Genomic DNA, 57,671 nt, shown 5'->3' on the forward strand with positions numbered 1-57,671 from the left:
TAACCTTTCTCGACAATCTGCAGACCTTTATTGGTCTGAATTTCTTTTTAATCGGCTATTAATACTCTTATGTTCTTTTCCTCTAGTTGTCTTATTGTTTCTTCATCTAAATTGGAATCCGTAATGATACAATCGACTTTTGAGATAGGAACAATTTGCGAAAAAGCCTTTGTTCCAAATTTGCTGGAATCTACCATCAGAATCCTTTCGTCGGAGATGTCAATCATTTGCTTTTTAAGCAGGGCCTGTAATTCATTAAAATCACTGAGCCCTCGGTCCATGTGAACCCCTTTACAGGAAAGAAATGATTTATTGACGTGATACATTCCAAGGGATCGCTCCGCAAGTGGTCCAACAAACGAAAGTGACTGGGCTAGCAAAGTTCCTCCTGTAGAAATCACTCTAATCTGTTCTTTTTTGCTAAGTTCAATCGATACTTTAATAGAATTAGTCAGAACAGTTAACGGCATGTCAGGCAGTTCCTTTGCGACATACCACGCCGTTGTGCTGGCATCCAATATAATTTGATCACCTGGTTCAATCGTTCTAACCGCTGCTGTTGCAATCGCCTTCTTTTGTTCAGCATTGGTAATTTCTCTTTCTAGGTACGAAGTTTCTCCTTGATTATCTTTTTCAATGCTGACTGCACCACCGTGACTGCGCATTAATAAATTTTCTTTTTCAAGCTTCTCTAGATCACGGCGAATCGTTTCTTCTGTAACTGAGAAAATCTTGCTTAGCTCGGAAACCCGAACACTTAATCGTTCATTGACCAATTCAACAATCTTCTTTTGCCTTTCTGCTACAAGCATGTTGTTATACCCCTTTTCCGCCAATCGTTTTTATTTATGTTGTTTTGTGTTTGTTTTATATGTGTTGTTACATTAAATATAACATAAATTTTTGAAAAACAAATACATAAAATCATAAAGTTATTCAAATTGCTGGTTATCCCAATTTAACAAGCCAATCACATGAAGATGATTGGCTTGAACTTTACGTATTAAACTAAAATTCCTTCTCTTTGTAGCTTGATATTCTTTGCTTTCATTTTTGCGGCACCCAAGAATAATACAGGAGAAGTGGAAACCTCATCCGCCAACAGTAAGTTCATTTGGTCAATTTTTCCTAGATAACGACCACTTTCCTTTACTTTTCTTTCCTGTGTTAAGCGATCCACCTCAATAAGACCAAATACCATCGAATATCCAGATTGCCATTCGAAATTATCGAAAGTCGTCCAGTGTAGATAACCCCGAATGTTTAATCCTTCTTCTAGGCAAGCTAGCACCCCATCTAAACCTTTACGGATAAATTCGACTCGCCGTGAGTCATCATTGGTTGCAATCCCATGTTCGGTAACCATAATGGGAATCGTTCATTCTTCTGCAACCTTCCGAATCACTTTTTCTAGAGCTTCAGGACAAAATTCATATCCCATTTGGGTAAGTTCCGCATCCTCTGCAGGTTTCACTTGTCCTTCTGGCCCATACACCTCTCTTGTGTAATTTTGCAGCCCGAAAAAGTCGTCCCCCCGCAATCATCGGTATATACTACTTAAAATAACTGTGCCATTTTTCTCGGCCAATTTTACCGCCAGGGATGGACTGAATATCAGATAGGGCCATTGATAAGCCTACTTTTGTATCTGGCTGAATCCGTTTGATGGCCTCCCGTAGTATTTTGATAGAATTCTCATCATAGATCTTGTGGAATGTAAAATATTTATCAATGGTGGTTCCACACAAGATAGCCGCTGAATCTCTCCATTTTGGAACCACCCAAGCACCCCTTTCAATTCCTACTGGTGGTATAAAGCCAATATTCGTAAACTCGCTGATCATCTTTGATATCAATTGGCTGGTGATCATCTGTATTCCCCCTCAACCAATTATATTTGGGATTGATTTACATTTTTTGTAGAATCCCCTCGGAAATGTGTAGAATAACTCCTAAATTTGTAGAATAGCTTAAAACTTGGTAGAATTCCGCCAATATTTTGTAGAAATCCCCTCGTTTTATTGAGTGGAAGGAAAACCCTCACTAATGTCTGTGCTAATAAAAAAAGAAGACCCAATTTGGGCCTTTATTTGTCCCTAATTGAGTCTTCAATCCCTATTATCGTTTTAATAAAACGTCTTGTTCATAAGCTTTTACTTCTTCTAACCATGATTCTTTAACTGGAACACCCATTTGCTCACAGTAATAATCCCAAACAGCGCCGAATGGATAGGTCTTGAATTCTTCCATTAATGCTAATCTTTCCGTAAAGTTGCCTTCTTCTTGAAGCTGCTTTAATTGCTCATTTGGAACAAGCATAGCATTTAGAAGGGCTTTAATCATATTACGAGTACCAATTGTCCAAGCCGCTACACGGTTGATGCTGGCATCAAAGAAATCAAGACCGATGAGCACACGGTCTAATGCATCATTACGTACGATTTCTAAAGCGATTTCTTTTAATTCATCATCAAGGATGACGACATGGTCACTGTCCCAACGTACAGGTCTTGATACATGCAAAGCAAGTTTCTCGCTAAACAGAAGCATTGAAGAGATTTTGTTGGATACCGTTTCCGTTGGATGATAGTGGCCTGTATCTAACAAGCATAATTTATTATTTTTCATGGCATAGTTTAAATAGAATTCATGAGAACCCACTACATAGGACTCTGATCCGATACCGAATACTTTACTTTCAACAGCATCCAAGTTGTATTTTTCGTCTACATCCACTGAAAAAATCTTATCCAAGGAATCTTTTAATCTCTTTCTTGGAGTCAAGCGATCACTTGGAACATCCTTGTAGCCGTCTGGAATCCAGATATTTGTTAAGGCAGGTGTACCAAGCTCTCTTCCAAAGTACTCACCAATTTTCCGGCTGACAATGCAGTGGTTAATCCAGAACTCACGAATTTCTTCATCTGGATGTGAAAGAGTAAGACCATCTGCTGATTTTGGATGAGAGAATAGAGTTGGGTTGAAGTCCAAGCCAAGTCCGTTTTCCTTTGCCCAGTTTACCCAGTTTTCAAAATGCTTTGGCTCTAATTGGTCTCTTTCTACTACTTCGCCATTTGTTTCTGCATAAATCGCATGCAGGTTTACACGGTGTTTACCAGGAATCAAGGATAGTGCTTTTTCTAAGTCAGCTCTTAGCTGCTCAGGTGTAGTGGCTTTGCCAGGATAGTTACCGGTTACATCAATGCCGCCTGACAATTCATGCTGATTCACTTCAAATCCGCCGATATCATCGCCTTGCCAGCAATGGATAGAAATTGGAACCTTTTTTAATGTTTCAAGAACTTCATCAACGTTAATTCCCCATTTAGCATACGCTTGTTTCGCAAGTTCATAATTTTCTTTAACAGACATTTTTATTCTTCCTTCCTTGTTTAATTTTTAACGGGCTGTGCCGGTAAATACTTTTTCACTTCAAAGGATTCTTTAATAATGCCACGGGCCTGATTAATTTCTTGGATTTCACCCAGCGCCATTAATTGAGCAGCAATATTACCAATCGCTGTTGCCTCAACCGGTCCGGCATTGACTTCCTTATTGGTCACATCCGCGATGAGCTGATTCAACATTTCATTTTGGCAGCCGCCGCCAATGACGTTAATTTTTTCAAACTGCTTTTCAAAAATTTCTTCAATTTCTTTTACTGCATCCTGGTAACTTACTGCTAAGCTATCATAAACGCATTTGGCTACTTCACCCGGTGTGCTTGGAATGGGCTGACCCGTTTCAACACAATAATTCATAATTTCCTGGACCATGTTGTCCGGTTTTAAGAAGCGGTCATCATTCACATTAACAATGGATTTGAAATCCTTTGCTGCTTCCGCTAACTCTACGAATCTAGCAAATGAATATTCATCATTATAGTTTCGTTTCACTTCCTGAATCATCCACAGACCCATGATATTTTTTAAGAATCGGTATTGGTAGTCAATTCCGCCTTCATTCGTAAAGTTATAATCCAATGCTTTGGTGACACAGATTGGGAAGTAGTTTTCTGTTCCAATCAGCGACCAAGTGCCGGAACTGATGTAAATCGTCCCGTCCTGTTCTGGAACGGCAATCACTGCAGAGCCAGTGTCGTGGGTTGCAGGAAGAATAACTTCCATATCAAAACCAAGCTCTGAAACCAATTCATCTCTGAGTGTTCCAAGTACTGTTTTAGGTGCTTTGATTTCCTGGAACATGTCCTTATTAATCCCAAGAACATCCAACAATTGATGGTCCCATTTCTTTGTAAACGCATTCACGAGCTGCGTTGAAGTGGCATTGGTATATTCATTCGCCTTCTTGCCTGTTAGCAGGTAGTTTAAATAATCGGGTATCATTAAAAATGTTTTGGCTTTTTCGAGAATTTCAGGATGATTCTTTTTAATAGAATAAAGCTGGTAGATGGTGTTAAATTTTTGGAACTGGATCCCAGTTTCTAAATACAGTCTTTCCTTGGAAATAAGCTGGAAGACTTCCTCCATCATTCCATCAGTCCGGGGGTCACGATAAGAAACCGCTTCCGTAATTGGCTGATCGTTTTCATCCAACAGCACAAAATCTACGGCCCATGTATCAATACCAATGCTGTCCGGTTTAATGCCCATTTCGAAACATTTTTTTAATCCATTTTTAATTTCCTGGAACAGCTTCTCAACTTCCCAGCAATAGTGGTCACCTTTTTTGACAATCTTGTTTTCAAAACGATGAATTTCATCTAGTTTTAATGAGCCATTTTCCAGCCAGCCTAAAATAAGTCTTCCGCTGGAAGCACCGATATCTACGGCAATACTGTACTTTGTCATGATCATCACCTTTCGGTCGTAAACGCTTACTTACATTATTATCATACTAGATATTTGAGTTTTTCCTATAACTTAATTGGTCTAATTTATTGTCCTTATTTGCCAGCATGATGATTTAATCCAAGGATCTGGAAAATAAAATAGGCGCTCCAATCAGCAGAGTTTTTATAAAATACCCTATCGCTTTACAGAGCCTTAAATGAAAAAGCCTGCAGAAATAATGCCTAATCTCTGCAGGCTTTGGGAGAATTCTTTTAGTATACGTCTTTCCACTCTGCGATGTTACTAGAATCAAATTTAAATGGATCTCCTAGCATGATTTGCGTGCCATCGCCATCTGCAACGACTTCTTTTTCGCCAAGATCACCTGCAGTAAATTTATCACCAACTTTACCAGTAATTTTGCTGCCTACAAGTGCTTCTGCAGCATAACCGGAAAGATAGCCGACGTCGATTGGATTCCACAAATACATCCAGTCACAGACACCGCTTTCGATATACTCGGCCATTTCACTTGGCAAACCAAGTCCTGTTAGCTTCACTTTGCCTTTTAAACCTTTATCTGTCAGCACCTTTCCTGCCGCAGCAATTCCGACGGTTGTCGGGGCAATAATGCCTTTAAGGTCTGGATAAGATTTTAACAGTGCTTCCGTTTCAGAAACACTCTTGTCTCGCAAGTCATCTCCATAAGCTACTTTTACAAGTTCGATATCTTTATATTTTGAATCCTCTAATTCTTTTTTCATCCACTCAATCCATGTATTTTGGTTGGTTGCTTGAGAAGTGGCACTTAGGATTGCGATTTGCCCTTTGCCGCCAATCATTTCCGAAATCGCTTGGATTTGAATACGGCCAATCCTTTCAGGGTCTGCCTGATTGACGTGGACCATACGGCTTTTGGCATTAACTGCCGAGTCTAAGGAAAGAACTTTTATTCCTTGATCCATTGCCTTCTTCAAGGCAGGCTGCAAAGCGTCAGGGTCATTTCCCACAATCGCAATACTGTCCACTTTCTGTGCAATCAGCTCTTCTATCATTTGAATTTGTGCTTCTGCAGTTGGCTGGTCCGGTGCTTTTAAGATGGCTTCATCGCCCTGTTCCTCGATCGCCTTCTTAAAGCCTTCCATTTGTTTTTCCCCATATGGATTCCCTGTGTTTTTAAAAATGATCGCAAACCGCTTCTTGCCATCCTTGCTTCCTCCGCCGCTTTTTTCACCGCTGCTGCTCGGCGCTGATTGGCTGCAGGCAGCTAGCACGGAGAATACCATAAAAAACGAAACCAAAACCATTACCCATTTTTTCATATCCCTTGCTCCCCTTTTCATTTGGTTTTATACAAACAGTCAAGGACTGCTTCGTAACAATTGATTATCCAGCAGCCTGATGCGATGGACTTTTAGAAGCCTTCGTTTTGGCTTTTGCCTTTGGCTTCAGATTGGGGACCATAACCGCAATAACGAGCAGCAGCCCGATAATAATCATTAATACTTGCGCTGGCATGTTGATTAATCCAAGTCCGTACCGGAGAAAGCCAATTAAAAATACTGCAATCACAGCCCCTAACATTCTGCCTTTTCCTCCTGCGGTACTGATTCCGCCTAAAACAACCATCGCAATCACATCAAGCTCATAGCCTGTGGCCACATTTGGCCTTGTACTTCCCATCCTGGATGTCAGAAATAAAGCAGTGACGGCTGACATGAGACCCGCTAAAGTAAAGACAATGAGTTTCATTTTGTCCACCTGAACTCCAGAAAAACGGGTAGCTGTCGGATTGTTTCCAATCGCATAAATTCTTCGTCCAAAGGTGGTTTGATGCAGCAAGAGACTAAATACTACAGCCAAAATGACGAATGCTATCAGAATAAACGGGATTCCGTAAAAATACCCCCAGCCAAAGAAACCAAACCACTCAGGAAATGAACCGACGGACTGATCCTCAAGGATGATATAGGCAATCCCGCGGTAGATAATCATGGTAGACAAAGTGACAATAACCGCCGATAATTCCTTAAACTTCACAATTAACAGACCATTGATGAATCCGCACAAAGCGCCTGTCGCCAAGCAAATAACGACAGCCAGTTCCATCGGCACTCCTAATGAATACAGATACCCCATAAGGACTGAAGCTAGTGCAACGATGGATGCAACGGAAATGTCTATATCACGAAGGATCATAATCAGTACCATCGGAAATACGATAAAAGCTTTATCAAGAAAAGTCATCGTGGCATCTCTTAAACCGCCGAAGGTAAAATAATAAGGGGATAAATTGATATTTACGATGTTAACTAGGATGAAAAGTATGACGAGCATCCATTCCCATTGAAGGAAAAATGATGTCAGCGAGAATTTTTTCTTGTTTAGATCCTCCATCTTAAATTTTCCTCCTCATTAGGGCATTCAAGTCTACTCCTCTTTTAACAAGGGCATTTAAGATTACAGCAAGCAGGATAATCGAACCCTGGATGCCCATTTGCCAGAATGGTGATACATTGATAAGCGGCAGAGCATTGTTAAGAATGCCAAGAAGGACAGATCCTAATATGATTCCTGAAATCTTCCCTGAGCCCCCTGCAATGTTTACCCCTCCAAGCACACATGCAGCAATCACTGTCAATTCATAACCTGTAGCCGTATCCCCCTGTGCAGAAGCAAACTTGGAAACCCATAATACACCGGCAAGACCTGACAATCCGCCCATCAACGTGTACACAAGCCAGATGATTCGATCATGGGGAATACCGCTGATTTTGGCCGATTCAGGATTGCTGCCCACTGCATAAATCTGTCTTCCTGTCCTGGTATGATTCAAAAAATAGTAAAATATCAAATACATAACGACAGCTATCAGAATCAAATGATTAATTCCCAGAAAAGAGCCTGTTGCGATTTCTTTAAAACTTGCCGGCATCTGATGAGCGCTTACCCATTTTCCTCCACTTACCATAAAGGTTAAGCCCCTGAAAATGTACATCATTCCCAGTGTGGCAATGATGGGCAAAACGCCAGCCTTTGCAATAATGAGACCAAGAACAGCACCGCACCCTAATCCGATGAGAATTCCTAAACCAACAGCCCAAATCGGATTTAGATTCGGATAGGCTCCTACCGTCAGTGCGGATATCATCCCTGCCAATGCAAGTGTTGCTCCAATGGATAAATCAATGCCTCTTGTAATGATCACCAGCATCATTCCAATCGCCAAGATACTTAGGATGGCAGTGTTGGTAATCATATCGTTCAAGTTTTCTATTGTTAAAAAAGAACCGTTTCTGAATTGCACGATAACCGATAAAATAATGATAAATAAGAGCAAACCTGCTTCCCTGAACTTGGAAATTCTCTCACTTAGGGAAGCTTTTTCTACAGTTTTTTCAGCCATTTTTATCCCACCTTTATCAACCAGCCGCTTCATCGATAACGCTGTCATTTTTATTGGACATGGCTGCTTCTAATATTGCCTCCTGTGTTGCTGAGCTTTTTTCCAGTTCTGCTGTCTGCCTTCCTTCCCGCATTACGAGAATGCGATCACTCATTCCCAGCACTTCCGGCATTTCGGAGGAGACCATGATGATGGCATAGCCTTGACGGGCCAAACCAGAAATGATCTCGTAGATCGCTGATTTCGCCCCGACATCGACCCCTTTTGTGGGTTCATCAAGAATGATAATGTTCAAATCCGAGGTCAATAGCTTTGCAACAGCCACCTTCTGCTGATTCCCTCCCGAAAGGGAACTAACCAAGTTAAAAATACTTGGAGTTTTTACATTTACTTTTTTTGAAAGATTACTAGCCAATTCGGTTTCTTTCTTTCGGTTAACCCAGCCCTTGTTTGATAAACGGGCTAATGCAGGTAGGGTAATGTTTTTATCAATTCCCCAAGATAAAATCAACCCCTGCTGTTGGCGATCCTCCGGCAAGTATCCGATTCCCTGTTTCATAGCATCCAGCGGATCAGCAATTCTGGTTTCTTTTCCATTGATAAAAATTCTCCCTTTATCTGCGGGCGCTATCCCAAAAAGCGCTTGGCATACCTCGCTTCTCCCAGCACCTACAAGGCCGGTTAAGCCAAGGATTTCCCCTTTGCGGAGATAAAACGATATATCGGCAAAAAATCCGGTTCTTCCTAAACTTTCCACCCTCAGCACTTCTTCCCCAATCTTGGCTTCCAGTTTAGGAAACAGCTGCTTAATTTCTCTTCCAACCATGGCCACAATCAAGTTTTCATTGGATATCTCAGAAATGCCCCAAGTCCCAATGTACTTAGCATCTCGAAATACGGTCACTTTGCTGGCAAGCCGATACATATCTTCAAAACGGTGGGAAATAAAAATGATAGAAGTGCCATGATCCCTTAGTTTTTCGGTGATGCGATATAGCTCCTCACTTTCATTCCGGGTTAACGCAGCAGTCGGTTCATCCATGATGATGATTTTGGCGTTTGTCGAAAGGGCTTTGGCAATTTCCACAATTTGCTGTTCGGCCACGCTCAGTGTTCCCATAGTCGCTTTTGAATCAAATTTTGCGCCAAGTTCCTTTAAAAGCAGGTTAGCCTCTTCATGCATCTCTTTCCAACGAATCCTCTTCGTCCCTTTCTGGACTTTTTCATGCCCCATGAAGATATTTTCAGTCACACTTAAATCCGGATAACAAGTCACATGCTGATAAATCGCCGCTATTCCTCGAGCTTTTGCTTCTTTGGGATTCCGTATCTCCACTTCTTGGCCATTTAGAAAAATTGTCCCGGCATCAGGCTGGTGCACCCCAGTAATGACCTTAATGAAAGTGGATTTTCCCGCCCCATTTTCTCCCATTAAGGCATGGATTTCGCCAGGTTTTAATTGAAACTGAACGTGATCGAGCGCCGTAACACCGGGAAAGGTTTTGGTGATTCCCTTCAGTTCGAGCACATATTCTGACATTATTTCACTCCTAACCTTGTGCTTTCAAATGCATATCGTCTAGGTATGGTTATTGAATCCGCTTACATATAATTTACTCATTCCCCCCTTTACAGAAAAGGCGATAACTTTCGGTTATGGGTGTCAACCTTCGGCAATTCTCCAAAAAAAAACCTCTTAACCAGAGGTTAGGAGGTGAATTTGGCCTTATCTTTAAACTTGGACGGGACTTCTCCAAAATATGTTTTAAATAATTTACTGAAATACTTGGTATCACTATAACCGACTTGTTGAGCGATATCATAGATTTTTAAATCGGTTGAGACTAGCAGTTCCTTCGCTTTTTCCAATCGCAGCCTTGTCACGAAATCCAATACTGTCTCTCCCGTTTGGCTCTTAAAACACTCGCAAAAATAGGTAGGATTCAAATGAATAATCTTCGCAATTTTTTCAATGGTTAGACTCTCTCCAAGATGATTGGCAATCCAGTTCTTGGCTGTTTCAACAGGGTCAAAAGTTCCTTGCTGATTATCCCTTTCTAAAATTGTCCATACTTTTTGCAGCCATACTTTTATATTATTCTTTAAACCTGCAAAATTGGATGACCGTTTCGTCAACTGCAGCCCTTCTTGAATTAAAAAGACCTCGTCTTTTCCACTTGCATTTTTTAGCAAAAGATTAACAGTCTGTACTGATAGTGATTGGATATTTCGTTCCATTTCTTCCGGCGAAACTAATTTTTCCAATTCTTTTAGATACTGATTCAGAAATAAAAATGCTTCTTCCCTTTGCAAACGCTCAAGAGCATGCAATAGTTTGCTAACTAATATATCCAACTCTTTCGTGTTCGTTTCATGTCGCAAAAGGTGCTTTTCTATTAGAGCAAAGGTATAGATTTGATTTCCTCCATAAATGAGACGAAATGGAAGTAAAGAAAGAAGCTGATCCCGTATATTTGGAAGCAAAGCAAGGTCCTCAAACATTTTGCTAACCGTAATCGTACCTGATGTGCGAATCGTATATTTCAACACGGACAGCAGCTTTTCGGCTAGAAGTAACTCCTGTATATTTTCTTCTGTTTCACTGTGGAGCAACAGCCAATAGGAAGACAAATCTCCCTTCCAATACCAGTAGGATATTTTTGTCCCCTGATAAAGCCCATACAGTACCTTGGCTATTTCGTCCTCCATTCTATTAATCCAAGCAACAGGTGCAACTGGCTTTAACCCTGAATCAGTGTCTTTGGAAACAAATAATAGTATGAAATTGCCGCTTCGAAATTCTTTTGTCCACTCCATCTCGGAAAGATCGATATCTTCCCCTCTAGTCAATTCACTCAATCTTTGAATCTGTTTTACATGGTTGATTTGAAAATTAACTTCCTCTTCCATCTCCCATTTATGCTGTATTTTCTCTTTTATCTTTTCCATCTGACTGCGGAACTCTTTTCGCATCAGGGGTTTTACCATATAATCAACGGCCCCCTCGCGTATGGCACCCTGCAAATATTTAAAATCATTGAATCCGCTAATGACAATCGCTTCAAAGTCTGCCTTCATTCTCATTTCCTTTATTAATTCCAACCCGTCCATGCCTGGCATTTTAATATCGGTAATCAATAAATCAAAAGGAATATTGGCCTTTTGCAAGCACTCCTGCCCACTATTGAAACTGGCGACAATTTCAAATTCCTCACCGCACGATACTACTAACCTCTCAATCCCTCTTCTAATTCTGTTTTCATCATCTACAACAATGGTTCTAATTTTTCTCGTCTTCACCCTCACCACCCCCGCCCATTTTTATACCCAGATTTTCCAGCTTCATTAATGGAATGACAATGATGACCTCCGTACCTTGGTTCATCTGACTTTCAATCTTTAATCCGTATTGTTCACCGAACATCATGGCTAATCGTCCATGAACATTGATCAGTCCAAATCTGGCATCACGTTTCCCTAATGGGTCAGATTCCAGTTCATTCGTTAGTTGTGTTACTATTTCTTTTGGCATACCAGGACCATTATCAATAATCTTAAAAAGTACTTCTTCTCTGTTTTTTACTAAGTTCATCTGACTTGAGATAAAGATTTCAATTCTAAAATTCTGCTGATGGTCGAGGCCGTGTTTAATGGCGTTCTCCACGATTGGCTGCAGGATAAACTTTGGCGTCAGATATTTGTTTGTATCAATTTTTTCATAAATGTAAAATTCAATTCGATCCTCGAACCTTATTTTTTGAATGGTTAAATAATCCTGCATATGCTGAACCTCTTGATCAATGGTCACCACTTTTTCTTTATTGCTAATGGAATACCTAAGCATCCTCCCAAGCAACGAGACCATTTCAACGACTGTTTCCTCTTCATCCTCCTCAACCGCCATCCCAATCGTTTCTAAGGTATTGTACATAAAATGCGGATTAATTTGCGATTGGAGTGCATAAAGCTCGGCTTCCTTTTGCTGTAATTTGATTTGATAGTTTTGTTTAATCAAATCCTTAATCTCCAGAACCATAGAATTAAAGCTTTTAGCCAGCATCCCTACCTCATCACTGCTCTCGATGGGCAAGTCCACATCAAAGTCTCCTTTTTCCACTTTTTTCATTAGACTGGTTAATCGATGAATTGGCCTTGATACATTCCAGGCTAAGAAAATCGAGATAATCGTACTTAATAAGACAACGAGGACAAAGACAATAATGGTCGTATTACGAACTAAATCCGTTCGTTCTGTTAAGTTTTTCAACGGTATACTCTGTTCCAGAATCCAGTCTTCAGAACCTGTTCTGCTAATACTGATTAGCCTGTTCTCGTCTTCATTTGTTGTTTTAAAGCTGCCGTTAATTTTGGGATAGTCGGCCAGATGTTTGTTTATCCGACCAATATACTGCAAATTGGAGTGATAAATGATATATCCAGTATTAGTCATGAGGGAAATTTGCGCTTGCTGTTTGGTGTTTATTTTTTCGAAAATTGATTTAAACGAAGACATATCTACAGCAATAAACATGGTACCGAGATTCATCCGATTTTCTGTATCGGTAATCTGCCGCATTAAAAGAATGTAAGGAGGGGCATCTTTAAACCTAAGATTGGTTTGATTCGGAAGAATGATGGCTTGCTTCCCATTTAAATCCATATCTTGCCCATATGGCAAGGCAATACTCTCAAACCCCGTATAGGACACTTTGGAACTTTGAAACAACCGATTTTTAGATAAAATAAACACCCCTAATATGTCCGGATTGCCGCCATTAATAAAGGTTTTGGTTAAATAGCTATTGACGATAAACTGATCCTGCAAAAGGGAGGAATTAGTTTGAAACGTATCCTTTCTCAAAACCTCAATTACTTGGGCAGAATTATAGAGGAGATCGGGAAGCTGCCTTATATCATTCAGGTAGGCATTAATCTGTTCATGTGCCTGTTCGAGGAGTTTGGGAATATTCTCCCCTACCTGTTCTTCAATCGATTTTGTGTATTGATTATAGGCGGTAAGGCCAATTAAAGCCATTGGTATGACAGTAATGAAAATATAGGTGACAATTAATTTGGTCATTAATCGATGATTTTTGACTTGCTTCCATTTAAAAATCATACTGATCCACATTTTCCTTTGTAAAATCAATGGGTTCTCCCATGATGACCATATCGTCCTTTACACTGATTTTTCCAACTTGCGGGATATCTTGACGATCATATGGCTTTTTTCCCTCTATAAGGTTGGCCGCAATGGCTACGGTCAGAAAGCCAAGCTTTTTGGGGCTCCAAAGGGTCACAACTTGGGCAGCGTTTATTTTTAAATATTCATTCATTGGGTTAGGCGGAGATAAACCCACCACTGCGACTTTCCCTGACTTCCCCGCTTCCTTTACAGCTTGGGCTGCGGCAGGAGGGCCAACGGAAGAATTCCCAATGATCCCCTTTAAATTCGGATATTCCGCTAAAAGCTGCTTAGCCTGGATATAGGCTTTATGTGGGTCATCATCTGATGCTGTCACTTCGACAAGGTTCATTTTCGGATAATATTCTCTTCGTTGGATTTTAATCCAGTTTAACCAGACATTTAAATTTGCCGCTGATTCTGCACCGGTAATAATAGCAAAATCCCCTTCCTCATTCACATTCCAGGCTAGCGTATCCATCAAATGCCTTCCCAGTGTCTCAGGGTCAACCATGTTGATGAACAGTTCTCTAGAACTTGAGTGGGTGTCCGCATCCCATGTAATCACCTTTATATTTTGGCTTTGGGCCTTTTTCATGACTGGGACCAATTTATCGGGGTCGTTGGCAGAAACAGCAATGACATCGACTTTTTCATTGATTAATTCATTGATAATTTTGATTTGCTGGTCTGCATCCGCGACAGCAGGCCCTCGGTAAATGACATGTACCCCAAGGTCTTCCCCGGCTTCAATGGCCCCTTCTTCCACTGCATTAAAGTAAGGAATGTTGACTAACTTAGGAACCAATGCGATCGTTACCTGCCTTTTTTCGTTTGTTTCACTCTGGGTTTTCACCTCTCCACTGGAATATACAATTTCATAAGCAGGCTTTTGACTGCAACCCGCAAGGAAAAGAATCAATAAAAGGAACAGAGAGACTCTTCTTTTCATCATCCAATATCCCATCCGATTTATTAGAAGATTTAGATTATACTAATTTTACCACATTCACCCTGATTACTCGTATAAAATAGGAAAAAGGTGCCGGTTTTTAGCCGACACCTTGCAAATTTCAAAAGTTTTATAGAGTTACAGTCCGTACGCCTAATAGATCTCCCACTTTGTTGAACAAGGACGCATTATGACCAATTGACATGGCGCAATGGTGGGTTGGCGCCTCATTGAACCATTTCTCCATATAAATATCTGGATGTTCTTTAAACTTAACCGGGGTTTGCGTATTGCCAATTCGCATAATCGGCCCATCTGTGGATTCGGCCTCACTGATAATCAGCTTAAGCCTTCCATCACCTGTTTGGGTTACATTCAGCGTGGTGATTGAGCCTGTTTTTATCTTTGCTTCTACTGAAACTCCAGTACCCTGCTTTCCATGGTAAAGCCCCATACCCCTTAGTATTGGCTTACCATCGGAGATCGCAATGTGAAAAGGACCATCATGTCCCAACAAGATGGTTTCATCTACATAATCGACGACGACGATTTCTGAAAAACTGCCTCCTGTTCCAAGAATGTCACAGATTTTCATGGCAATCGCCGTTTTAAAGTCACCTTCGCCAGAGCATGGAATTCCTTTGGCGGTCAACAGGGAATGACCGACTATAAAGCCGGCTTGCAGTTTCTCATATTCGCTGTTTGGGGCACCATGATAATAATAGCTGAGCGCATCTAAATCATACTCACGTACTAACTTCTCTTGTGCTGCGGCCACTCTACAGGACCACTCCATTTGTTCAACCGTTGGCTTTTTGGCGATCGGATCGGATGGGGAGTCTCCGCTGATTTCAAAAATCTCGTTGATTTCGTCCATTTTCCGCTTTACTTCCACTTCAGTTACCTGCTTTACCAAACTGTCCAAATCACACATTTCCAATATTTCCACATGTATTCCCGTCTGCGCCTGGATCATAGTAAAATCACTGTACATATCCAGCATTCCGCTGTAGGTATTCCCCAAAAAGCCGAACCTGCTGTGTCTCAGCGTTCTTGGTACGGAGGCTGCCCGAATCCAATCCTCAATCTGCTGCCATGCACGAATTGCCTCTTTCCGCTCATTGGTTTTCTCATTGGTTAGCGAGATTTTAGGCGTATAGTCCAGTCCTAACAGCCCATTGACCACTCTAAATTTAATACCGCTCCGATTGAATGCATTGGCAATCTCAGGTGTCGGGCATGCACCGCAATGAGCGAGCCACTCCCCTGTTGTGGTGGATTCATAATTGACTCTTTCGGTGGGCTGCAGGTTTAAGACGACAGCAGGGGCCTTGCAGATTTGATGGACAGGAAGTATGGCAGAGCTAGTCGAATAGGTGCCGGAGTGGCAAAAGACAATGTCTACGTTTTTTTCATTAAACCATTCCCCGGCACGCCTGGCTTCCACTTCCGTATCTACTAATCCATAATTATAGACTTCCCCGTAACGTGACATTTTAGACTCAATGAACTTACCGTATTCTATAAGTCTTTCTTTTAAACCAGGAAATTGGTTCCAATAGGCTTGCAGACCAATCGTGTATAAACCAACTCTTGGCTTTTTTACCGGTTTTATTGGTGTCAACATTATTTTTCAACCCCTTACTTGTGTACGCTTACAACCATGATAAATAATCTTTAGATATATTGTAAGGTGTCAACTTTCGGATATAGTGGGCAAATTTCTGATTTTATAAATTCAGATAACCTTTATTGAATGTTCAATTATTTTAGACAGCTGTTTCGAGCGGATGCTGCTGCCAAAGAACATAAAGTATTTCAGTTTAAAAGTTAAAAACCTTCTACCCATAAGTAGAAGGCTCAGATTGTCATAAAAATGTATATACTTGATTATACAAAAAAGGTAATATGTAGGTAATCTTAGTTATTTGCCCTGTTGATTGGAGCGGAAGGCGCGGAGACTCCTGCGGGAGTACGGAGCAGGGGAGACCCCGCAGGCGCTTTGCGCCGAGGAGGGCTCACCGCAACGCCCGCGGAAAGCGAAGCGCCTGGAGCGCAAATCAACAGCCCCCATAAAAAGAACAAAAGAAGACTGCAGGCAAACCCGAATTCTTTCGGATTTGTCGACAGTCTGAACCTTCTACCCATAAGTAAAAGGCTAGATCAATTCACTAAATACTTGCTAAGACTTTATATTCCGGAATAGCTCTCACATCCCGAATGTTGGCTATTTCTTCCCCATCGAAGGTTTCAACGTATGCTTGGTTAACATGTTTTATCATTTTCCCTTTACGGAGCGGTGAAATGAATAAATACATCCCTTTGTTGATAATTTCTGATTCAAAACGTTTTAAGCCAATTTCCCATTGCAATCCATTATAGAAATGATCATTGATTAGTTTCCCGTCAATAAAGGCATTCCCGGTATCACCAACATAATCAATCTCTAAAAAGACATCGTTGAGACCATCAAGTAAATCATGACCAAACTCAATAACAAGGCGATGATCGCCAGCTTTTCTTGTTTTGAGCTGTACCTCTTTTTTGACCTGCTCGATTTCATACTGATCAAAAATACCAGTTTTCCCCTTTATACAGATGCCTCTTGATAGTTTTAAATCATGAGTGACCCCAGGGTAAACATCCAATGATATTCGATGATTTCTTGAGACAACCTCCAAGTTTCCATTGCTTAAGGTAAGATCGGCTTTACTAATAAACAGCCGATTTTGCCCCCATAAATCGAGTTTAATAGAATTCAATGCTTGTTCCCTAGTCAAAGTAGTTATTTTTACTTTTTTGCCAACTGGTCCTGTAAGAACAATCTCGGTATCTAATCCTGAAATAGTTTTTATAATCACTTTACCTGCTACTTGAACAATATCAGCACCAAGACATTCATAGTTTCCTAGTTGTGCTTCCTTAAAGCAGTATTCCGCCCCCATTCCCTGGTGTTCATAGAAGAAGTAATGGGCACCCCAATCTAGGTCGAGTTTCGTAAGGGGCTGACATGTAGAATAATTGAGAGTTAAACCATTTAAGTCTAGGTTAAAAGGAAGTATGGCACATTTATTTTTCTTAAGAGTCATCCCCCCATGATAAGGGAACACCAGTGTTTCATTATTTAGTTTGAGTTCAAATTCAATATCTTTCATGTCCCGCATTTCTACATGGTCTTGGTAATTGTTTAAAAATATAAAACCTGAATCATTGTGCACTCTAGTACTATAACGCAGATCTTTGGTATTTTCAGGCTGGATTTTTTCAGGATTATACGGAACAACGGTTTTTCCTGGTGCCAACTGATCTCCGAACTCGTGGAGAAACATAAATAACGATCGTAAATAGCGATAAGAATCTGCTAGTTGACCAAACTCCCGAATCGGTGCCTGAAAATCATAAGAAATTTTTGGAACCGTAAACTCGTTCATATATCCATGTTTGCCGATGCGGTTCGATCCGCCGTGATACATATAATACCCTACCAAATTACTGCCGCTCCCGATTTTCACTACCGTCATGGCTTCAACACTTTCTGGCGGTACTACAGGTCTATGATTATAAGTGATTTGGATGCCTCCACCCATCTCACAATACGCAAGCGGATAATCATTCTGTTGGTACTCGTTATTATCATTCTGATTAGTGTGTAAATCCCTAAAAAGAAATTCTTTTGTAGGAGGCTGTACATAATTTTCATCTGGATTCCATGGTGTAAAGGCATATCCCGCAAGCATTGGCAGCATATTATGTTCTATAATCGCTGCCCCGCCCCAGGCCGTCCCTGTAAAATAGGCGGGTATAAGACCTGCTCCAGTGGCCAATTTTTTTAACTCGATTAGATGTGCAGCACCATCACGCCCTGCTGTCATATAGGTACCTTGTTTATAGGCTAATTCCCAAGGCGCACCTGCATGCATATATTCATTTTCTAATTGAATACCAACAATCGGTCCCCCATCTTTGTACAATAGCCCCTGTACCTGTCTCCCGATTTCATCGTACCATCTTTTGGCATAATGCAAGTATTCAGGATCATTGGAACGAATATCAAAGGGACGGCCATATAACCAGTCAGGAATGCCGCCATTTCTCACTTCACCATGTGCAAATGGTCCAATTCTTAAAATGACTTTCATGTCATTTCTTCCACATAAGTTGACAAAATAACGTAGATTATTATTTTCAGTCCAATCAAATTGGCCTTCTTCTTCTTCGTGGTAATTCCAAATAACATAACTAGCCAAAAGATTGACCCCGCCAGCTTTTATTTTGCGGATGCTTTCCTCCCAATAGCGATAGGGATAACGGCCATAATGAAATTCACCGACAATCCCAAAATAGGGTTTTCCATTGACCATCATGTAATAATTGCTAAAGCTGATTTCTTCTCCTTGAGGATTGCTGCCGCCCATTTGAAGGTGACCTGAATAGATTTCTTTTTTGACCCCCTCAAGATTTACCTTATATAAAGACATGAATGTGTTTCTCCTTATTTGGATTCAATCTAACACTTACATCAAAAAAATTACCACGTTCCTTGAAGCTTAAATAAACCAAGCAGTTCACCAACCGTTAACGTCGAAGTCGGGGTAAATTTTTCACTCATTAAATAATTAATATATTGATGCAAAAGTGCCTCCGCTTCGGGTCGTTTTAAATATGGCAATATATTAAAACTTGTGACAAATAGCTTGCCTTCTCCTATATTGACCTCATAAGAATAGGTTAAATGTTTTCCACGGTTATGATTGTCAATAACCTCTACAATCGGTTCGACTTGCGGAACCGTATCTAGATTGAGGGCGACGGCACGGTCAACTAGATAAAACCAATTCCAGTTCGAGGTTCCATCATGCGGATAATTTTTTAAAGATGGATGATCATGAATAATCATCCCCATGGTCGTCCCAACCTGCGATGGGAACCAAACATAATTCCAGAAGATCGGCAGAAACCTTGTTTTCACTTCATCGAATTGATTTCCTTCTTTGGCGATAATCCACGCTTTGCCCCCGTCTAGAAGGAATTGCAACAATTCTGGAGACAAATGGTCTGACACGGCCAAATCAATGTCTTTTGCTCCCTTATAACTAAAGCCATCAAATCCAATTTTCCCTGCAAACTTTGCGCCAAACAGAGAAGTCCTTAACTCTTGAACGTCTGTCCAGATTCTTTTTGATTCTTTGTGCAGAACAGCTCGTTTGTAAGTCCAAAACTCCCATTCGTTCTTTAAAGTTTTTTCTTCCGACCTGAGCATGACTTTCAATGTTAGTGGCAGACTCTCATCCGCAGGGGTTGCCACTTGGATTCTTCCTAGTGATGTTATTTCGCCTGATTTGGCCTCAGGGATGATGATCGCCCCAGTTTGATAAACGGCTTGACCTGTGACTACTTCCCATTGCAGTGTACAACCTGCGAAGTCAAACTTACTATAATTAGATAAATCTATATCGACTTGAAGCCTTTCGCCTGCATACAGTGTTCGTTCAAAGCTTCTCATCAGCAGGACGGCATCATCATTGAAGGCCCGGAACTCTTCAGGTGTAATCGTTCCCTTATTATCCCAAAAAACATCTAAAACACCAGTTGTCGCGTGACCTTGACCAGGGAAGTCCCTTATATCTAATAGTTGAATCCCAGCAAGACCGGATGTTCTTCTTGCTCTTTCAATGTTTTCCTTATATGCTCTCGCTTGGAGCTTTCCGGATGCCGCAATATAATCATGCATTCGATTAAGCAGATTTTTCTTTTCTAATGTTTCCATTGTCGTTTTAAGCCAGTGCGGTTGCAAAATTCCCTTATACTTATCTTGCTCCTCGGGACGAACATACATGGTAAATTGTCCATGCTCGTGCCCAATCAGTGGTTTAGAAGCTTGCATCGTAATCATATGATAATCTTCATAAGTATTTGGAGTCCCTGCATAGTCAATTGTAATCGGTTTATGATGATTTAAGGTCGGAATGAAATAGTCACCTTCGCGGTCATTCGGCGGCAGATGGCCAAAGCCAGTGTTGTCTGTATAAAGCCGTGTAGGATCAAGAGTCCTGCATAACCGTACCAGCTCATTCAGTGCTTCATGGCCTTCTGCACTAATTAATTCATTACCTAGAGACAATAAAACAAAGGATGGATGTACCTGTAATGTATCAATGATTCTTTTAAGCTCTCTTGTTAAAAATTGATGCACTTCCGAATTTGGTTCTTTTCCCCGTTCCTTATAAAAGAAAGACCAATGAGGCAATTCAGTTTGGACGAGCATCCCTTCTTCATCAGCTGCATCCCAAAACGGTTTTGGCGGAGTCCATCCATGCAGGCGGACATGATTGAATCCATACTCCTTAACGGTTTTAAATTGGTTGCGATAATGTTCTTTATCCCAGCTTGGGTAACCAGTTTGTGGGAATATGCAACAGTCCACATATCCCCGTAAAAATGTAGGCTGATTATTGATTAAAAAGGTTTTCCCCTTGGTTTCTATTTTCCGGATACCTACAGAGAGTTCAAACTGATCCACAATGGTCTCAGATTCTATCAAATCGACAGTGACTTTATAAAGATAGGGATGATCATCGTCCCAATAGTGAACTTCATCCCAAAAAGGAAGTGAGACTGTCATTTTGCTTTTGGTTAACGCCAGTGGTTCGATGTGCTGTACTTCCAGTTTTTCCGCTCCAGTATAAATGTTAAACGCTAGAAAACTATCATGTTCTAAACGAGCTGAATTTTTTATTTCTATTTCGAATTCAACCTTTTGATTCTCCAGATCAGATTGATACTTTACAGTTTCGATACTTGTTTTATGGGTGGTCTCTAAAAAAGCGCCTCCCGTAATGCCCCCCCAGTTTGTCGCTGTATGGTAGGAATGAATATGGCTTTCATGTAGAGGATACCTCATTTCATTATTCACATAGATGACTATTTCATTGGCCTGACCGAAAGTTAAATAGTTTGTAAGATCAAAAACATGATCACTGATTAGGCTTTCGCCTTCGCCGGCAAGTTGATTGTTAATATATACTCTTGTAATCCAACGAACGCCGCGTAACACTAATTTAATGGATTGGTCCTTCATTTCTTCAGAAATGTAGATTTTCCTTGAATACCAAGCTGTTCCAACATATTCACGTTCCTTTTTCCAAGCACCGATTGGATTATGTTTGGATGGCTGTCCAAAGCCTTGTTCTTCCCAAGAACCCGGGATATTTATTTGGCTGTTTCCTTTATGATTGAATATATCTCCCGGCAATAGCTTGTCTTCCGGGTCGAGAAGAATATGCCAAGTGCCATTAAGAGATAGGCGATTACGAACACCTTTTTTATGAGTTTCGAACAAAAAACATTCCTCCGATCTAAAAATTAAATTCCTTGTGCCATATTGCTCCCTGATGATTTGGGTCCAAAGTTAATACTCTTTTTAACTCCTCTTCTGCTTCCGCCAGTCTTTTTAAACCAATAAGACCAAGTGCTCTCATATAGCGGCAATGGATTTCATTTCTTTTTTTCAAATCATCCTCAAAAACTAGGAAGTCTGGAAGAGATACAGCAAAATAATCAATTTTTGGTTTTTCAAATAAATGCCTTTCCCCATAATCAATCAATTTATTAAATTTACGTTTTGCTTGCTCAGGGTTCTTTAACTTCCACCAGGATAATCCTTGATAAAATATCATATCTGGCGGGGCATCATTGTAATACATGGCACTTGCTGGTTCATCCATTCCAAGTGTAGCTTTAGTAAAACAATCCTCTGCTTTTTGCTTATGGTTCAAACCTTCATATGCACAGCCAAGATAATAATAAATATTATTTTCTTGAGCCCCTGCCAGTTTTCCTTCTCCTAAGTTAGGTGGATACACAAGGGCTTCTTTCAATGATTGAATGGCCTCATCGAATCTTTGTACCGAAATGAACTTCCTTGCGAGTTGAATATGGGCAAGGACATATTGCCCTGTAACCTTGCCTTCCCCGCCTTCCCATGGATGGAAGTTGCGCTTATCCAACAACTCGATTGCTTTTTGACTGTGTCCTTGTAAATTTAATAGACTGATATATTCCTGATAAAGATCATCTCTTTTTTCTACAACAGATAAGTAGCGGTGCAAATGCTCAAAACGATCTTCTGGGGCAAACCCTAACTTCTTGTGCAACTGGTCCAATTCGAATAATACACGTGCATCCGATTGGTTTAAAGCAAATGCTGTTTCTAATGAAGCCAGCGCTCTTTGTGGGTCATTACAATTATTATAATAAGCGAGTGCTAAATTACGGTGAACTGTCGCAAAATTTGGATTTGCTTTCCTTGAGGCTTCCCAGTGTACCACTGCCTCCCGATACCGTTTCTTATCATAAAGCAAGTTACCTAAATAATAATGTGCTTTATCATCTATTGAGTTTGAACCTATAGCTGCTTCCAATACTTTCATTTCAAATAAAGTATTCGGAAAGCAATAATCAGAATTTGACAGATTACCGGCTTTTCGATAGTTTGCCGCCTGTTCTTCGTCATTTAGCTTGGCATATAAGTACCCCAAACAATAGTGTAGGATTGGGTACACATCACTATGTTCATTCGGAACCAATCTATGAAGGACTTGTATCGCTTCATTATATAGGCCCGCACCTTCGTAATCTTCTGTTAAATGAAGATAATTTTGGATATCGTCACGCATTAACCTGCGAAGTTCTTCCAATACTTTTTGTGCCTTCTCTGTTTGCTCTAACTCCGAATAGATTAAGTACAGTTCGTTATATGCGGCAAAATCGGCGATATCGATTTCAAGTGTTTCCAGCGCGGACTTTTTAGCATCCTCTAGCCGATTTAGCTTTCTAAGGATTGCAGTTTTTAAATGACGGCCCATTAAATTGCCGGTATTACGGCAAAGAGATTTTTCAATTAAATCAAACGCTTCTTCCAAATATCCCTGCTGTACCGCAATTTGCGCCAGCGAAAAGTAGCCAGCATCCTGCCAAGCTGAGGACCAAATAGACTTATAAAATGCCGCAAATGCTTCTTGTAATTTTCCTTGCAGTTTAAGTGATAACCCAAGCTGAAAGTACGCTTCCGAATCATACGGGTTGGGATTTCGCCCTGTCAACCTTGCTATGGCCGTTCGGAAATGTTTTTCACTCTCCGAGAATAAACCTTTTCGCAGCAGTAATGTTCCATAGGCTACATTAATTCGTATATCTTGAGGATCACGTTTCAACCCTTCTTGATAATAATCCTCAGGATTAAAGGTAGCATGACGGTATTGCTCTAAATGTAGTCCCGCAAGATATAATTCTTCTATACTTTTTATTTCTTCAGGAGAGGAAATTGGCTTGGCGGCTTCTGGGATTTCCTCAATTTTCTTTTCCTCAGGCTGATAAGAAATAAGCAGTTTTCCATTTCCATCCTTCACTGAAACCAGCAAATCATGCTCCTTCTCCCCTTCTACCAATGGTACTTCTGCATGGAAGATGTTTGTGGGTGATAAACTAGCAGTTTTTTTTAGATAAACATAGTTGTTACTTTTTAGTTCAATTATGACACTGTCAAAAATAGAAGTCGTATAAACGGACACAGAAGCATGGTTTGTAAACTGGTTGATTTCCAAATTAACAGCGGCATCAATCGATGCATTTTTTACCACACCGATTTGTTTGTACGGCATGAAATATTGCTTAAAGTTTTTTTCCTCGTAAGGGTGCAGCCATGAAAAATCTGGCTGGTTGTCAGTATATACTCCTGTCATTAATTCAATATAAGGTCCATCTTCATCGGTTAGGTTTCGATCCCAAGCCTGTCCAAAATCACCATTCCCCCATGTCCATTGTTTTTTCCCCGGGGAGACATGATGATTGGCTACATGAAGTAAACCTGCCTGTTTGGCATGATCATAACCGCCAACGAAATTATACTTCGATTTATATGCCATATAGGAGGTTGGAACTGGTATATTTTTATAACGTGAAATATCGACTCCCTCAGAATAGTCCATTTTATAATACGTGCCAGTTGCAATCGGAAATCTTGATACATCCCGCTTACCGTGATCGAAAACCGCATGGACATCGGGCGGAAAGACCGACTGGGTATGATCATTTACCGAAACGGCTGGATTGGCCCACCACAGGAAGGTTTGGGGCAGCGGTGTCCGGTTATATAATTGTGCGTGTACCTCTAAATATGCTTTTCCTGGATATAAGGTAAATCCAGTTGTTGCCTTCGTTCCATACATCCGATCTATTTCACTTATCCATACGGTTGCACTCCAGTCTCCATTTTCAGCTATTTTATATTCGACAGGTCCAAAGGTATTTGGACGATGATGCTGCGGCCAGTTAAACTCAATTCCACCTGAAATCCACGGACCCGCCAGCCCGACCAATGCCGGCTTAATAACGCGATTATAGTAAACAAAATCATAGTTATTGGTTTTATCAAGCGCTCGATAAATCCGCCCGCCAATTTCAGGCATTATTTCAATATGTAAGTATTCGTTTTCTAAGATGACTAGTTGATAGTCCTGTAGTTTTTTTTCATCCAAAATTTTATCAATGACCGGATACGGATACACTTTCCCAGAGCTCCCTTGATAGACTCTTTTTTCAAGGAACATCGGGTTCTTATCCGGGGTACCAACACCATATGTCGGAATTGCTCTCTTTTCCTCCCAAACACGCACTTTTTGGATCGTGCTTTCCAATACACTCACTCCCCCACTTTGATACTTCCACTTTACAAAGAAAGTAAGTGGCAAACAATGAACAAAGTTCTGATAATGATGGACAATATTCTGATTGCTTTTTAAAATAAAGGAATAGAAGGTTTCCCTGTATGAATAAATGAGGTGCATGAATGGAGATTTATAAAAAGAAGGATGGATTTGAATCGGAGAAACTATTCGTCTTACCTGATTATATTTTAATGGATTTGGTTAAAAATCCTTTAGTTTCTCCATTATACATAACAGACATTGGTTATTTTCCGCGTGCAAAATACCACTATCGTGAAAGACCGGAAGGAATCGACACTTATATACTCATATATTGCAGTGATGGTGAGGGTTGGGTTGACATAAACCACACCAAGCATTTCACACTAAAATCCAATACGCTGATTGTGATTCCTGAAGGAACTCCACACAGGTATGGGGCTGATGAGGAAAAACCATGGAGCATTTATTGGTTCCATCTAAAAGGCAGTCAGGTGAAAGAATTACTGGAATGCTTCGGGTTTGAATCCGGTCCAATTCAACTCCCAATAAGCGGTTTTGTAAAATTCATTGAACTATTTAATCACTGTTTCGATACACTTTCTGAAAAACCATTTTCCTTAAACCACCATATCCATGTATCACAGAGCATAAAATATTTGCTGAGTTCGATTGGTCTTTTATTTACAAAACAAAACAATAATGATAGAAACTTTGAAAATGTCATAAATTATATGAATGATCAAATGGATCGTTCTATGAATCTTCAAGAATTAGCAAAATATACCGGTTTATCGAAACCACACCTCATACATCTTTTTAAAGATGAGACCGGATATACTCCTATCGATTATTTTTTGAGAATGAAAATCAATCGTTCCTGCCAAATGTTAGACCTAACTGAGTTAACGGTTAAGCAAATTGCTCTATCAGTTGGAATAAAGGATCCCTACTACTTTTCTAGAATATTTAAAAAAGTTATCGGATATTCTCCTACTGAGTACAGAAGCATTAAGAAAGGATAAAACAAAGTCCCAAAGAGAAACTCTTTGGGACTTTGTTTTGTTTTTATTTCATTAGCTCCTGTGTTAATTGAATTAATAGTTTCGCTTGGTCTTCCTTGATGTCCTTATTCGTTTTGGCCTTCAATTGGTTAATAAAGGCATTTAACTGGCCATCTCTGGCATTCTTGTTGCCTTGTTCTTGGGATACCTTAGCTGCGTTCAGTTTAGCAACATAGGAATCTAACACTTTACTGTCGCTGCCATTTTGCGATAGGAACAATCTAGTAAGTCTTCCTAAGCTGTCAAAGTCAACCGCTACCTTGATTGTGATAGATTTGGCTGAGCTGTTTCCGGCGACATCGGTTGCTTCTGCCTTAAAGGAGTGGCTTCCTAAACCAAGTTCATAAGCTGGCAAGGATACATCCTCACATGTAGAAGAGGCGATTCCAGATAAAGCATCGGCTGCTTGACAGGTGATACTAATTTGCTGGTCCACTGTGAAGACAGCGCCGTCTTCAACGGAGAAAGTAATCTCCGGACCTGTTTGGTCAATATTGAACGAAACTGACTTTTTCGGTTCAACATTTCCGGCGTTATCGACACTCCAGTATTCCAGGACATGTTTTCCATCTTGATTAACCGTGATGGTATTTTCTTGCTGCTGGCCTGCACCATCTAACGAATAGTAGGTTGCCTTAATACCAGATTGCCAGTCTATTCCAGTCAAATTCACCGTAACCGGACTATGGAACCAGCCTTGTTGTTCCTCACCCGTTACTTCATGTTGGGTGTCCGGCTCTATACGATCCGGTAAGTCCACTACGTCAATACTCGGTACAGGCGGCTTCTCCATGTCTGTTCCTAGGAAGAAACTAGTATGCGGCGGCTGGTTATAACCGACGTTTTGCCATGCGATCGATAAACGATACTGAGGGTCATGCATTAACGTGTAAATACGATGTTCTGTCTCATCCGTTGTCATGTATACCCTTAAGGCACTGCTATCGTCTGTTCTCCAGATAACCTCTTCTCTCCAGTCACCGAACAAGTCAGCCTGAAGGACAGGATTGCCTTTTGTGCTGTTATTGGACTGGGTTCCATCAGCCGTTAAAATGTTGACTAACTTATTATTTTTATAATCCCACTTGTCGATGGTTCCAACACCTGTTTTGCTGGCATCGTCCCATTTGTGGTCAAGCAGTTCACGGGATAGGTCTCCGTCCCACCAGATGGCAAAGTTGCTGGATGGAATGTTTTCAGAGATTTTTTTGCCCTGTGCGGAATAGAGTCCGCCAACGGTACTGTTCCATTCACCATTAATGGCCCATGCTTCTGTTCCCGGATATCTTGGGTCAATGTCGGCTGCCAATCCGCGGCCTGTATCTTCGCCTGTGTATGTGCCCCAAAGGACTTCACCGGTTTCTGCATCGTGCATTTCATAACCATACAAATCACTGTGCTCATGCACGGCGTACACTTCAAGCCCTGGTCGTGTAGGGTCAAGGTCACTCACATGCTGGGCATCTCCATGTCCCAAGCCAGTTGCGTATAAGCCGGTTCCATCATCATCAATGACAGCCGCACCGTAATTGATTTCATCTTTACCGTCGTGATCGACATCAGCAATGCTTAAGTTATGGTATCCCTGTCCTGCATAATCCCCGTTACCTTCAGCGTTCGAGTCAAATACCCATTGCTTAGTCAATTTGCCGTCTTTAAATGTGTACGCGGCAAGCACAGCTCTCGTATAATATCCGCGTGCCATAATGATGCTTGGGGTTTCACCATTTAAGTACGCCACTGCTGCCAAGAAACGGTCCACACGGTTTCCGTAAGAGTCTCCCCAGGCTGCAACATCCCCGCGAGGCGGTTCATAGTCAATGGTATTGATGGCTTTACCAGTCTCTCCTTCAAATACAGTCAAGTATTCCGAGCCTTGAAGGACGTAACCAGAGCTGTTGCGGTGGTCAGCATCGGCTCTCCCAATGACATTGCCTTTACCGTCAATCGTTCCATCCGCGGTTTTAAAGACAATCTCTGCTTTTCCATCTCCATCAAAGTCGTAAACCAAGAATGGTGAATAGTGAGCGCCGGCGCGGATGTTTTTGCCTAAATCAATCCGCCACTTAAACGTTCCATCCATTTCATATGCATCCACATAAACATTGCCTGTGTAACCTGCTTGTGAGTTATCCTTGGAGTTGGTTGGATCCCATTTTAGCACCAACTCATACTTTCCATCACCGTCTAAGTCGCCTACACTGGCATCATTGGCACGGTAGGAATATGGGTCACCAAGTGGAGTTACCCCATCTGCCGGCTTTTTAAGCGGAATATCAAAATAATTTTGGTTCAACACGCTGGTTGTATCTTTCGATTTCCGTTCTTTGCCGTCAATCACTGCACGAATTTCATAAGCGGATTCAGCTTTTCCGTCTTTATCTACATAGTTGGTGCTGGAAGTGATTGGTTGAGAATTAATTTTTTCTCCGTCACGGTAAACGTTAAAGCTGATGCTGTCAGGGTCGGTTCCGAGCATTCTCCAGCTGACAAATACTCCTTCTTTCGTTTTCATTGCAACAGGAGCTCGGTCAAGCTCTTCCATTTGCCTTTTCAGCTTTGTGACCGCAGGTGTTTTTAATACTTTTGATTGTTCAGAAATACCACCTGCGTTAACGGCAGCAACCTTATAGAAGTAAGGAATCGTCGTTAAAACAGTCTCATCTTTGTACGAAGCGGTTTTCGATTTGCCAATCAATTCGAACGTGCCGTTTTCCTTTTTGGAACGATAGACATTGTAAGTAATGGCCCCGTCCACTTGGTCCCAGGTGATGGTCAGGTCATTCTTATTTACTTCGCCAACCTTAAGATTGCTTGGTGCAGCCGGTTTTGGCTGTGCCGGGTCCACCATAGACACTTTAACTGAAAGTGAAGGGTCCGTTTCCACTCCAGCGTTATCGATTGTGGTTGCAACATACTCATATTCCATTCCAACATCCGCCGTTTGATCGGTAAAAGATGTGGTGGTGGAGCTGCCAACTAGGTTGTATTCTTTTGTACCGACAACTTTGCGGTAAACATTATATTTGACCGCATCTTCGACTGCTTTCCAGGATAGAGTGACAAATGGCTTTTCAGCATCTAATGATTTTTCATCTACTTTAAGTTCTGACGGTGCTATTAAAATCGGGGTGATTTCCAATCCGTTCACGATCGCTGTGGAGCCGCCAAAACTAAAGTTCATTTGTCCATCTTTAACAGAAACCTGCGAAACTACCTTTGTCGTATAGTTTTTGCTCGGAGCATTCACATTTCCATAATCTTGGCCTTCAATGGCTAGTGTAGTTCTCGCACTGCCTAAAAAGTCGCCTACATATACTTTTACGGCATAAAGTCCATTAGGTACATCCACATTAAATTTCCATCCAACGTTGAAGTAACCCAACCAGTCACGCAGCAGGTCGCCGCCGGTTCCCCTGTCGCGGCCAATCATACCTGTCGGATCCACGATTCCATAGCCCCGCTGAGGGGTATATGTGGTGGAAAGATTCACACCTGTATAACCTTCAGCCACAGGATTACCTGCAAGCCCAAAATCAAATCTTATGGTTGCTTGTTTTGTTGTAAACTGTTTTACTTCCGATTTTTCGGATTCACCTTTTCCGTTGACTGCAGTCACATATACATCGTAAGTTTTTCCATCTTCCATGCCTGTGATATTTAATCTAGGAATGGTGGAGGATCCTACCAATTTATATTCACTGTCTGACGATAGTTTTCGGTAAACCCTGTAGATATCAGCACCGTCTACTTGTTTCCAAGTTAATAATGCACCGGCATTACTAATACTGCTTACGACCACATCAGCAGGCTTTTCAGGAAGATTAGCCGGCGGTTCAATTCCCGTCACATACTGAGATAGTGGGATATTTAGATTTTTAATCTCATCCGACACTAAACGAGCGAGCTGGATTGCACCGTATTCTTGGAAGTGGGTATTATCCTGTGACCCATTCGGGAATGCGTTATATACACCTGGGTCAGTATATAAAAATACTGAAAGGGTTCCTTCAGGGCCAATCGAGTCATAATAAGCACGGCTTCGCGCACTTAAATCGACTACATCCACATTTAGTTCAGCAGCCACTTCTTTCATTCCCTGAACATATTCCGGGAAGCTGACATTGAACTTGCCAGTCTCCACATTAAAGTCACGACGGCCAACCGGAGTGACTAAGATCGGAGTGGCACCGCGCTGACGCGCGCCGTTAATATAAGTTTTTAAATAATTCTTATAATCGGGCACGGATGCATAGCGCTCTGGTATACTAATCGTTGCATCGTTATGGCCAAACTGAATTAAGAAATAGTCACCCGGCTTGATTTCATTCAGGATGGCGTCTAAACGTCCTTCATTGATGAAGGATTTTGTGCTTCTGCCGCCAATCGATTGGTTCTTGAATGTAATATCCGAGCTGAAAAAGCGGGAAATCATTTGGCCCCATCCGGCTTGCGGCTGCCAGTATGCATCATATGTCTGGACCGTTGAATCACCTGCGATATAGACAGTTGGCAGCTCGGCAGCCAATCTCGCCGGTAGTTTCTCAATGATGATTCCGTTTACCTTTGGACTGGTACCGGTAAATTCAAAATTGAGCTGCCCATCTACTAGTGATATCTCAAATGTCCGTTCAATAAATTCACCTTTTACGATGTCAGTGTTTTGAATTTTCTGTATATTTTCAGCCTTAACGCCTATATTGGCAGTTTCATTCGCATCACCTGCAATGACAGTCACAGAATAATCACCATATGGTAAATCTACGTTAAAGGAGGTCTCAGTTGTTGAAATAAAATCTGATTTCAAGGGGTCTGCTGTGTTTCGATCTATTGAGGTTACCTTGGAGATATCAGCAAAACCGTAGCCTGTCTCTGCTGAATAAGCCGTTTCTGAAGATACTTTGGTGTAGCTGTCTTTCACCGGACTGGTAGGTGTGCCAAAGTCGAATTTTTTCATTACAGTTGATTCTTCCGCCGATACTTGATAAGGTACAGCGGGTATTGCTGTAATGATTAATAAAAGACTAAGAAAAATGGCAAAAAACCTGTTTGCTTTTCTTTCTTTCATTTGAACTGTCTTCCTCCCCTGCTAAAATAAAAAAGTTTTTTTTCAAAATCTCTTATTTTTCTCCTGAAAATCACATCCTTTCCAGCACTTGGTAACGTTTACAATGTGTATATTAGCTCTATGGACTATTTTCAGATAGAAAAAATTCAGTTATTCTTGTTTAAAAATCAGAGGTTAGCAGAAAATGGTAGTTTTTACTCACTACTAAATAAGTCTTTAGTCTTATCGTAGATAGTCATACAAGGCTAATAAAAACTAGATTGGTTCAATTCATTTGTTCCGGAATGTTGTTTAATAAAAAAAGAAAAGTAAGGAAAAATCTCACTTTTCCCCCACTTTCCTTTTTGCAACCTGAGAACACTTTTTCTAAACTAATGCTAATTGTTTTCCTGCCTGCACTTCGACAATTTTGCCATCCACACTCAGCCAAATAGAAATTGCATTTGGATTGTAAACAAATGTACTGTCTGCTGAAAATTTTAGGTTTGTGAATGCCTTCATATAGTCTACAATTTCAATGTTAGTCGCATACCAGATATCACTTCTATTGCTTATAAACTCACAAAAACTTTCTATCAAATCCCAATTTTGATCATTGTCAAACTCATAGCTATGGCCCCAGACATACATCATGTATAAGTATTGTTTTTTATGGAGCTGGACAAATTCCTCTGCCAGATTCATTAAATCCCGTTTATGATGGCAGGTTGGATTCCATTCGTGAAAATCATCCGGAATCGAAAAACTTCCTGTACTATGGACAGTTCTCGCGTATTCAATCCCCAAATAAGGCAGCATTTCTTTGATTAATCGATTATAAGAACCATTGGGATAGGATAGGCCTCTAACCGTATATCCCGCAATTTTCTCCAAACTTTTCCGGTCTTCGATAACTTCCTCAATGATTTGTTCCTTTGGCGATCTGGCAACGGTCGGATGTGTCACTGTATGGGTTGAGATTTCGTGTCCCTTATACAGCTGCGCGACCTCCTCATGGGGAATCCGGTCCCCAGTCCCAAATAGCCCGGAATTAATATGAAACGTACCCTTAATTCCATTTTCATTAAAGATTTCGACTAATTTTCTATCGGCCGCCCTGCCATCGTCGTAACTCATGGTTAACACCTTATGTTTTCCTTCAGGAAAAGTCATGATCACTTTAGGCATAACAATACCTCCCATTCTATTAAAATCAATCGCAATCAAAGCATCATTTATTTATTGATAAAGTTTTAACGTCACAGGTCCAATCAATCCGGACTTCACGGACTCGTTGGCATATTCGTTTGCCTTACTGTTCGTAACAATTAATTTTATACTCAAGTGCTCGTTCTCTATATACGGGGTGATATCAAAAAGATATGGACTCCACATCTTTACTCCTGCGGTTTTCCCGTTAACGATTAATTCCGCCAGCTCGCAAACCTCACCTAAATCCAATTCAGCTTTTTTATATTCTTTTATCGAATCAACCGTCACGTTAGACTCATAAATAGATTGCCCGGAAAAATATTTCATCTCTTCAAACTTAGTCAAAGAAACCAAGTCTTCGAGTGGTTTTTCATGACAGAAAGGATTGGTTACAGTCCAATTGTCGACATGCACATTCATCTTTGGCTTAGATTCTGTATACCCCTTTGCAAATGATGGCGTTCCATCTGGGTTTACACAAATAATGGCCGACTCCCGGCGCTGCAAGGAAAGCTTTAACCTTGTATAGGTATCATCCGCTCCCTTAATCTCCAATGCCTCTATACTAGAATTCCAAGCGTCCCATCTTTCTAGTGCGCCATGGCACTTCACAGCCAATTCACCCTCTATGGCATGGTCGTCTTCATTCACTAAAACGTAAAAATCAATGCCTTCTTTTACAATATGGGTAACCCGTAACCCAGGATTATTCGGTGTTAAATAAACATCACGGGAAAGGACACGATCAATTGCGCCGATTACGCTGTTATAGTTAAAGATTTGGATGACATTGCCCGATAACGGAAGATTGTTCCTTCCAGGATTATAAACAATCACCTTCCCGCCGTTTTCAAGAAATAAATTGAGTTTATTGACGAGGTCATTTGAAACGAGCTGTTCAAGATTCTCAATAATAAGAACCCGATAATTTTGGTTTTGTATTTTCACTTTATTTTCCTCAAAAATACAATCTTGAAGAAAAAGTTCTTCTTCCAAATAATTAAATTCAATTTGATTCGTATAAAACGGTTCGGCAATTTTCCATGGAAGACGATCCTCTTCGCATAAAATGGCGATATCCGTTACATTCGTGCATTCACTTAACAACCAGGACATGCGTCGTTCGTAATCTGCAATACTTTTATAATATTTCCACCATGCGTTATGTGGACCATTATCCGGTGCCCGTTCATTTAGCCGTTCACCTTCAATAGAATAATAGAATGCATGGGGATAAAGTTTATTTACCCCCCGAACGAACAGCCAGTCGACAAACCATTTCATATCATCTACTGAAAATTGCCATTGATGCCCGTTTGGACCGCAGCAACCAAAAACCTCGTTGGCATTACGCGGCAAACCGCGATGCCGTGCTGCATCGGATGAACATTTTCCTAAAGTACTGTCCCGTCCTGTGATTCCTTTATTATCTTCTGGACCAACCCATCTCCACACCAAATCTTGGCCTGGCAGCTGAAAGTATTTTAAAAATCCGATATCGTCACTTGTTTCCGGATGTCCTGTCAATTGGATGCCATGACTTTCGCACCATTCCGAAATCGGCAGGTAGTATGTTTCTTGAAGCCGTTTATTGACAGTCTTTTTAAAGTTTCTTCTCTTAATGTTTGTGTCAGATCCAATGTCAAACCATAGCGATAACAAATCGGTGCTTTCATTTCCGTGTTCCTGATAATAGTCCAAAAAGCCGATCGTCCATGGCTTAATTTTTTCAGTGTCGACACAACGCCCAATCACACTCGGTTCATCGGTGAACATCGCTTCGATCGTATTCCCAAAGTACTCCTTCAAGTGTTCATAATAAACATCGTGGGTTACACGGATAAACTTTTGCATGGCATCGGGATTTAATAAGTCCCCCGCCGGCGGTGCTCCAGGCTCACCATCATCTTCCCCTAAATGGATCCCGCGCACCGTTCCTTTTGAAAAAGTAGAAATAAGGGATACAACGGACCAATCACCTGGTTCGGTCGGTTCAAACGAAACTGTATTGTTTTCAACTTCCAAAGAAATAATGGATTGGGGATCAATTTCCTTTTCTCCGACAAATTTCACAGCAACCGCTAGTACAATCTCCTCGTATTCCTCTAAGCTTTCTTGAATGTGGATATATCCGCTTGCAGGGTGCAACGACATTCTTAAGCCCCGTGCGGCATACTCCGGATTATTTTCAACTACCTTGCCATGAGCCGACCCGGATGGATACATACCTTCATCATAGATGATCATCTTCATACCTAACCTTGTGGCTTCCTCCATGATAAATTGCATTAAATCCATAAACTTTGGCCCCAAATATTCTATATCCTCTGGTATGCCAATCCGCGGATGGGCAACCACACCAAGAACTCCTTTGGATTTAAAATCATTCAATTGTCTAGAAATCTCTTCTTTCGTAAGATCTCCATTTAAAAACCAAAAGGGAAAGACAGAATACTCTGCGGATGGGTTATGAAACTGTTCTCTTAATTGTTGTAATTGGCTCATTTGTTCACCTTCTTTTGTAAAGTTATGTTCTCAGGAAGTTCTACATTTTGGCAGTTTTCCGTTATGATATCTTCTTCCGACTCGATATGCAGCCTGACATTGGACATTTTCCAATCTTTTATATTCTTTATGTATCCAGCACTTTTTGCGTATATTTCAATATCATGAAAGTTTACATGATGAATCGGCTTTTCCAAAAATGCAGCAACGGCAAACGCTATCTTTGCATTCGATGCTTGCAAATTAAAAATTTCCATGTTTTTAAATTCAGGGATTCCCAATTCGGGAGGATCAACTTTTTTAGAGAGTACTTTCCAATGTTCAGGAACTTCTCCGTTATAATCTTCAGGAATTTCACAGTAGCTATATTTGGGATGCCAGTTTAATTCAAAGATTAACGGATGTGCCACTTCTGTCATTTCAATGTCATGAACTTTGATATTTTTAATTAAACCGCCACGTGTTTTGGCAGATTTTAGTCTGAATCCGTTGTTTGTTTTATTTGCTTTGATGTTATAAAACTCAATATTTCTGATGTCTCCTGAGGTTTCACTGCCAATCGTGATCCCTTCGCCATGTCCGAGCACACAATCCCTGACTATAACGTCTTGACATGGACGTTTCACGCGCAGCCCATCATAATCCCGCCCAGCCTTAATGCACAAATTATCGTCATTGCAGTCAACAAAACAATTTTCGACCAATACATGTTCCGATGAATCGATATCGATTCCATCTGTGCTTGGTCCTTTGCTTTCCGTAATAGTTAAGCCGTTCACTTGAATATGATGGGAGTAGCAAATATGAACGTTCCAGAATGGGGATCGCTTTATAGTTAATCCAGTTAGTTCCACTTCACTGGATTCATGAACAATGATCATGCGCGGACGCTTACAATCATAATCGACAGCCCAGCGTAAACCCTGTGCTTCGTAATCCTTACGCATCCCCCCCAGTTTATCCTCTCCCCAATACTTATTCCACCAATACTCCCCCTGCCCATTCAGAAGACCTTTCCCTGAAATTTTGACATTTTTTTGATGGAAGACATTAATGAGCCCGGCTGGCCAATTCATTTCTACTCCGGCAACGCGTGACCACATTTCCGGATAGGCTGTTTCATCCACAATTCCCCGAATTTCCACACCTTGATCTATTCTTAATTCCACATTGGATTTGACAAAAAGAGAGCCTGTTAAATAGACTCCTGGAGAAAAAACAACTACTCCTCCTGCTTCAGCTGCCTTATCAATTGCACTTTGTATCGCCTCGGTGGCGCGGGTTTTGCCATCGCCTATTGCTCCATAGTCGTGCACATTAAAGTAATTATTCTGCATGTACTTTCTCCCTCAAGAAGTTCTCGAAACGGTTCACAGCATCGCCAATTCCTATGACTTTGAGGCAGATGCTTGTATTCTTTCAACCTTGGTAAAAGCAAAAAATGCTGACCACATTAGAATGACTGCTGATACACTGCCAATATATAGCGGAATCAACCCAGGGATTGTCGTCATGATAAGGTAGATGGCCACACCGCCAATCACCATCAAACCAGTTGAAAGCGGATTGAATAACATAATGTACAACGATGTTCTAAATACCTGAAGTACCTTAAGGTCATAATGTACAAATGTGGGAAACACATAACACAATGTTAAGATATATCCTAAGCAAATTAGTAAAACGGGATAATGCAGTAAATTGATAAACCCGCTCGAACTTTTAAGCAAATGTACATCAACATATAAGAAGTACCCGAGAACCACAACAATTAGCCCGAGTAGATTACTTTTCATAAAGTCCTTTTTGTAAGACTCCCAGAAAGTCTTAAACACAGGAACATCAAAATTCCCCATTAACATTTTCCTTATGACGACAAACATGGCTATAGTGGCCGGAAAGAATCCAAATACCACTAACCCCGCAACCGAAAATCCAAGCCATAAGATATTTATTAGGGCTAATTTCATAATCCATTCGGAAAGTTTATATAGCGCCCCTGTAAGCCCATTCATTTGCATAGAAACTACCTCCTGTTAATTGGTAAGTAATAAAAACTATTTATTCGTTACCGTTTGATAGCATTGTAGATCTTTAAATTAGAATATGCTGCTTTCATTGGCGCCATTTGCCGGAACCCGATCTTTCCTCCTCCGTAAACTGGTCCGTACATAGAACCATCATCTTCCCATTCAAGTACCTGCAACTCATTTATGGAAAACTGAACGATTCCTTCATATTTTATTAATTTCATATGATAAGGTGAAATAGCATCCTCTACAGGTGGCAGGGGATCTGCTGCCATTGCGGCTAGGTGGAAGCCATAGCTTTTCCGCAAATTACAAGTACGAAAGGCTCGCTCATCTGCATGTTTATGCCTAAAATAGGACAGGTGCAAACAATTGATGGAACCCGAATGATATTCAGGATACTGGCCATGCCTTGCCGGCAGACTCGGATCAAACAGATCTTCCCCGTTTCTTCCAGTTGCCGCGAAAAAAATCATACAAAGACCCGGTTCCCTGATTGGACTAAACTCCCACTCAATCATAATTTTGTCTGTAAAGCTTACAGGACACCAATATACCCAATGAGAATTGTCCCCGTAGATTTCAGGGTCTAATTCGTTTTCTAAATGTAATCGATTACTTTCAAAACCAACCTTAGCCTCACCCTCCAAAATCCAATTCGAAATATCCTGGGGACTTGCCAAGGGATTCGCATAGAGACATTCGCCTTTTTCAAACCGGTTATCGTTCATAACAAAAACCTCCGCTGATTAAAAGGATGATGTACTTTTAAATTAATATAAAGTGTTAAAAGTTTTCCTACAACCATACTTTTTTGTCATTACCATATTTTTCTAGACCATCATTCATTCTAAAAAAAAGTGATGGTTAATGCATTAACCATCACTCCCTGCTTTATATTGATTGGCATCTTGATTAAGCTTTCGGTATTGGCTGGGGGGGATCCCGATTTGCTTTTTGAAAATCCGGTTGAAATAACTATGTCGGTACCCCACACTCTCGGCAATATCATTTATTTTCATATCAGAATGAATTAACAAGTCCTTCGCCTTATCCATTCTTAATTGTGTTAAGTAATCAATAAAGTTAATACCGATAATCTGTTTAAAAGCTTTACTGAGCGTGTAAGGGTTTGTTCCAACATCATCGGCACAACTTTCTAACGATATATCTTCCATGTATCTTTCCTGAATGGTGATGACTACCTTTTCGACTACACATTTTAGTTCCATATTCAATCGGCTCTCAAGCTTCTCAATGTAAGGGCCGATAACTTCTGTTGTAAACCATGTCACAATATGATCAGGATCACGGATTTTAGAAAGTTCATCAATCATGTTTTTTCCATTAAAAAGGCCAAGAGGATCGATTCCAGAATGCAATATCTCATGTTGAATACTGCTAAATAGCTGAATCACAGCCTGCTGTATAAATATCTCACTGATTCCTTTACTAATAAACTCTTGAATAAATTTATTAATTAAAGCTTCCATTTCTTCCACTTGTCCCATCCGAATCGCTTGGATGATTTCTTTCTCAATGGCAAACGGGAATTGAAAATTTGCATTTCCCGCATGCTTGTGTTTTCGCAAATCGATAATTTGATTGCTATTTTCATAAATGCGGAAACGATTTCCTGTTTTAACATCCTCAAATATATAAGGCACTTTCTTTAAACTATTGGTTTTATCACTGATTGTTATAGTTACATGCATATTAATGATCCGATTGACTGCTTCCGTGACATCTGTTGCAAATCGCTCCAACTCTTCTTCAATCGCATTTTCAGCCGGATAGATGACCAACATTCCTACCGAAAGGTCTGAGAACTTAATAATATTAAATTGTTGAAATGTTTTTTGGGCTAATTCTTCCATAATATTAGCAGTCATATACGTAACTACTCCATGATCTTTAGCGATGGAGCTTTCTTTTGAACCAGATGTACCAGTGAGTTGAAGCTCAATAGCAATAAAATTCTGATTTTTCACTTTCCACCCATAGGTTTCCATTCGTTGACGCAATTCTTCTTCATGATAATGATGTAAATCTCCTTGAACAAGTTGATAAATGAAGTTGCCCTTTAATTCTGTTAATTGTTCAGAAAGACGGTGTTGAAGTAAATTACTTTTTTGCGACAACTCTGTCCATTGCTGCTCGATAATGGAAAAAGCATCCTTACCAATTATTTTCCAATTTTCTGTATCCTCATCCACAAAGTTTCGCAGCAAATTCCGGATTGGCGCATAAATTCTCTGAGAAGTAATCCATGACAAAATAATAGCCAGAAGAAGCGCCGAACCACTGATTATCATAATTAATCTTGAAATAAATACGATTGGTTCTGTTATTGAATTCATTGGTGAGGCAGAAATATAGGTCCATTTTGATGTAATTCTTGAAAAATGACCATATGAAATCAAATAGTTTATATGATTATATTCAAATTGAAATGAACCACTTTGTTTCTCCTGTTTACTCAATTCTTTTTTTAAAACACTAATAAAGTTGGATTCCCCGGTACTGTTTGAAGAAAGAAGTAATTGATTATTTTCATTTAAAAGGAATGTTGCACCATGGTCATACGGAGTAAGTGTTTTTAATAGATTGAGAGCTTTCTCATGATCAATTGTAACGATAATAGCCCCAAATGGTTGTTTATTAACGATAGGAATATCACTGACAAAAGCCAGATTAGGCGTTTTCTGTCCTTTAGGCGGTGGCAATTCCTCCCAGTGGAGATTCGTTCCTTTTTCTGAAAGCATATTATGATAAAATTGATTCTGTTTTTCATTTAACACATTGTATTCCTTGTCAAATAGAATCGGTTGATTGAAATCCAAATATAATTCAGCTTCACCTATCAAATTATGGCTTCCTTCTAATAGCAGCAAAGTTTTGGTTATATCATATGTTTCAGAAAACTGCTTCACAAAGTCTATACTTTTTAAATTTTCTCCAAACCGAGGTTCAAATGCCCAATGGGAAGTGTATTCCTCTATGTACTTAAATTGTTCATCAATATTTTTTGCCCGCTGTATAGTCTGGCTAGCATTGGATGCCCGGAGTTCATCCTCCACTTTGCCGACAGCGAACCAATAAATTCCTAAACCAACAATAAGCCCAGGTATACTAGTAATTAGCAAGATGAGAATAAAGCTGTTTCGATGATAGCTTCCGTTCCATAAATGTTTTATTTTAGCAATCATGTTTGCATATCCCATATAAAACACTCCGTGCCTTAGTATCATTTCTATGATTAGTAATTCTATTATGTCATATCTACAAACAAATCGAAAGCGCTTTAATGAGAAATTTTTATGACTCTTCACCCAAAAACATATAAATACAAATATTTTGTCCTATAAAAACAGACAAACAAAACTTTTCTCCCGTTTTTAAAAAGCAAATAAAGACTAGTTTTTAATGGACCATATGATCCATTATAAACTAGTCTTTATTCTTCAAACAGACGAATTTATTATCCTTTTACAGATCCCAACAGCATTCCTTGAGCAAAATGTTTCTGCAGGAATGGATAAACGATTAATATTGGCAAGGTAGCAACCACTACAACAGCCAATTTCAAGGACTGTTCAGGCGGGGTTACATATGCACCTGCCTGCGCGGCAGTATCCGTCAGATTTCCTTGCGATAGAATAATAATTTGCTGAAGCAACACTTGGACTGGCCACTTCGTGCTGTCACTTATATACAATAAGGCATGGAAGAAATCGTTCCAGATTCCAACCGCATAAAATAAGGTGAACGTAGCAAGCACAGGTGTTGATAATGGTAGAAGAATCCGCCAAAAAATTCCGATTTCTGTACAACCATCCATTTTGGCAGCTTCCTCTAATTCATTCGGAATGCCCTGGAAGAAGGTTTTAACAATAATGAGGTTAAAGGGATTAATGGCTCCTGGCAAAATTAGTGACCAATATGAATCTAACAATCCCAATGATTTTACAACAATGTAAGTCGGAATCATTCCACCACTAAATAACATGGAAAAAACAACTAGATTCAAAAACAAGTTTCGTCCTAATAAATTTTTTCTCGATAACGGATAGGCCATGGTAAAGGTAAAAAACAGACAAACTATTGTTCCAACTAAGGTGACACCTATCGATACCAGTATACTCCGCGAAAATGTCGCAGTAGAGAAAATATATTTATAGGCATTGAGGGTGAATGTTTCCGGCCAGATGAAAAAGCTTCTCCTTGTTAGTTCAGCCTCCGTTGCAAATGACCCTGCAATGATATAAAGAAATGGCAGAATCATTAGAATCCCAATGATTCCCAAAATAATTACGTTAAATCCATCAAATACGCGCCCTGCACGTGTATTATGCATTTTTGGCATTGACATACGCCACACCTCCTTGATGATACACCATTAAAAGATTCCTTCTTCTCCAAATTTCTTGGCCAGTTTGTTTGATCCCAACACCAAAATGATTCCAATGACTGATTTAAATAAACCGACGGCCGTACTATAGCTGTACGCTCCTTGGGTAATTCCGACAAAATAAACATATGTGTCAAAAACGTCAGCAACACCGCGGTTTAATGAGTTACTCATCAAATAAATCTGTTGGAAACCAGTGTCAAGAAAACGACCTAACTGCAAAATCAGCATGACGATAATGGTGCTTCTAATCGCAGGCAATGTGACATGCCATAACCGCCTAAATCTTCCGGCACCGTCCACAATCGCTGCTTCATATTGCTCTTTATCAACGGCTGTGAGCGCTGCTAAAAAGATAACCGTTCCCCAGCCAGTCTCTTTCCAAATGATTTGGAGCATAATTAATGGCCGAAACCATTCAGGAGCAGAGAGAAAATCCATCTTCCTGCCATAAATTTGTTCAACGATCTCATTCACGACACCGCCGCTAGTTGTAAAAAAGACATATGTAATACTGGCAATGATAACCCAAGACATAAAGTGCGGCACATAGATAAAGGTTTGCATAACTCGCTTATAGGAATTGCTCCGCAATTCATTTAGCAATAACGATAAGATAATCGGGGCCGGAAAGAAAAACACTAAATTTAACACTGCGAAGATGGCCGTGTTTTTCAATAACCTAAAGAAATCCGGGTTTTTAAAGAAGTTGGTAAAGTTATCAAAACCGACCCATTCACTTCCAAACACTCCTTTAAATGGTGAGTAATCCTGAAACGCAATGACCACTCCCCACATTGGAAGATATTTAAAAATGATAAAATAGGCCAACCCTGGGAGCAACAAGACATACAACCATTTATCCCTTATGATCCGTTGAAGCGGAGAAATGCTGGACTTTGCTTTTTTTGACGGCTTGGTTAGGGTGCCTAATTCCGTTTCAGCAGCTTGTGCATCAGCTCTTTCCATTGTTCCACTCCTTCCATTTTGCATATTTTCATCGGTGAATTTTTTTAAAACAGGCAGCTAGCGATAACTGCCTGTTTCTTTCAAAGCTTACTTTTTGCTTTTACTTTTGCTTTCTTTGTATAACTTATTGATTTCATCAGTGTAGTCGTCCCCACCGGAAGATTTCCATAATTTTATGGCATCTTTGAAGCCTTGTTCATCAATCTGACCAACGATGTATTTAATACGGGCATCATTGATAATATTGTCCAACTGCTGTCCTTTTTGAGCATACACTTCTGAAAGCAATGATGCTGCAGGATTGGCTACAACAATCTTTTCATTGTCTTTAATGATTTCTTTTTCTTTCACTTGAAGTGGAGTATAGTCAGCATGCTTGAAGTTCTCTTCAGGTATACCTGGTATGAATTGGTTAAGGTCTTGGAATTCAGCAAATAGCGGATCTGTTGATGTAACAAGCGGTGTAAATTTGCCGTTCTCCATTTTATAATGGCGACCTTCCACACCTGCATAGGCAATGGTCTGTGCCGGTTCATTATTCAGCTTATCAAGGAATGACAAGACTTGTTTTAATTCCTTTTCAGTTTTAACACTTGATTTCGGAATTGCCAGCATACCACTATAACCGGCAGTTGGCAGGTTATGAAGTCCTTCCGGTCCTTCTACCGCTCCCATTACATCCACAACATCTTTTAATTTTGGATCGATCTTTTCCATCGCAGTTTGATTACGATGTGCTTGGTCTAAAACGTTAACAATTAGTCCAGCCTGTCCATTTTGGAATGGTACGTCCCATTTTCCGGAATCCATTACAGCAAAGTCTTGATTGATTAATTTTTCGTCATACAACTTTTTAAAGAATTTCAATGCATCCATATATTCTTTTGTCATAAAGTCCGGCTGGAGCTTGCCATCTTTAGTGAGGCCCCATTTATTAGGTGCACCAAACCATGTTTGCATCACATCGAATGGGCCGGTGTATTTTGAAATCACCATACCGTAAGTATCATCTTTACCGTTTCCATCAGGATCGTCGTTTGTGAAAGCTTTTAAGACATTATAAAAATCGTCAATCGTCTTAGGCTGTTCTAATCCCAATTTATCTAACCAATCTTTTCGGAAATAAATGCCGGTTCTTCCCAGTGGCCGTGCCCGGTAAATGCCGTAAATTTTTCCATCAATTGCACTGTTTTCCAAGGTGATTTTATTTGCCTTGCTTAAATTTGGATAGTCTTTTAAATATTTTGTTAGATCCCAAAAGGCATCGTTGCGGACAGCGCTTACAAAACTTGGAAGTTTATCAGGAATCATAATAACCTTTGGTAAATTGCCGGAAGCTAATGTTACGTTTAACTTGTCATTATAAACTGAATTCATTACATAGTTTACAGTGATATCGGCCCCAGTGTATTTTTCAAGTGCCTGTAATGCTGGACTGTTGTCTGTAATCGGTGTAGTAGAAAAAGCCGTTGTCATGATCGTGATATTTGGTTTTGACGTTTTTTCTGCTTTGGCCTTTCCACTTGTTTCAGCAGAATCATTGCTGCATCCGATCAGGGAAGATGCCAGCAATACAGTTACTGCCGGGATCGCAGCCTTCTTTCCTAATGATTTTTTTGATTTTTTCATTTAAATTCCCCCAATAAAAAATAGTGAATAAAATCGCCACATTTTCCAGTTACTGATTCGCCCACATAAGTGAATAATTTGTCGTAACTGTGTCCTGTATAGTTCTAAATTAAACCGCTCTCACTTTTCTCACAATTATCAATTTTTGTAATTGCCAACCCATTGATATAGCAGGGTTTTAAAAGTTTTTTTCACTTTATTGCCGGTATAACACTTTCTTGTTTGTAATTGATAGGAAGATAATTTCCTATCAGTTCCAAGGAGACAATCGTATTTAAACACCACTGTGAAGTTGTGTTAGTCGTTATTTCCGGTATTTCAGCTAATGTCCTCCAAGTATTGACTTCGTGGGGTGCGATTGGCAGGACCATTTCACTAATATTTTCGTTTAATAATAGATTCCAAGCTTTTTTTGCCAATGTTTCATCCTGCCTTTTCGCCGCTGCATAGGCCACCATTCCGGATGCCAACATAGGCAGACTGAATAGTCGATCATGTAGAATGCCATTACTTCTTTCCATTTTTTCTTCGTTGCTTAACACATAAAATTCTCCAAACTCAGCTAACATATCATCCCATTCTTCATCTTCCAGAGCTTGGGCAATTTCGAACCATGCCTGGGGCCCTCCAAACGCAATGACCATATGGTAGCCGCCTTCATTACCATCGCCCATATGAAAAAGTGAGCTTGTTTCCGGATCATAGCCAAATGTCGGGCCAGAAAGTAATCGCAACGGCAGCTTTTTAAGAATTTCAATACCTCTGACTATTTTCTGTTTATATTCGACATTTTCCGTCCGTTCCCATTCGGAAAACCAATTGGAACAAAAGGCTGCCCAATCTGGACCTGTACGGGCATGCGTTGGAAATTCCTCACTCGAATAAAATTCCCTCATTGGATCGAGGCCGTATAGTGCTTTATCCGCATCTCGCACCTCCGTTAACAAATCCCGGGTTCTTTCGTCGGTTGTTAAAAAGTAATAATACTTATGCAGTCCTGCCATGCTAATACGTGCTTCCTTGCAGCCACAGCCCCAATGAACGACATTGTGCCGTGAACCCAGTCCTGCATATTCACCCAAGTGATAACGATCGACCTCACTGGTATGACGGGTCATGGCTTCCGCCAATGTAAAGATGTCTTCCCTGCCTGAACGCAAGAATGCATACCAGAGCCATATATTTGGAACCAATTCTGTATTTTGCCAAGCAAACCCCCCTAAGTCATACCGCCATTGATGGCGAACGGGATCATAGGTATGCATGACATCCCCATAGTTCCAATAACCGTACCATTTTCGTTGTTCCACTTCCTTTTTATAAAAAGAAAAGGCATGATCCAATTGTTGCTCTAACATCGCTTTGGCAGGGGTGCTTCTATCAGGTAAGCCCCAAACTCCCATTGCTTGTGTTGCGTAATAATACTCTGGTTCGCAAACCAACAATACTGGTGATTGCCACTCATCGATTTTTTCTACCAATTCTCGATGTGTTGGGGCATTGGCGTAAAGTTGCAAATAAACTTCACTTGTATTGGCAATGCCATATGGAGTGGCCCTCATTTCATCAAATCCCTCGTAGGCACTCACCACATGGGTTTCCTGACTGTAATGCCTGAAATCCATAGCCTCGGAATCAGGTGCCCAAAACCACACTTTTACTTTTGCTGCTGCTTGGCTTAATTGAGATACTTCCAAACTGGACGGGAACTTCTGCCAGAAGTTTTTCATGCCAATTCCAATGCCGCCATCTTCTCCCCCAACATAAATCAAGCCTTTGGCTCTTGTTCCGTGAGTGGATTCTACCCATGAGCAGCCGTCCCCGGACCGTTTTGCAATTTTATAATGGTCTGAAGAGTCTTGCATAATTTTAAAATCATTCCAAACCGCATTTTGCGTGGCATGGTCAAGCAATGGTTTGTGCTCAGGTCCTGTTAAATTCAATATTTCCCCAGCAATTTGCTTTTGGTACAATCCATTTGCGTTTCGGTGTCGTCTGGTAAGTAACAGCTGCGCTGGTTCTGAGAATATTCCCGTATCACCGGCAAAACGGACATTTCGGTTCCAGAGCTCCCCTGTTACTGGCACTGTAAATTCCATGCCTAACCCTTTAATAAAATCATTTTGCGAGTCACCGTCATAGAAAAAGGTATGGACCATTCGAACCGTGGATGTACCGGCAAAAAAGTATAATCTTAAAACAAAAGGAAGTAACGTATTCTCCTTTACTGGATTTTGGTGGATACCTTCGATTTTAATGACACTTCTTAACGGACCTTTTTGTTCCAATTCAACCTGGTTAATTTTACTTTGAAGGGCTGTTTCCCGAGTAACCTTGCTTCCGTTCTCATTGCTGCGGCTTTCTATAATCGCAACTAATCTTCCGTCTGTGCCAAAAATTTTAGAGCCGTTTTTTATGGTTTGGATAAAGCTGCTTCCTTGTTTATTCACAATAAATTGGCTTTCGCCGGTATCTATTTCAATGGTTTTATCTGTTTCTGTGATCTGTAATGGACGCTCACTGATTGCATTTTCGTCTTTTACAATTTCATATGAATCAAGATCCCCCTGTAAGATGGCTGCATGTCCGGTCCATTTCACGCTTCCATCCGGCCAAAAAGCCATATGCCAGCTTTGCAATGGGGTTTTTTCTCCTTTTGTATTTTCAAGGGAAAGGGAATCTTCTTTCAGTAACGCCCCTTGTTTCCATGGCACCCCCCAGGAGATACCCGTTTGTGTTGTCGGTTTTGTGTTTAACCATTTTACTTTCATCGATTTTTTCTCCATTCTGTCATTCTATTACCTTATCAATTTCCCATCGATCAATTTAGGTAGACTTTCAAAGTCAGGAACCTCCGCTAAATAAACGTTTCCATAGCCATTCATATCACTCGTAAACAGGATTTGTGTCCCGTCCGGACTAAACCTTGGATGTACATGGATTTGTTGAACATGAAAGCTGCCGCGATGTTTACATAAAATTCTTGGTCCTTCCATGCCTTGATCGTTCTTTTTCCATAGAAAAATACAATCCTGGTACCTTTCGCCATGGTAGGCACTCGACTGCTGTCCATCCCCCACGATGAAAGTTGAATCATTTGAATGAATATGCATATTTTGATAAGGAAACTCAAACTCTAGAGAATCTGAATTATTAAAAGTGGCAAATCCAAGAAACTTGCCGTCTTTTCTGTCTAGTGATTCCGTAAACCCATGATAGCCAATCGTGAGTCCATCCGCATGCCAGTATTCATGGCCGGCATATTGATTGTTTGTTCCCTCGCGGAGCTTCCAAACCTCTCCTGATTGAATATTCATAACCCAGATTCGATGGTCTACTTTTTCCCATGGTCCTTCGTGGCAGAATGTAATCAAATGCGGCTGGGTGGGTGATGCATTGACATGACCAATCCAGCGTTTTTCTTCATGAATGATTCTGGTTTCTCCTGTTTCGAGATTGAGTAAGTTAATCATGCAATGGGGTCTTGCCGCTTCTGTTTCTTCAAAACCTACATATCCGCCTGAAAGATTGGTTTTGATAGATTGTGACAAATCTTCAGAAAGACCGAAACATAAATATTTTCCATCCGCCGTACAGCTTAAATTGCTAAAATGATATCCTTTTGGCAAATGATAGATAGTATGTTCCTCATAGGTATCGAGGTTAATGGCGATAATTTTGTTATCGTAAGTAAAATACGCTTCGTGTTTGAGCGGGTTTAAGAAAGTTCCTTGTAATCCATTTGACAGTTTAGGGTCTAAATCCGTAAGCTGTGTTAATTCTCCGGTGGACAATTCAATGCTGTATAAATTTGTCGAGTTCCCGCGGTCTGAACATATTAAAAGTCTTGATCCGTTATCATACCAGCCGTTATTCGTGAAATAAACATGATAATCGTGTGCCTTGTGGTCCGTTAATTGAGTAATCTTGATATCAGTAATGGAATCCCGAAACTCACTCTGTTCACTTGGCCATGTTGTACCCTTTCCCAATGTACATTCCTCTTTTCTTTTTTAACTTCATATTAAAACTATTGTCAATTCAACCTTACAAGCGCTTTCTTTTTCCTTCAATAACACTTTTTTGCACTTGTGTAGAATCATGTGTGGAAATCATTGCAAAAAAAGACCACCCAAAAAATGGATGATCTTTTATATAACTCACTTATTTAATAAACTTAGAGATTGGCAGAGCCAGTTCTTTTACTCCTTCAACTACCAGTCTAGCCATCTGATTGGCGCCTGTTTTTGTAAAATGGGTGTAGTCGGTTCCGTTGACTGAGACCATAAAGTAGGTAAGTGCTTCCTCATACCCAATTCTCTCAAATAGCTTCAGACTTTTTTCCATTAGATCGATCAGTGCTACGTGTTCATCCCTTGCGATTTCCTTCATGGCTTGGCAATATTCCGGGAAGTCATTAATAAAAACGCCATTTGCCAGATGCAATCTGGCTACTGGGGTAATCAACACTGGCTGTGCCTGATGGCTTCTGGCAGCGTTAACATATTCTATTAAATACTCTTTGTAAGTTGTAAAAGGTTCTGTAAACCGTTCTGGCTTGCTCTTGGTTGCGTCATTATGCCCCATTTGGATGAACAAGTAGTCACCGGCTTTGATTTCTTCTGCTATTTTACCTAATCGACCTTCCTCGATAAAGGTTTTGGAGCTTCTTCCGCCGATTGCATGATTCGCTACTTCTACCTCATCCGTGAAATAGTCCTGGAGGAACTCTCCCCAGCCGCCTTGATTTTTTTCAGTCTCGTCATATCTTTGTACGGTGGAATCAGCAGCAAGGAAAATCTTTTGCTTATATAAATTCATGAATATCCCCTCCCATTGGATGGCAAATGAAGAACCCCTGCATGCAGCAAGGGATTCCCTTCTTACTAATTTAATTTTTAACGGTTTCAAACTCCCAACCAGGCAGATAGCTTTTTGTATTAAACAACATTTTTTCAAAAAGCTCCTCGGCTTCTTCAGGAGTAAGCGAACTTAACAAAGGATCTTGTCTAAATGCACTTAAGGCTAATTGCTTATCACATTGTATGGCAGCTTGGAGCGTCATCTCCTGTATATGGATGTGGCGTAAAACCATATTATTGACAGGCGTTGGCAGCTTACCCGAGACAATCGGCTGGACACTATTGTGGCCAAATACTGCGTTCGTTTCGACAATCACGTCTTCTGGCATACCAGCCATTTGCCCCTTGTTCGGTAAATTAACATTCGAAATGATGTCACCCAATCCAAGGATTGCTTTAATCATTTGAACGCCTTCTTCACCTGTAGCGTTTAATACAAAGGATTCCTCTCCATTGGCTAGGCGCCGGCCCTTTTCATAAAGTTCTTTGCCTCTTTCCATCCGCCAATCAACCGGTGTCAGGCTAAATTTCCATTCTCTTACTTTTTCAGGGCTTTGCAAATACCAGGTGTTCGGCATGAATTCCGCCAAATGACGGTCCCCGGCAGCGGCAATGATACCAAACTTTTTAAACAAGTCGAACTTTACTCTTTGGGCGGAAGAGAAATGGTCGTTCATCCAATTGCCAGTGTTTCTCCCCTCAAAACCGGACTCGTAATATTGATCAGCAAATTTTTCATATAACGGCAAAAGATTGATATTTTGATAGGAAGCACGGTCAATCCAGGTAAAATGGTTAATCCCCAGCACATTCACCTTTATGTCACTGCGTTTAACCTTTTCAAATCCTTCCAAGTCCTCCAACATGGAAGCCAAAAGTTTTTGGGTGCCAAATACTTCATGACAGCAGCCAAATGCTTTGATTTCTGGGAATACATGATAAAGAGTTCTAGTGCATAGGCTCATTGGGTTTGTATAATTGATGACCCATGCATTTGGCGAATGCTCCTTAATTTCATTGGCAATTTCCACAAAGAGCGGAATCGTCCTTAGTGCCCTGACCATTCCACCAGGACCCACTGTGTCCCCAACAGATTGATAAACTCCGAATTGTTCCGGCGTATGTACATCTGACTTCATCTCTAAGAATGTCCCAGGCAAAATCGAGATAATCACAAAATCCGCACCTGTTAATGCTTCTTTTAATGTTTTAACAGCTTCATAGTTCCACTGGCCGACCACTTCGTCACGTTCACGCAAACGGTTGCCGATCGTCTCATTTTGTTTTGCTGCTTCGTAATTGATATCATATAGTTTAACGGTCCCGGAAATACTTTCCTCCATAGCTAGATCACTCATTAGTCCCCACGCCCAGCCGCGTGATCCCCCGCCGATATACGCGATTTGTACATCTTTCATTTGCTTAACCATGCAAAACTCCTCCTTTGATTTGTTGAGCCATCCATTTTTTTAGCCTTAGTGTTTCAATGCCTGAGAGTAAAACAATGCCAATTCCATGTGTGTCATTCAGTATCCATGTTAGGTCATCTTTGTAATATTCCTTCGTGAAGGCATAACCCGAGCCTTGGCAAACGCCATACACATTTCCATATTTATCAACGCCCACCTTAGATAGCCCTTCAAAGCCCTGGAAAACGGCTTCGATAAATTCTTCTGGGTCTTCCAGCCAGCCATAGCGAATGCCACGTGCAAAAGCATAAATAAACATTGCCGTACAAGAAGTTTCTTCATAGGAGTCCTGTTCGGTTAACACTTGGTGCCATAAGCCGTTTTCCCCCTGCAATGCTAAATAGCCTTCCGCTAGTTCTCTAAAAAAGGTCAGAAGTTCTATCCGCTGTGGATGGCTTTCCGGCAGCACAGCCAATAATTCCGATAAGGAAAAGATCACCCAGCCATTACCGCGGCCCCATGGGATTCCTGTCGTCGTATTAAATTTAAAATCATAGACATGTGACATAATGTTCATGCCTGGAATAAATAAAAGTTCCTTATAGCGTAAAAACTGATTTACGGCATCATCAAGGTAAGCGCTGTCTTTTGTTAACTCAAAATATCTGCAAAGAAACGGTACACTCATGTACAAATCATCGCACCATACCGTATTCTTCATAAATTCCACACTGCCGAAGCTGCGATATAATGCCTGGTTTGGCAGGCGGCTTTGTTTATTGGAAATATAATCCGCAATATCATCGGCAACTTCTCTTGCATCGCGGATTGGTGCTATTTGATGGCCGACCAGCATGGTTGCTCCAAACGATCCGCAATCATCTAAGCTATCAATTGCTGATAATTGGGTATTAATCCCGGCGGCGCCATACTCCTTTCGATCCCATAAGGAATATTGATAGAAGGATGTGCATGTCTCGATATGGAGCAAAGCGTAGTTGACAATATCCTCGCGGTTTAACTCTTGCCCCGTCTGTAACAGTCCAAATAATGTAACGCCAAGCGGATAATCCCACTTTCCAAACAAAGGATTTTCCAAATAAGGCCGTACCCATGTATCCGGCATATCCAGCCGCCAGTAAGTTGGACCATTAGAACCTTCTAATAGGGTATCCATCCTTAGTACTTCCTCAAGAACAAGTGGGGCCGACAATGAAAATGGACCGGCATACATCCATACATCCTTGGCACCATCGATTGGTACCGGAAGGGCAAATTCGCCTCCATCAAGTTGAAAGCCCCACTCTTTGCCTTGACAGGTGCTTTTAATCACCACCTGGAATTCTCCAAACGGGAGATCAACGGAAACTTGAAACTCCTTGTCCTGTGATGAATGGTATACACATTCACCATTTATAAATAGTTGTAGAGGTCCTTTATTCTCCCCCCTCAGAGTAAAAGTCCGGATGGCAGGCTTGTTATTGACCAGCTTCGTCCAAGCAAGTGCTTGTCTATTTTCCATACATCCAAACATTCTTGAAAGCTGTGGCCTTTCTTGTCCCCATGTTCTATCTGGCAGCCACTTTACATCGGTTTCACTTTCATACATACCTTCTTGAGGCAGCTGGTCTAATTGGCCATCAAGCGGTTGTGTATAGAGCCAGCCTTCTTGGCCATTTCTTTCTTCGGACGGCATTAAAAAGTGTAGTGGAAACCGTTTAAAAGACCCCGTTCCAAAAATACCCCCAAACCCAGAAGGCGTTTTCATAAATTGGAGAATGAAGTGATTCCATCCCTTTTCCAGCCTTACACGTAAATTGCATCTTCTCTTCGGATTTGTTTCCTCCACAATACTCGATTTAAAAACGAGTTCGTTACGTAGGTAAATCTGTACCGGGCCAAAACAGTTTAATCCCAAGGCAACTTCTTTCGGCTCTTCGCTCCATAATTTGGCCCAAGTATAAACCCATTGCCCATGACTTGCTTCCGGAAATCGTTCATCCAAATTCATTAAATAGCGATAATCGCTTCCACGAAGAAAACCCTTTTTACTAAAAGCTCTAAAGGTTACGGGGTGTGGAGGATTTGACCCTATATATCGATTGGAAATCGTTGCTAGAATTCCTTCTAACTGATCTCCAAGCTTTGCGTAAATGCTTTCATTCTGATGAAAATAAGGTGACATTGTTCTTCCTCCCTCCTACTTTATTTAGGTTGTTTTATCTGACTCTATCCCCTCCTTATCATATACTTTAGTAGAGCTTAGATTTTCCAACAATACCACTTTTTTAAATTTCAGGAAGGCGAAATAAGACTTTTTTGCCGACTTTGGACAAATTTGTTTCTGTTACGAATAAGTTCTATTTTATTTGTATTAAAAGATTATGCAAAAAAACTGCCGGCGACATCCTTTTCTTTAGGATGTTGTCGGCAGTTCTGTAATTTCTCAATATGACTATTTATCTTGTAAACGCAGCAGGCACACCGCCATCGACAGTTAACATACAGCCAGTTGTCTTGTCAGATTTAGATGATGCAAAGAATGCGATTGATTCTGCGATATCACTAGGATAAATGTTTACTAGCAAGGTAGTACGTTTACGATAGTGCTCTTCTAATTGGTCAGGTGCAATACCGTATGCTTCAGCACGTTCTTCACGCCATTTTGAATTCCAAATAGCGGAACCTTGGAGTACAGCATCTGGAAGAACGGAGTTAACACGGATACCAAACTCCCCGCCTTCAGCCGCAATACATCTTGCCAAATGGGTTTCAAGTGCCTTAACCGAGCTATAAGCAGCAGCATTTTTGCCGGCATAAACAGAGTTTTTAGAACCGACAAATACCATGTTCCCGCCGATGTTCTGTTGCTTCATTTGCTTGAAGGCTTCACGGGCTACTAGGAAATAACCAGTTCCTAGTACATTTAAGTTTAGGTTCCATTCTTTAAGAGTAGTTTCGTCAAGCGGACTCCCTGAAGCAAGACCGGCGTTATTCACAATGATATCGACCCCACCGAAAGTAAGTGCAGTTTGATCAAATGCAACCTGTACTTGTTCTTCACTGGTTACATCCATTTTAACTGCAAGAGCACGGTCAGCACCAAATTGTTCGTTAATTTCAGCAGCAACCTTTTCTGCACCTTCAAGGTTTAAGTCAGCTAGAACAACCGCTGCTCCTTCAGCTGCAAGGCGGCGTGCTGTTGCACTTCCGATTCCACCTGCTCCTCCAGTAATGAATGCTACTTTTCTAGAGAATTCTGCTTCAGCTGGAGCAAGAGATAATTTATATAATTCTAATGGCCAGTATTCAACATTGTAAGATTCGTTTGCACTTAGAGAAACAAAGTTTCCTAATGTTGTAGCGCCCTTCATAACAGAAATGGCACGGTGGTATAAAGCACCGCTGATTCTTGAATTTTTAATGTCCTTACCAGTGTTCACCATACCAATACCAGGAATTAAGATAACACGAGGTGCTGGTTCAAACATTTTGTCGCCTTCGTTTTTGTTCTCTTCAAAGTATTGTTTGTAAGCTACTTTAAAGCTTTCAACTCCCTCTTTAATGCTGGCAATCAGCGCTTCAACATCTTTTGTTTGCGGATCCCAGTTTACATAAAGGGGAATCATTTTTGTATGAACAAGATGATCAGGACAAGCAGCACCGATTTGTGAAAGTTCTGGTGCGTTGTAGCTGTTTACAAATTGCAATACATCTTCACCACGGTCGTAAGTTAACAGCATTTTCTTCTCATCACTTACCGCACCACGAATCACTGGCAGTACTTTAGCTAGAACGCTAGTAGCTTCTTCTTCGGAAAGAGATTGATATTTTTGGCCGCCAAAAGTTTTGGCCTCGTCAATTCTTTCATTAATATATGCTTCTGCTTCGTTGATAATTTGGATAGTTTTTGCGTATGCCTCTTCAGATGTTTCTCCCCAAGTTACAAGGCCATGTTTTTCCATTAATACTAGTTCTGCATTCGGGTTATTTAATACTCCCTGTGCAATCATTTTTGAAAGTGTAAATCCAGGACGAATATATGGTACCCACACAAAACGGTTTCCAAAAATCTCTTCGGCTAGTTGCTTACCATTGTCTGCACAGCAAAGGCTAATAATCGCATCTGGATGTGTGTGATCCACATGTTTGAAAGGTAAGAATGCATGCAATAATGTTTCGATTGATGCTCTTGGGTGTTTGCTGTCAATCATACAATGTGAAAGGTAAGCAACCATGTCTTCATCGGACATTTCGTCGCGTTCGAATAATGGACGAATGTCTTCTAAGTTAAGACCAGTAAAATTGCTTGCTTTCATTGTTGCTAAATCGGAACCGCTTCCTTTTACCCACATAACTTCAACATCACGGCCACGGAAATCCTTTTCAATTGTCTTCATAGAAGTGTTACCGCCGCCATAGTTACATACCGCACGATCCGAACCAATTAAATTGGAACGATAAACGAGTTCTTCTACCCCTTTTGTTACTTGTGATGCAGCTTCTTGATTCCATAGATTCTGTACCATTACGACTTCCTCCGATTGTTTGTATTTATGTTTGTTAACTTCTGTTTTATTATAATATATCTTTGTTTATTTTTGAATAGAAAAGTTCATAAAACTTTCAAATTTTTATTTTGTTTTGTTTTTTAATAAAACGAGATGTTACGTGATTGTTGATTTCCGCTCCAGACACCGCCTTCCGTTCCAATCCTTTCCTTTAAGACAGCCTAATAAAAAAAGCTGTCCCAAGTGAGTCAAATATGACTGCTTAGAACAGCTTTGTTTCGTTTTATTTATAAATCATTGATAACAATATACGTTGCTTTTACGGGTCCATGCACACCCACAACCAAATTTAACTCAATATCGGCTGAATTGCTTGGTCCGGTTATAAAGTTTATGCAAGATGCGACATGGCCTGTTTCCTCATGGATTTGTCTCATTTTTTGGGCTGCCTGTGTCATCCTAGGCACAATTGAGCTTTTAGGTATTAGAGCAATATAGGTTGTTGGAAGGAAGCTGACTGTCCTGCCTTTATTTTCATCGCTAAACAAAACAACAGTCCCGGATTCCGCCAGAGTGATTTCACTTATTGTAATACCAACATTCGCCTGCTCTGCTTTGGCAATGTTTTCAGAACCTCTCGTATAATCCCATTCATATACATCCATCTCTTTCTCGGGCCATTCCTGCTTCATAAGTGGGTCGAGTCCCCAGTCGGCAAATCGCTTATCCTTCCAAGTGACAATCGGACCGCCGCCGTAACCAGAGACCACTTCATCTAAAAGTGACGATAACTGGTCTTTATCGGTTGAATAAAAGGTTGTATGGATTTTCTTACACTGCTCTTTTAATACCTCGACCAATTCGTCCTGCGTTGCTCCCTTTAATACCTCATCTTGCGGCCGGAATTTCCAGGTTGGTCGTTCGATTGGTGCCGTAATACGAGTGCGCCCAAGTTGGCTGGCAATTTTATTTAAGAATACCTCGCGATTTTGTATGGTTCCAGTCACGTTATTTGCCCCCTTCTTCCCGGTTTTTAAACCAATCTCGGAATCTTTCTTTATTTGGTGCCGGAAATTCCCGAATTTCAGTCCAGGCTTTTAGCGGTCCTGGCCCTTTGGAAATTTTGTCGCCATCCTTAAATGGACTCATTGCAGTTGGAGCTAGTTTTGAACCGATTTTATATAAAGTTGGTGAAGCAGCCCCCAACCCGAATGCTTTCATTGCTAATTTTTCAGAAATAGGGGCTTTCCCTTCTTTTTCCACAATTACTTCACGATGTTTGAGCAGCAGGTTATGCAGTGGTATTTTCACTGGACACACTTCCGTACAAGCTCCGCAAAGTGAGGAGGCGTATGGAAGTTCTTTAAACTCATCATAACCACCGAGCAATGGGGAAAGCACAGCACCAATTGGTCCTGCATAAATGGATCCGTAAGAATGCCCGCCCACATGGCGATAGACAGGACACGCATTCACACATGCCGCACAGCGAATACATTGCAGTACCGATTGAAATTCTCCGCCCAGAATATTGGACCTTCCGTTATCCACAATGACAAGATGGAATTCCTCCGGCCCATCAACATTCAATTCCTCTTTAGGACCGGTCAGCACGGTAATATAGCTGGTTAATTTCTGACCAACTGCACTTCGGGTTAACAGGGAAACTAGAACCTCCATCTCTTCAAAAGTAGGGACAATTCGTTCCATTCCCATGACGGTAATTTGTGTTTTAGGCAATGCCGTAACCAAATCCGCATTTCCCTCATTCGTCACCAAACTGAACGAACCCGTTTCTGCTACCGCAAAGTTACAGCCGGTAATCCCGATATCAGCCGTCAGATATTCCTGACGTAGCTTCTCCCGTGCATGGGCAGCCAGTTCTTCCGGTTTGGAGGTTTTGGTATAGCCTAGTTTTTCCGTGAACACATCGCGAATCTGCTCTTTATTTTTGTGCAGTGCCGGAACGACAATATGAGACGGAGGATCATGGTCATCAATCTGAAGAATATATTCGCCAAGGTCGGTCTCTATGACTTCACAACCTTCTTGTTCCAGGACATGATTCAAACTAATCTCTTCAGTCACCATTGATTTAGATTTGACAATTTTTTTGGCCTGCTTCTCCCTGACAATGCCGCGGATATAGTCGTTCGCTTCTTCTTTCGTTTGGGCAAAAAATACATGCCCGCCACGTTTAGCCACATTGTTGCTTAATTGTTCCAAATAATAATCCAAGTTTTCTAGCACATGCTGACGAATTTCTTCTCCATGAGAACGCCAGTCTTCCCAATTTCCTAGTTCTTCGGCAGCGATGCGTCTTTTGACCCCCATGCCGTCCTGTGCACTGGAGACGGCACCGCGCATAAAGTCGTCATGGATTCCCTTACTGACACGTTCTTTAAACTGCTCATTGCTGATTTTCATTGGCATTGCATCATTCCCCCATTCTTAAACCTGCTTTGTTGAACGTATCACTAACGACTGTTTAACACTTCTGCTATATGCAGAACCTTAATTGGCTTTCCTTTTCGGTCGATTCGGCCGCCGATATTCATAAGGCACCCTGCATCAGCTCCAATTAGATAATCCGCATCTGTTTCTTCCACATGGCATACTTTTTCATCGACCATTTGCTCGGAAATTTGAGCCATTTTAACGGAAAAGGTACCGCCAAACCCGCAGCATTGCTCTTTTCCAGGCAGTTCTGTGAAATCTAAACCTTTTACATTTTTCAAAAGTTTCATCGGTGCTTCCTTCACACCCAATAATCTTGTCATATGGCAAGATGTGTGATAGGTGGCTTTCCCTTCCAGTCTCGCCCCGACATCTTCGACTTTTAACACATCGACGATGAATTGAGTCAGCTCATACGTTTTTTGTGCCAATTTTTTTGCTTTTGGTTCCCAGACAGGGTCGCCTTTAAAAACATGTTGATATTCATGAAACATAAAAGCGCAGGAACCTGATGGGCATACAATAT

At 40.8% G+C, this 57,671-nt stretch carries 36 protein-coding genes (1 of these 36 running past the window's edge); 1 reads left to right on the plus strand and 35 read right to left on the minus strand.

Translation table 11 applies throughout. From position 1 onward, the window contains the following. Positions 1 to 47: 47 nt before the first annotated feature. From BN2425_RS17905 to BN2425_RS17980, 16 genes are all read right to left on the minus strand, one after another. On the minus strand, positions 48 to 812 hold the full coding sequence (locus tag BN2425_RS17905; RefSeq protein WP_042462323.1) for a DeoR/GlpR family DNA-binding transcription regulator: 765 nt from the start codon (positions 810 to 812) through the stop codon (positions 48 to 50). 191 nt (positions 813 to 1,003) lie between these two features. After that, positions 1,004 to 1,366 carry a family 1 glycosylhydrolase gene (locus BN2425_RS23160; protein WP_052352945.1) on the minus strand — a complete coding sequence of 121 codons (363 nt, stop codon included), beginning with the start codon at positions 1,364 to 1,366 and terminating at the stop codon, positions 1,004 to 1,006. 187 nt (positions 1,367 to 1,553) lie between these two features. Further along, on the minus strand, positions 1,554 to 1,871 hold the full coding sequence (locus BN2425_RS23165; RefSeq protein WP_052352946.1) for a hypothetical protein: 318 nt from the start codon (positions 1,869 to 1,871) through the stop codon (positions 1,554 to 1,556). 247 nt (positions 1,872 to 2,118) lie between these two features. Further along, the gene (gene rhaA / locus BN2425_RS17920; RefSeq protein WP_042462325.1) at positions 2,119 to 3,372 is read right to left on the minus strand and encodes an L-rhamnose isomerase; all 1,254 of its coding nucleotides are present in this window, start codon (positions 3,370 to 3,372) and stop codon (positions 2,119 to 2,121) included. A gap of 20 nt (positions 3,373 to 3,392) precedes the next feature. Next, positions 3,393 to 4,811, minus strand: coding sequence for a rhamnulokinase (rhaB, locus tag BN2425_RS17925; protein ID WP_042462328.1), 1,419 nt, complete (start codon positions 4,809 to 4,811; stop codon positions 3,393 to 3,395). Positions 4,812 to 5,065: 254 nt separating this feature from the next. Further along, positions 5,066 to 6,115, minus strand: coding sequence for a rhamnose ABC transporter substrate-binding protein (gene rhaS, locus BN2425_RS17930; protein ID WP_042462330.1), 1,050 nt, complete (start codon positions 6,113 to 6,115; stop codon positions 5,066 to 5,068). A gap of 64 nt (positions 6,116 to 6,179) precedes the next feature. Further along, positions 6,180 to 7,190 (minus strand): ABC transporter permease, encoded by a 1,011-nt coding sequence (locus tag BN2425_RS17935; protein WP_042462332.1) that lies wholly within the window; start codon positions 7,188 to 7,190, stop codon positions 6,180 to 6,182. A gap of 1 nt (position 7,191) precedes the next feature. Next, positions 7,192 to 8,199: an ABC transporter permease gene (locus BN2425_RS17940; RefSeq protein ID WP_154663542.1), complete on the minus strand. Its 1,008-nt coding sequence runs from the start codon at positions 8,197 to 8,199 to the stop codon at positions 7,192 to 7,194. A 16-nt stretch (positions 8,200 to 8,215) separates the two neighbouring features. After that, positions 8,216 to 9,739, minus strand: a complete 1,524-nt coding sequence (locus BN2425_RS17945; protein ID WP_042462336.1) for a sugar ABC transporter ATP-binding protein — start codon at positions 9,737 to 9,739, stop codon at positions 8,216 to 8,218. Positions 9,740 to 9,906: 167 nt separating this feature from the next. Further along, positions 9,907 to 11,499, minus strand: coding sequence for a response regulator transcription factor (locus BN2425_RS17950; RefSeq protein ID WP_042462337.1), 1,593 nt, complete (start codon positions 11,497 to 11,499; stop codon positions 9,907 to 9,909). Then, positions 11,480 to 13,318 carry a cache domain-containing sensor histidine kinase gene (locus BN2425_RS17955; RefSeq protein ID WP_042462340.1) on the minus strand — a complete coding sequence of 613 codons (1,839 nt, stop codon included), beginning with the start codon at positions 13,316 to 13,318 and terminating at the stop codon, positions 11,480 to 11,482. Before BN2425_RS17955 ends, BN2425_RS17950 begins: the two co-directional genes overlap by 20 nt. Continuing rightward, on the minus strand, positions 13,308 to 14,339 hold the full coding sequence (locus BN2425_RS17960) for an autoinducer 2 ABC transporter substrate-binding protein (protein ID WP_042462342.1): 1,032 nt from the start codon (positions 14,337 to 14,339) through the stop codon (positions 13,308 to 13,310). The genes BN2425_RS17955 and BN2425_RS17960 overlap by 11 nt, the downstream gene beginning before the upstream one ends. A gap of 127 nt (positions 14,340 to 14,466) precedes the next feature. Next, positions 14,467 to 15,963, minus strand: coding sequence for an L-fucose/L-arabinose isomerase family protein (locus BN2425_RS23170; protein WP_042462344.1), 1,497 nt, complete (start codon positions 15,961 to 15,963; stop codon positions 14,467 to 14,469). Between the two features lie 544 nt (positions 15,964 to 16,507). After that, positions 16,508 to 18,814, minus strand: a complete 2,307-nt coding sequence (locus BN2425_RS17970) for a beta-galactosidase (RefSeq protein WP_042462346.1) — start codon at positions 18,812 to 18,814, stop codon at positions 16,508 to 16,510. 50 nt (positions 18,815 to 18,864) lie between these two features. Next, on the minus strand, positions 18,865 to 21,675 hold the full coding sequence (locus BN2425_RS17975; RefSeq protein WP_042462348.1) for a glycoside hydrolase family 2 protein: 2,811 nt from the start codon (positions 21,673 to 21,675) through the stop codon (positions 18,865 to 18,867). A 16-nt stretch (positions 21,676 to 21,691) separates the two neighbouring features. Then, the gene (locus BN2425_RS17980) at positions 21,692 to 25,030 is read right to left on the minus strand and encodes a DUF5107 domain-containing protein (RefSeq protein WP_042462350.1); all 3,339 of its coding nucleotides are present in this window, start codon (positions 25,028 to 25,030) and stop codon (positions 21,692 to 21,694) included. A gap of 152 nt (positions 25,031 to 25,182) precedes the next feature. Here BN2425_RS17980 and BN2425_RS17985 point away from each other — a divergent pair, with 152 nt between their 5' ends. Continuing rightward, positions 25,183 to 26,064, plus strand: a complete 882-nt coding sequence (locus BN2425_RS17985) for an AraC family transcriptional regulator (RefSeq protein ID WP_042462352.1) — start codon at positions 25,183 to 25,185, stop codon at positions 26,062 to 26,064. A gap of 43 nt (positions 26,065 to 26,107) precedes the next feature. On the opposite strand, the gene BN2425_RS23460 is transcribed toward BN2425_RS17985, so the two are convergent. The 19 genes from BN2425_RS23460 to BN2425_RS18080 all read right to left on the minus strand — a co-directional run. Continuing rightward, positions 26,108 to 31,171, minus strand: coding sequence for a rhamnogalacturonan lyase family protein (locus BN2425_RS23460; RefSeq protein ID WP_074433086.1), 5,064 nt, complete (start codon positions 31,169 to 31,171; stop codon positions 26,108 to 26,110). 366 nt (positions 31,172 to 31,537) lie between these two features. Beyond that, a complete protein-coding gene (locus tag BN2425_RS17995) occupies positions 31,538 to 32,338 on the minus strand; it encodes a polysaccharide deacetylase family protein (protein WP_042462354.1) in 801 nt (266 codons plus the stop codon). Positions 32,339 to 32,389: 51 nt separating this feature from the next. Continuing rightward, the gene (locus BN2425_RS18000; protein WP_042462356.1) at positions 32,390 to 34,867 is read right to left on the minus strand and encodes a glycosyl hydrolase; all 2,478 of its coding nucleotides are present in this window, start codon (positions 34,865 to 34,867) and stop codon (positions 32,390 to 32,392) included. After that, positions 34,864 to 36,204, minus strand: a complete 1,341-nt coding sequence (locus BN2425_RS18005) for a glycoside hydrolase family 28 protein (RefSeq protein WP_042462358.1) — start codon at positions 36,202 to 36,204, stop codon at positions 34,864 to 34,866. The genes BN2425_RS18000 and BN2425_RS18005 overlap by 4 nt, the downstream gene beginning before the upstream one ends. 51 nt (positions 36,205 to 36,255) lie before the next feature. After that, positions 36,256 to 36,888: a YesL family protein gene (locus BN2425_RS18010; protein ID WP_042462361.1), complete on the minus strand. Its 633-nt coding sequence runs from the start codon at positions 36,886 to 36,888 to the stop codon at positions 36,256 to 36,258. A 47-nt stretch (positions 36,889 to 36,935) separates the two neighbouring features. Continuing rightward, positions 36,936 to 37,628 (minus strand): DUF1961 family protein, encoded by a 693-nt coding sequence (locus BN2425_RS18015; protein WP_042462363.1) that lies wholly within the window; start codon positions 37,626 to 37,628, stop codon positions 36,936 to 36,938. Positions 37,629 to 37,772: 144 nt separating this feature from the next. Continuing rightward, complete coding sequence (locus tag BN2425_RS18020) at positions 37,773 to 40,121, minus strand: helix-turn-helix transcriptional regulator (protein WP_052352947.1); 2,349 nt, start codon at positions 40,119 to 40,121, stop codon at positions 37,773 to 37,775. A gap of 257 nt (positions 40,122 to 40,378) precedes the next feature. Next, entirely contained in the window at positions 40,379 to 41,263 is an 885-nt protein-coding gene (locus BN2425_RS18025) for a carbohydrate ABC transporter permease (protein ID WP_042462461.1), read from the minus strand. Between the two features lie 33 nt (positions 41,264 to 41,296). Next, positions 41,297 to 42,277, minus strand: coding sequence for an ABC transporter permease (locus tag BN2425_RS18030; RefSeq protein WP_042462366.1), 981 nt, complete (start codon positions 42,275 to 42,277; stop codon positions 41,297 to 41,299). Positions 42,278 to 42,364: 87 nt separating this feature from the next. Continuing rightward, entirely contained in the window at positions 42,365 to 43,906 is a 1,542-nt protein-coding gene (locus BN2425_RS18035) for an extracellular solute-binding protein (RefSeq protein WP_042462367.1), read from the minus strand. A gap of 191 nt (positions 43,907 to 44,097) precedes the next feature. Beyond that, positions 44,098 to 46,677 (minus strand): exo-rhamnogalacturonan lyase family protein, encoded by a 2,580-nt coding sequence (locus BN2425_RS18040; RefSeq protein ID WP_216628811.1) that lies wholly within the window; start codon positions 46,675 to 46,677, stop codon positions 44,098 to 44,100. Positions 46,678 to 46,704: 27 nt separating this feature from the next. Further along, on the minus strand, positions 46,705 to 47,898 hold the full coding sequence (locus BN2425_RS18045; protein ID WP_042462371.1) for an oligogalacturonate lyase family protein: 1,194 nt from the start codon (positions 47,896 to 47,898) through the stop codon (positions 46,705 to 46,707). Positions 47,899 to 48,070: 172 nt separating this feature from the next. Further along, positions 48,071 to 48,727: a rhamnogalacturonan acetylesterase gene (locus tag BN2425_RS18050; protein ID WP_042462373.1), complete on the minus strand. Its 657-nt coding sequence runs from the start codon at positions 48,725 to 48,727 to the stop codon at positions 48,071 to 48,073. Between the two features lie 70 nt (positions 48,728 to 48,797). Then, on the minus strand, positions 48,798 to 50,198 hold the full coding sequence (locus tag BN2425_RS18055) for a family 4 glycosyl hydrolase (protein ID WP_042462375.1): 1,401 nt from the start codon (positions 50,196 to 50,198) through the stop codon (positions 48,798 to 48,800). Next, positions 50,191 to 52,362: a glycoside hydrolase family 88/105 protein gene (locus BN2425_RS18060; RefSeq protein WP_042462377.1), complete on the minus strand. Its 2,172-nt coding sequence runs from the start codon at positions 52,360 to 52,362 to the stop codon at positions 50,191 to 50,193. Before BN2425_RS18060 ends, BN2425_RS18055 begins: the two co-directional genes overlap by 8 nt. A 274-nt stretch (positions 52,363 to 52,636) precedes the next feature. Then, the gene (locus BN2425_RS18065; RefSeq protein ID WP_264757815.1) at positions 52,637 to 54,766 is read right to left on the minus strand and encodes a bifunctional aldolase/short-chain dehydrogenase; all 2,130 of its coding nucleotides are present in this window, start codon (positions 54,764 to 54,766) and stop codon (positions 52,637 to 52,639) included. Between the two features lie 209 nt (positions 54,767 to 54,975). After that, on the minus strand, positions 54,976 to 55,695 hold the full coding sequence (locus BN2425_RS18070) for a LutC/YkgG family protein (RefSeq protein ID WP_042462381.1): 720 nt from the start codon (positions 55,693 to 55,695) through the stop codon (positions 54,976 to 54,978). Between the two features lies 1 nt (position 55,696). Then, the gene (locus tag BN2425_RS18075) at positions 55,697 to 57,121 is read right to left on the minus strand and encodes a LutB/LldF family L-lactate oxidation iron-sulfur protein (RefSeq protein WP_042462383.1); all 1,425 of its coding nucleotides are present in this window, start codon (positions 57,119 to 57,121) and stop codon (positions 55,697 to 55,699) included. Positions 57,122 to 57,165: 44 nt separating this feature from the next. Next, on the minus strand, positions 57,166 to 57,671 hold the 3' portion of the coding sequence (locus tag BN2425_RS18080) for a (Fe-S)-binding protein (RefSeq protein WP_042462385.1). The gene runs 211 nt beyond the window's last position; only the last 506 of its 717 coding nucleotides appear in the window; its start codon lies beyond the right edge, outside the window — the gene reads right to left on this strand; it ends in the stop codon at positions 57,166 to 57,168.

The organism is Neobacillus dielmonensis (genome assembly GCF_000612665.1).
Lineage (GTDB): Bacteria > Bacillota > Bacilli > Bacillales > Cytobacillaceae > Neobacillus > Neobacillus dielmonensis.

Bases quoted from the DNA above. Each gene is read 5' to 3' on its own strand.
- BN2425_RS17905 (WP_042462323.1), bottom strand. From the start codon at position 812: ATGCTTGTAGCAGAAAGGCAAAAGAAGATTGTTGAATTGGTCAATGAA.
- BN2425_RS23160 (WP_052352945.1), bottom strand. From the start codon at position 1,366: ATGGTTACCGAACATGGGATTGCAACCAATGATGACTCACGGCGAGTC.
- BN2425_RS23165 (WP_052352946.1), bottom strand. From the start codon at position 1,871: ATGATCACCAGCCAATTGATATCAAAGATGATCAGCGAGTTTACGAAT.
- rhaA (WP_042462325.1), bottom strand. From the start codon at position 3,372: ATGTCTGTTAAAGAAAATTATGAACTTGCGAAACAAGCGTATGCTAAA.
- rhaB (WP_042462328.1), bottom strand. From the start codon at position 4,811: ATGACAAAGTACAGTATTGCCGTAGATATCGGTGCTTCCAGCGGAAGA.
- rhaS (WP_042462330.1), bottom strand. From the start codon at position 6,115: ATGAAAAAATGGGTAATGGTTTTGGTTTCGTTTTTTATGGTATTCTCC.
- BN2425_RS17935 (WP_042462332.1), bottom strand. From the start codon at position 7,190: ATGGAGGATCTAAACAAGAAAAAATTCTCGCTGACATCATTTTTCCTT.
- BN2425_RS17940 (WP_154663542.1), bottom strand. From the start codon at position 8,199: ATGGCTGAAAAAACTGTAGAAAAAGCTTCCCTAAGTGAGAGAATTTCC.
- BN2425_RS17945 (WP_042462336.1), bottom strand. From the start codon at position 9,739: ATGTCAGAATATGTGCTCGAACTGAAGGGAATCACCAAAACCTTTCCC.
- BN2425_RS17955 (WP_042462340.1), bottom strand. From the start codon at position 13,318: ATGATTTTTAAATGGAAGCAAGTCAAAAATCATCGATTAATGACCAAA.
- BN2425_RS17960 (WP_042462342.1), bottom strand. From the start codon at position 14,339: ATGATGAAAAGAAGAGTCTCTCTGTTCCTTTTATTGATTCTTTTCCTT.
- BN2425_RS23170 (WP_042462344.1), bottom strand. From the start codon at position 15,963: ATGTTGACACCAATAAAACCGGTAAAAAAGCCAAGAGTTGGTTTATAC.
- BN2425_RS17970 (WP_042462346.1), bottom strand. From the start codon at position 18,814: ATGTCTTTATATAAGGTAAATCTTGAGGGGGTCAAAAAAGAAATCTAT.
- BN2425_RS17985 (WP_042462352.1), top strand. From the start codon at position 25,183: ATGGAGATTTATAAAAAGAAGGATGGATTTGAATCGGAGAAACTATTC.
- BN2425_RS23460 (WP_074433086.1), bottom strand. From the start codon at position 31,171: ATGAAAGAAAGAAAAGCAAACAGGTTTTTTGCCATTTTTCTTAGTCTT.
- BN2425_RS17995 (WP_042462354.1), bottom strand. From the start codon at position 32,338: ATGCCTAAAGTGATCATGACTTTTCCTGAAGGAAAACATAAGGTGTTA.
- BN2425_RS18000 (WP_042462356.1), bottom strand. From the start codon at position 34,867: ATGAGCCAATTACAACAATTAAGAGAACAGTTTCATAACCCATCCGCA.
- BN2425_RS18005 (WP_042462358.1), bottom strand. From the start codon at position 36,204: ATGCAGAATAATTACTTTAATGTGCACGACTATGGAGCAATAGGCGAT.
- BN2425_RS18010 (WP_042462361.1), bottom strand. From the start codon at position 36,888: ATGCAAATGAATGGGCTTACAGGGGCGCTATATAAACTTTCCGAATGG.
- BN2425_RS18015 (WP_042462363.1), bottom strand. From the start codon at position 37,628: ATGAACGATAACCGGTTTGAAAAAGGCGAATGTCTCTATGCGAATCCC.
- BN2425_RS18020 (WP_052352947.1), bottom strand. From the start codon at position 40,121: ATGGGATATGCAAACATGATTGCTAAAATAAAACATTTATGGAACGGA.
- BN2425_RS18025 (WP_042462461.1), bottom strand. From the start codon at position 41,263: ATGCCAAAAATGCATAATACACGTGCAGGGCGCGTATTTGATGGATTT.
- BN2425_RS18030 (WP_042462366.1), bottom strand. From the start codon at position 42,277: ATGGAAAGAGCTGATGCACAAGCTGCTGAAACGGAATTAGGCACCCTA.
- BN2425_RS18035 (WP_042462367.1), bottom strand. From the start codon at position 43,906: ATGAAAAAATCAAAAAAATCATTAGGAAAGAAGGCTGCGATCCCGGCA.
- BN2425_RS18040 (WP_216628811.1), bottom strand. From the start codon at position 46,677: ATGAAAGTAAAATGGTTAAACACAAAACCGACAACACAAACGGGTATC.
- BN2425_RS18050 (WP_042462373.1), bottom strand. From the start codon at position 48,727: ATGAATTTATATAAGCAAAAGATTTTCCTTGCTGCTGATTCCACCGTA.
- BN2425_RS18055 (WP_042462375.1), bottom strand. From the start codon at position 50,198: ATGGTTAAGCAAATGAAAGATGTACAAATCGCGTATATCGGCGGGGGA.
- BN2425_RS18060 (WP_042462377.1), bottom strand. From the start codon at position 52,362: ATGTCACCTTATTTTCATCAGAATGAAAGCATTTACGCAAAGCTTGGA.
- BN2425_RS18075 (WP_042462383.1), bottom strand. From the start codon at position 57,121: ATGCCAATGAAAATCAGCAATGAGCAGTTTAAAGAACGTGTCAGTAAG.